General features: G+C 72.2%; 46 protein-coding genes and 1 riboswitch (1 of these 47 running past the window's edge). Of the genes, 26 read left to right on the top strand and 20 right to left on the bottom strand.

What is annotated here, in order from left to right; translation table 11 throughout:
- Both ACH4XV_RS27130 and ACH4XV_RS27125 read left to right on the top strand, forming a co-directional pair.
- Positions 1-705 carry the 3' portion of a sugar isomerase domain-containing protein gene (locus tag ACH4XV_RS27130; protein ID WP_395794132.1) on the top strand. 42 nt of this gene lie to the left of the window's left edge, so 705 of the gene's 747 nt are visible here — the last part of the coding sequence; the start codon falls outside the window, past its left edge; its stop codon occupies positions 703-705.
- An 8-nt stretch (positions 706-713) separates the two neighbouring features.
- Positions 714-1,517 (top strand): hypothetical protein, encoded by an 804-nt coding sequence (locus ACH4XV_RS27125; protein WP_395794130.1) that lies wholly within the window; start codon positions 714-716, stop codon positions 1,515-1,517.
- Positions 1,518-1,973: 456 nt separating this feature from the next.
- Here ACH4XV_RS27125 and pdxH read toward each other — a convergent pair whose 3' ends face one another.
- Positions 1,974-2,612, bottom strand: coding sequence for a pyridoxamine 5'-phosphate oxidase (gene pdxH, locus ACH4XV_RS27120; protein WP_395794456.1), 639 nt, complete (start codon positions 2,610-2,612; stop codon positions 1,974-1,976).
- A gap of 392 nt (positions 2,613-3,004) precedes the next feature.
- Between pdxH and ACH4XV_RS27115 the strand changes: the two genes are divergently transcribed.
- The gene (locus ACH4XV_RS27115) at positions 3,005-4,117 is read left to right on the top strand and encodes a citrate synthase 2 (protein ID WP_078976741.1); all 1,113 of its coding nucleotides are present in this window, start codon (positions 3,005-3,007) and stop codon (positions 4,115-4,117) included.
- A 249-nt stretch (positions 4,118-4,366) separates the two neighbouring features.
- Here the strand turns inward: ACH4XV_RS27115 and ACH4XV_RS27110 are convergent, their stop codons facing one another.
- Both ACH4XV_RS27110 and ACH4XV_RS27105 read right to left on the bottom strand, forming a co-directional pair.
- Positions 4,367-5,209 (bottom strand): (2Fe-2S)-binding protein, encoded by an 843-nt coding sequence (locus tag ACH4XV_RS27110; RefSeq protein WP_395794128.1) that lies wholly within the window; start codon positions 5,207-5,209, stop codon positions 4,367-4,369.
- Between the two features lie 145 nt (positions 5,210-5,354).
- Positions 5,355-6,911, bottom strand: coding sequence for an APC family permease (locus ACH4XV_RS27105; protein ID WP_395794126.1), 1,557 nt, complete (start codon positions 6,909-6,911; stop codon positions 5,355-5,357).
- A gap of 219 nt (positions 6,912-7,130) precedes the next feature.
- Between ACH4XV_RS27105 and ACH4XV_RS27100 the strand changes: the two genes are divergently transcribed.
- Positions 7,131-8,078: a threonine/serine dehydratase gene (locus ACH4XV_RS27100; protein WP_395794124.1), complete on the top strand. Its 948-nt coding sequence runs from the start codon at positions 7,131-7,133 to the stop codon at positions 8,076-8,078.
- Positions 8,079-8,193: 115 nt separating this feature from the next.
- On the opposite strand, the gene ACH4XV_RS27095 is transcribed toward ACH4XV_RS27100, so the two are convergent.
- Together ACH4XV_RS27095 and ACH4XV_RS27090 are read right to left on the bottom strand one after the other, a co-directional pair.
- The gene (locus ACH4XV_RS27095; RefSeq protein ID WP_395794454.1) at positions 8,194-8,637 is read right to left on the bottom strand and encodes an NUDIX hydrolase; all 444 of its coding nucleotides are present in this window, start codon (positions 8,635-8,637) and stop codon (positions 8,194-8,196) included.
- Between the two features lie 255 nt (positions 8,638-8,892).
- Positions 8,893-10,182, bottom strand: a complete 1,290-nt coding sequence (locus tag ACH4XV_RS27090) for a transcriptional regulator (protein WP_395794122.1) — start codon at positions 10,180-10,182, stop codon at positions 8,893-8,895.
- 113 nt (positions 10,183-10,295) lie between these two features.
- On the opposite strand from ACH4XV_RS27090, the gene ACH4XV_RS27085 reads away from it, so the two are divergent.
- Positions 10,296-10,949, top strand: coding sequence for an ATP-binding protein (locus ACH4XV_RS27085; RefSeq protein WP_395794120.1), 654 nt, complete (start codon positions 10,296-10,298; stop codon positions 10,947-10,949).
- Between the two features lie 457 nt (positions 10,950-11,406).
- Here ACH4XV_RS27085 and ACH4XV_RS27080 read toward each other — a convergent pair whose 3' ends face one another.
- Together ACH4XV_RS27080 and ACH4XV_RS27075 are read right to left on the bottom strand one after the other, a co-directional pair.
- Positions 11,407-11,685, bottom strand: a complete 279-nt coding sequence (locus ACH4XV_RS27080; RefSeq protein ID WP_395794118.1) for a hypothetical protein — start codon at positions 11,683-11,685, stop codon at positions 11,407-11,409.
- A gap of 332 nt (positions 11,686-12,017) precedes the next feature.
- A complete protein-coding gene (locus tag ACH4XV_RS27075) occupies positions 12,018-14,864 on the bottom strand; it encodes an FAD-binding and (Fe-S)-binding domain-containing protein (protein WP_395794116.1) in 2,847 nt (948 codons plus the stop codon).
- A 175-nt stretch (positions 14,865-15,039) separates the two neighbouring features.
- Between ACH4XV_RS27075 and serC the strand changes: the two genes are divergently transcribed.
- The gene (serC, locus tag ACH4XV_RS27070; protein WP_395794114.1) at positions 15,040-16,158 is read left to right on the top strand and encodes a phosphoserine transaminase; all 1,119 of its coding nucleotides are present in this window, start codon (positions 15,040-15,042) and stop codon (positions 16,156-16,158) included.
- Positions 16,159-16,295: 137 nt separating this feature from the next.
- On the opposite strand, the gene ACH4XV_RS27065 is transcribed toward serC, so the two are convergent.
- Positions 16,296-17,345 (bottom strand): hypothetical protein, encoded by a 1,050-nt coding sequence (locus ACH4XV_RS27065; RefSeq protein ID WP_395794112.1) that lies wholly within the window; start codon positions 17,343-17,345, stop codon positions 16,296-16,298.
- A 156-nt stretch (positions 17,346-17,501) separates the two neighbouring features.
- Between ACH4XV_RS27065 and ACH4XV_RS27060 the strand changes: the two genes are divergently transcribed.
- Positions 17,502-18,248, top strand: coding sequence for a 3-keto-5-aminohexanoate cleavage protein (locus ACH4XV_RS27060; RefSeq protein ID WP_395794110.1), 747 nt, complete (start codon positions 17,502-17,504; stop codon positions 18,246-18,248).
- Positions 18,249-18,494: 246 nt separating this feature from the next.
- Here ACH4XV_RS27060 and ACH4XV_RS27055 read toward each other — a convergent pair whose 3' ends face one another.
- From ACH4XV_RS27055 to ACH4XV_RS27040, 4 genes are all read right to left on the bottom strand, one after another.
- Positions 18,495-19,268, bottom strand: coding sequence for a maleylpyruvate isomerase family mycothiol-dependent enzyme (locus ACH4XV_RS27055; RefSeq protein WP_395794108.1), 774 nt, complete (start codon positions 19,266-19,268; stop codon positions 18,495-18,497).
- Between the two features lie 108 nt (positions 19,269-19,376).
- On the bottom strand, positions 19,377-20,804 hold the full coding sequence (locus tag ACH4XV_RS27050; RefSeq protein WP_395794106.1) for an MFS transporter: 1,428 nt from the start codon (positions 20,802-20,804) through the stop codon (positions 19,377-19,379).
- A 48-nt stretch (positions 20,805-20,852) separates the two neighbouring features.
- Complete coding sequence (locus ACH4XV_RS27045) at positions 20,853-21,254, bottom strand: MarR family winged helix-turn-helix transcriptional regulator (protein ID WP_235618661.1); 402 nt, start codon at positions 21,252-21,254, stop codon at positions 20,853-20,855.
- 262 nt (positions 21,255-21,516) lie between these two features.
- Positions 21,517-22,971 carry an NCS2 family permease gene (locus ACH4XV_RS27040; RefSeq protein WP_395794103.1) on the bottom strand — a complete coding sequence of 485 codons (1,455 nt, stop codon included), beginning with the start codon at positions 22,969-22,971 and terminating at the stop codon, positions 21,517-21,519.
- A 177-nt stretch (positions 22,972-23,148) separates the two neighbouring features.
- On the opposite strand from ACH4XV_RS27040, the gene ACH4XV_RS27035 reads away from it, so the two are divergent.
- Positions 23,149-23,937 carry a hypothetical protein gene (locus ACH4XV_RS27035; RefSeq protein ID WP_395794101.1) on the top strand — a complete coding sequence of 263 codons (789 nt, stop codon included), beginning with the start codon at positions 23,149-23,151 and terminating at the stop codon, positions 23,935-23,937.
- Positions 23,938-24,068: 131 nt separating this feature from the next.
- Positions 24,069-26,408, top strand: a complete 2,340-nt coding sequence (locus tag ACH4XV_RS27030) for an HAD-IC family P-type ATPase (RefSeq protein ID WP_395794099.1) — start codon at positions 24,069-24,071, stop codon at positions 26,406-26,408.
- A 58-nt stretch (positions 26,409-26,466) separates the two neighbouring features.
- Here ACH4XV_RS27030 and ACH4XV_RS27025 read toward each other — a convergent pair whose 3' ends face one another.
- Positions 26,467-29,613, bottom strand: a complete 3,147-nt coding sequence (locus ACH4XV_RS27025) for a sacsin N-terminal ATP-binding-like domain-containing protein (RefSeq protein WP_395794097.1) — start codon at positions 29,611-29,613, stop codon at positions 26,467-26,469.
- Between the two features lie 247 nt (positions 29,614-29,860).
- On the opposite strand from ACH4XV_RS27025, the gene ACH4XV_RS27020 reads away from it, so the two are divergent.
- Complete coding sequence (locus ACH4XV_RS27020) at positions 29,861-30,118, top strand: hypothetical protein (RefSeq protein WP_395794095.1); 258 nt, start codon at positions 29,861-29,863, stop codon at positions 30,116-30,118.
- Between the two features lie 200 nt (positions 30,119-30,318).
- Here ACH4XV_RS27020 and ACH4XV_RS27015 read toward each other — a convergent pair whose 3' ends face one another.
- Entirely contained in the window at positions 30,319-31,170 is an 852-nt protein-coding gene (locus tag ACH4XV_RS27015) for a DUF3027 domain-containing protein (protein ID WP_395794452.1), read from the bottom strand.
- Positions 31,171-31,304: 134 nt separating this feature from the next.
- On the opposite strand from ACH4XV_RS27015, the gene ACH4XV_RS27010 reads away from it, so the two are divergent.
- Genes ACH4XV_RS27010 through ACH4XV_RS26995 form a run of 4 tightly spaced genes read left to right on the top strand, consistent with a single transcriptional unit; the run spans position 31,305 to position 34,832 of the window.
- The gene (locus tag ACH4XV_RS27010; protein ID WP_395794093.1) at positions 31,305-32,873 is read left to right on the top strand and encodes an MFS transporter; all 1,569 of its coding nucleotides are present in this window, start codon (positions 31,305-31,307) and stop codon (positions 32,871-32,873) included.
- 10 nt (positions 32,874-32,883) lie between these two features.
- Positions 32,884-33,345, top strand: a complete 462-nt coding sequence (locus ACH4XV_RS27005; RefSeq protein ID WP_379999373.1) for a DUF2771 domain-containing protein — start codon at positions 32,884-32,886, stop codon at positions 33,343-33,345.
- Between the two features lie 3 nt (positions 33,346-33,348).
- The gene (locus ACH4XV_RS27000; RefSeq protein WP_395794091.1) at positions 33,349-33,999 is read left to right on the top strand and encodes a futalosine hydrolase; all 651 of its coding nucleotides are present in this window, start codon (positions 33,349-33,351) and stop codon (positions 33,997-33,999) included.
- Complete coding sequence (locus ACH4XV_RS26995) at positions 33,996-34,832, top strand: 1,4-dihydroxy-6-naphthoate synthase (RefSeq protein ID WP_395794089.1); 837 nt, start codon at positions 33,996-33,998, stop codon at positions 34,830-34,832. Before ACH4XV_RS27000 ends, ACH4XV_RS26995 begins: the two co-directional genes overlap by 4 nt.
- Positions 34,833-34,884: 52 nt before the next feature.
- Here the strand turns inward: ACH4XV_RS26995 and ACH4XV_RS26990 are convergent, their stop codons facing one another.
- Positions 34,885-35,268, bottom strand: coding sequence for a cold-shock protein (locus ACH4XV_RS26990; RefSeq protein WP_078976718.1), 384 nt, complete (start codon positions 35,266-35,268; stop codon positions 34,885-34,887).
- A 203-nt stretch (positions 35,269-35,471) separates the two neighbouring features.
- On the opposite strand from ACH4XV_RS26990, the gene ACH4XV_RS26985 reads away from it, so the two are divergent.
- Positions 35,472-35,708 carry a hypothetical protein gene (locus ACH4XV_RS26985; RefSeq protein WP_395794087.1) on the top strand — a complete coding sequence of 79 codons (237 nt, stop codon included), beginning with the start codon at positions 35,472-35,474 and terminating at the stop codon, positions 35,706-35,708.
- A 30-nt stretch (positions 35,709-35,738) separates the two neighbouring features.
- Here ACH4XV_RS26985 and larE read toward each other — a convergent pair whose 3' ends face one another.
- Positions 35,739-37,163, bottom strand: coding sequence for an ATP-dependent sacrificial sulfur transferase LarE (gene larE, locus ACH4XV_RS26980; protein WP_395794450.1), 1,425 nt, complete (start codon positions 37,161-37,163; stop codon positions 35,739-35,741).
- A gap of 190 nt (positions 37,164-37,353) precedes the next feature.
- On the opposite strand from larE, the gene ACH4XV_RS26975 reads away from it, so the two are divergent.
- The gene (locus tag ACH4XV_RS26975) at positions 37,354-37,563 is read left to right on the top strand and encodes a hypothetical protein (protein WP_395794085.1); all 210 of its coding nucleotides are present in this window, start codon (positions 37,354-37,356) and stop codon (positions 37,561-37,563) included.
- Positions 37,564-37,591: 28 nt separating this feature from the next.
- On the opposite strand, the gene ACH4XV_RS26970 is transcribed toward ACH4XV_RS26975, so the two are convergent.
- Positions 37,592-39,238: a DNA repair helicase XPB gene (locus ACH4XV_RS26970; protein WP_395794083.1), complete on the bottom strand. Its 1,647-nt coding sequence runs from the start codon at positions 39,236-39,238 to the stop codon at positions 37,592-37,594.
- A gap of 293 nt (positions 39,239-39,531) precedes the next feature.
- On the opposite strand from ACH4XV_RS26970, the gene ACH4XV_RS26965 reads away from it, so the two are divergent.
- Both ACH4XV_RS26965 and ACH4XV_RS26960 read left to right on the top strand, forming a co-directional pair.
- Complete coding sequence (locus ACH4XV_RS26965) at positions 39,532-40,416, top strand: ABC transporter ATP-binding protein (RefSeq protein ID WP_395794081.1); 885 nt, start codon at positions 39,532-39,534, stop codon at positions 40,414-40,416.
- Positions 40,413-41,258 carry a hypothetical protein gene (locus ACH4XV_RS26960; RefSeq protein WP_395794079.1) on the top strand — a complete coding sequence of 282 codons (846 nt, stop codon included), beginning with the start codon at positions 40,413-40,415 and terminating at the stop codon, positions 41,256-41,258. Before ACH4XV_RS26965 ends, ACH4XV_RS26960 begins: the two co-directional genes overlap by 4 nt.
- A 23-nt stretch (positions 41,259-41,281) precedes the next feature.
- Here ACH4XV_RS26960 and ACH4XV_RS26955 read toward each other — a convergent pair whose 3' ends face one another.
- Positions 41,282-43,699, bottom strand: coding sequence for a helicase-associated domain-containing protein (locus ACH4XV_RS26955; RefSeq protein WP_395794077.1), 2,418 nt, complete (start codon positions 43,697-43,699; stop codon positions 41,282-41,284).
- Between the two features lie 407 nt (positions 43,700-44,106).
- On the opposite strand from ACH4XV_RS26955, the gene ACH4XV_RS26950 reads away from it, so the two are divergent.
- From ACH4XV_RS26950 to ACH4XV_RS26935, 4 genes are all read left to right on the top strand, one after another.
- Entirely contained in the window at positions 44,107-45,168 is a 1,062-nt protein-coding gene (locus tag ACH4XV_RS26950) for a hypothetical protein (protein ID WP_395794075.1), read from the top strand.
- 178 nt (positions 45,169-45,346) lie between these two features.
- Entirely contained in the window at positions 45,347-46,738 is a 1,392-nt protein-coding gene (locus ACH4XV_RS26945) for a hypothetical protein (RefSeq protein WP_395794073.1), read from the top strand.
- Between the two features lie 451 nt (positions 46,739-47,189).
- Positions 47,190-48,173, top strand: coding sequence for a DUF916 domain-containing protein (locus ACH4XV_RS26940; RefSeq protein WP_395794071.1), 984 nt, complete (start codon positions 47,190-47,192; stop codon positions 48,171-48,173).
- 42 nt (positions 48,174-48,215) lie between these two features.
- Positions 48,216-49,379: a hypothetical protein gene (locus ACH4XV_RS26935; RefSeq protein WP_395794069.1), complete on the top strand. Its 1,164-nt coding sequence runs from the start codon at positions 48,216-48,218 to the stop codon at positions 49,377-49,379.
- Between the two features lie 117 nt (positions 49,380-49,496).
- Here ACH4XV_RS26935 and ACH4XV_RS26930 read toward each other — a convergent pair whose 3' ends face one another.
- Both ACH4XV_RS26930 and ACH4XV_RS26925 read right to left on the bottom strand, forming a co-directional pair.
- Complete coding sequence (locus ACH4XV_RS26930; protein ID WP_395794067.1) at positions 49,497-50,978, bottom strand: trehalose-6-phosphate synthase; 1,482 nt, start codon at positions 50,976-50,978, stop codon at positions 49,497-49,499.
- 196 nt (positions 50,979-51,174) lie between these two features.
- Positions 51,175-52,152 (bottom strand): glucosyl-3-phosphoglycerate synthase, encoded by a 978-nt coding sequence (locus tag ACH4XV_RS26925; RefSeq protein ID WP_395794065.1) that lies wholly within the window; start codon positions 52,150-52,152, stop codon positions 51,175-51,177.
- Positions 52,153-52,344: 192 nt separating this feature from the next.
- A riboswitch (SAM riboswitch) is annotated at positions 52,345-52,498 on the top strand.
- A 16-nt stretch (positions 52,499-52,514) separates the two neighbouring features.
- Between ACH4XV_RS26925 and thrC the strand changes: the two genes are divergently transcribed.
- The 4 genes from thrC (at position 52,515) to groL (ending at position 57,468) form a co-directional block, all read left to right on the top strand.
- Entirely contained in the window at positions 52,515-53,789 is a 1,275-nt protein-coding gene (thrC, locus tag ACH4XV_RS26920; protein WP_395794063.1) for a threonine synthase, read from the top strand.
- Complete coding sequence (locus tag ACH4XV_RS26915; protein ID WP_379999337.1) at positions 53,786-54,064, top strand: MoaD/ThiS family protein; 279 nt, start codon at positions 53,786-53,788, stop codon at positions 54,062-54,064. The genes thrC and ACH4XV_RS26915 overlap by 4 nt, the downstream gene beginning before the upstream one ends.
- Positions 54,065-54,485: 421 nt before the next feature.
- The gene (locus ACH4XV_RS26910) at positions 54,486-54,689 is read left to right on the top strand and encodes a cold-shock protein (protein WP_020557826.1); all 204 of its coding nucleotides are present in this window, start codon (positions 54,486-54,488) and stop codon (positions 54,687-54,689) included.
- Between the two features lie 1,150 nt (positions 54,690-55,839).
- Positions 55,840-57,468 (top strand): chaperonin GroEL, encoded by a 1,629-nt coding sequence (gene groL, locus ACH4XV_RS26905; RefSeq protein ID WP_379999334.1) that lies wholly within the window; start codon positions 55,840-55,842, stop codon positions 57,466-57,468.
- Positions 57,469-57,671: the final 203 nt, after the last annotated feature.

The raw sequence follows: 57,671 nt of genomic DNA, 5'->3' as shown, positions 1-57,671 counted from the left end.
CTGCTGGAACGGCTGCGGGACGTCGAACTGCCCACGATCGACCGGGCCGCGGATCGGATCGCCGCAGCCCTGGCGGAGGGCGGCCGGCTGTTCGTGTTCGGCGGCGGGCACTCCGCGCTCGCCGCGCAGGACGTGGTCTACCGCGCGGGCGGCCTGATCCTGGCCAACCCGCTGATCGCCCCCGGCAACGAGCTGACCGTGCGTCCGATCACCGTCAGCAGCGCGGTGGAGAAGCTGGCCGAGCTGGCCGGTCCCGTGCTGGACGGCGCGGGGGTGCGCGAGGGCGACGCGCTCGTGGTGATCTCGCTGTCCGGGCGCAACGGGCTGCCGGTGGAGCTGGCCCGCCGGGCGCGCGAGCGCGGCGCGCTGGTGATCGGCCTGACCTCGGTCGAGGCCAGCGAGGCCGAGCCGGCGCGGCACCCGTCGGGCACCCGGGTCCTGGACAACTGCGACATCGTCCTGGACACCGCGATCGCGGTCGGCGACGCCGCGCTGGAGGTGGAGGGTGTGCCCCAGCGGATCGGCCCGACCTCGGGTGTGGTGTGCTCGGCGGTGATGCAGACACTCATGGTCGGCGTGATCGGCCACCTGGTCTCCCGGGGGATCGAACCCCCGGTGTTCATGTCCGCGAACATCGACGGCGGCAACGCGTGGAACGAGCGGTTGCTGGCCGAACACGCGGACCGGATCTTCTACCTGAGGTGAACCCGGCAGTGCATCGCAACGCACGGTCCCACTCCCCCGAGCAGACCTCGTCCGGCGCGGGCGGCGCGGCCGACCCCCGCTGTGCCCCGCTGGTCGTCCCCGGCCGCTTCAACGGGCCGCCGGGCATGGGCAACGGCGGCTACCTGGCCGGCCTGCTGGCCACGCGCGCGGTCGGCGGGATCGCCTCGGGGGTGGCCGTGACGCTGCGCCGCGCGGTGCCGCTGGACCGTCCGCTGGCCCTCGCGCACGACGCGGCGAGCGGGACGCTGACCCTGGCGGAGGACGCGGGGGCGATCGCGGAGGCCATCCCGGTCGACCCCGCACTGCCGCTGCCCACCCCGATCGACCCGGTCACCCCCGCCGAGGCGGCCGAGGCGAGCCGGTCCTACCCGGGCTTCGCGACGTGGAACCCGTACACCGACTGCTTCGTGTGCGGCCCGGGTCGGGCCGAGGGCGACGGCCTGCGGCTGTTCCCGGGCATGCTGGCCGACCGCCCGGACACCAACGCGTGCGTGTGGACCCCGCACGGCTCGCTGGTCGCGCCGGACACCGGCCAGGTGGCACCGGAGTTCGTCTGGGCCGCGCTGGACTGCCCCGGCGGCTGGACCGGCATCGACCGCGACACCGCGCTCCTGCTCGGCCGGATGACCGCGCACGTGTACGCGCTGCCCTACCCGGACGAGCCGTGCGTGGTACTCGGCCGCCTCCTGGGCCGGGACGGGCGCAAGGTACACACCGCCACCACGCTCTACGACGCCGAGGGCCGCCCGGCCGCACACGCCGAACAGGTGTGGATCGCGCCGCGCACCTGACCCACCACACCGCCCGCCACGGCTTTGTCGGGGGCAGGGGGGCATCCCCACATCCAAGCCAGTGCGCCCTGCATCTATTCCTGGATCCGGTGTGGGATCGGGCACCCCGTAAATCCGTTGCACCCGCCCCGACGCCGATCTAATCTCGCTGGCACACGGGAGAGGAGGTGGTCTGAAGTTGCATAGCATTCGGACGCGTGAGGTGGCTGCCCGCTAGCCGCCACTCCGGTTTACCGGCTCGGCAGGCCCCGTCGTGAGTGCACCGCGACGGACGCAGGCAGGCGGCCGGCAACACCAGGCAGACACCCGACCCGCAGGTCGCCGGGATCGTCCCCCGGCCTTCGTCCCACCTCACCGAGGTGGACGGAGAAGCGACCTGCGGGTCGCTGTCGTTTCCGGCCGCTTTTCAGAACCCACGGCAGGAACCGCCGGCCAGACCCACCGGCAGAACCCGCCTCACGGGCTCAGTCGCTCGATCCGCCACGACGCGTCCCCGCCGCCGTCGCCCTCGCGCAGATAGCGCAGCCGGTCGTGCATCCGGTTCTCCCGCCCCTGCCAGAACTCCACCGTCTCGGGCACCACTCGAAAGCCGCCCCAGAACTGCGGCACCGGGATGTCGTCGATGTCCGCGAACCCCGCCTCGGCCTCCGCGTACCGCTTCTCCAACTGCTCGCGCCCGGCGACCGGCCTCGACTGCTCGCTCGCCCAGGCACCGATCCGCGAACCGCGCGGTCGGGAGCGGAAGTACTCGGTGGTCGCCTCTCGGGACACCCGTTCGGCGGAACCGGTGACGATCACCTGGCGGGCCAGCGCGTGCCACGGGAAGAGCAGGCTCACCGCCGGGTTGGCGCCGAGCTCGACGCCCTTGCGCGAGCCGTAGTTCGTATAGAAGACGAAGCCCCGCTCGTCGAACTCCTTGAGCAGGACCGTGCGGGTGCTCGGCCGCCCGTCCGGCGTCGCGGTCGCGACCACCATCGCGTTCGGCTCGGGCAGCTCGGCCCGGGCCACCTCGGCCAGCCAGGCGGTGAACATCGGGAAAGGGGTCGAGGGCAGGGCGCCGACATCGATGCCCTCGCCTCGGTACTGCCGGCGCATCGCGGCAAGCTCGGTGAACTCCACGGACAACGAGTACCACTCGGAGCCGACCGGCGGCACGACCACCCCCGACCGGGTGACGTCCGGCAATCCCGTCCCGGGTGGGTTTGTGCCCCACCTCACTCGCCCCGGAGTGTTCCGAAGTAGGTCGTCTCGATATCGAGAGATATCCTGAACAACGGACTTCGATCGGCCCATACCTTCAGGCGAGGCACCATCCCGGCCTCGCCCGGACCGACCGGAACACCTCCCCGAAACACCGGTGGATCCCAGGTGCGAAGCCTGATCGGCACCCTGCTCCCCGGCCTCGTTCGGGGGAAGACACGGTGTGGCGGGGCGGGGTATGAAGGACCCGGCCACAAGTCAGTCGAGATCGCATGAGGAGCCGCCTGATGTCCGAGTTCGTACCCGGGCTCGAAGGAGTCATAGCGTTCGAGACGGAGATCGCCGAACCCGACAAGGAGGGTGGCGCGCTCCGGTACCGAGGTGTGGACATCGAGGATCTCGTCGGCCACGTCTCGTTCGGCAATGTGTGGGGCCTGCTGGTGGACGGGGCGTTCAACCCCGGCCTGCCGCCGGCCGAGCCGTTTCCGATTCCCATCCATTCCGGCGATGTCCGCGTGGACGTGCAGAGCGCGCTGGCCATGCTGGCTCCGGTGTGGGGTCTGAAACCGCTGCACGACATCGACGACGCCCAGGCGCGGGACGACCTCGCCCGGGCCGCCGTGATGGCGCTGTCGTACGTCGCCCAGTCGGCCCGCGGCCTGGAGAAGCCGATGGTGCCGCAGAGCGAGATCGACAAGGCGCAGACGATCGTCGAGCGCTTCATGATCCGCTGGCGTGGCGAGCCGGACCCGCAGCACGTCAAGGCGGTCGACGCCTACTGGACGTCGGCGGCCGAGCACGGCATGAACGCGTCGACGTTCACCGCGCGCGTGATCGCGGGCACCGGTGCCGACGTCGCGGCGTGTCTGTCCGGCGCGGTCGGCGCGATGTCCGGCCCGCTGCACGGCGGCGCGCCCTCGCGCGTGCTGCACATGATCGAGGAGATCGAGCGCACCGGCGACGCCACGGCTTACGTCAAGGGTGTTCTGGACCGGGGCGAGCGCCTGATGGGCTTCGGCCACCGGGTGTATCGCGCCGAGGACCCCCGTGCGCGTGTGCTGCGGCGCACGGCCAAGGAGTTGGGGGCACCTCGCTACGAGGTGGCCGCGGCGCTGGAGAAGGCGGCGCTCGAAGAGCTCCAGGCTCGGCGTCCCGACCGGATCCTGGCCACCAACGTGGAGTTCTGGGCCGCGGTGATGCTGGACTTCGCCGAGGTGCCGGCGCACATGTTCACCTCGATGTTCACCTGCGCCCGCACCGCCGGGTGGAGCGCGCACATCCTGGAGCACAAGCGCACCTCGCGCCTGGTCCGCCCGGCCGCCCGCTACATCGGCCCGGGCACCCGCCCGATCACCGAGGTCGCAGGCTACGACGACACGGTCCGCAACCTGAAGCACTGACCGGCGGGCATCGATCACCGAGCACGGATCGCTGCCGCCCGAAACCCCGAACGAAGCCCCGCCCCACCCGAGGGAGCGGGGCTTCGTCACGCCCAAATCCGAAACCGAAACCGGGTCCGGATCCGCACCCGCACCCGCACCCGACCCTCGGCCGCAGGGCCCGATCAGGCCGCCCCACCGCCGTAAATCCGCAGCCTTCGCGGATAACGCAACGGGTGGGCGGGTGGGCACAAACCCCGCGAAGCGGGGTCAGCCACGCCCCTCCAGGATGGCCACCTGCCGCGCATCCGACGCCCGCGGACACGTACTGCACAGCGCGGCCGAATCAAGCGTGTACCAAAGACAGCACACGCTCTGCGTGCGATTGCAGTGGCTACGCCCCTCGGTCCCCGCAAGCACCCGAAAGCCCGCCTCCCGCTTGAAGCGACCGACATCACCCGGAAGCAGTTCCCCCAGTTCGCGCACCGCGCGATCGCCCTCACCCAGCGTGCGCCCCAGATACCAGACGCCGCTCACCACCTCGTCGGCCACCATCGACCACAACACCCGCTCGCCCCGACGCAGATGCGGTCGGAACGCGACCAGCAGCGGCTCGACGTGTTCGGCCACCCGATCACGCAGCAGCGCCCGCAGCGCCGCCTCGTCGGCCACCACCCGCGCGCCGGGCGCGTTCGCGTCGGGGTCGTCGGGCAGGCAGGCGAAGGTGTTCGAGGTGACGGTGAAGGAGCGGCCCACCCGCTCCGGCCCGGGCGCGATCCACACCTCGTCCAGGGCCACCAGCGGGACCCGGCGGCACAGGAACCACGGGCCGGTCAGCATCAGGCAGGCGTACCAGGCGTAGCCGTGCAGCGCCCACATCGCGATCGCGTCGGCGCGCGGCTCGGCCGCCAGGGTCGCGCCGATCCGGGCGCGCTCGGCGGCCAGCATCTCGGCGAGCACGTCGGGGTCCTCGGCCATCCGCGAGGCGTGCAGCATGCCGACGGCGGGACGTCCGGGCTCGACCGTGATCAGTGGACACGCGGCACCGAGCGCACGGAAGGTCTCCGCGAACGCGGGGCACGGCGCGGGCTGACGAAGATCGAGCACGGACATGATCCGAAGGTAAGCCTTGCCTAACCTCGTGTCCACACGCGTCGGCCCGACATTCCCCCCTCGGGGTCGGCTCCACCCTTCCGGGGGAGCCGTTCGCGGGGCGCACGATCCACGCGCGCGCCCCGCGAACGACCCGACGCGCGGGTCAGGAGCGTACCGACACCGGGGCGTCGTCGGGGTGTTCGTCTTCGTCCCGTTCGCCGGCCTCCTCCAGGATGATCCGGCCCATCAGTTCGTAGCGTTCCGGGCTGCGGGCCCGCATGTACAGCGCCAGCGCGATGCCGCCGACGAAGACGCCGCCGACGATGTACGGGGTGAGCGTGAACAGCAGCGAGTCGGAGGCGGCGCCGGCGGCGGTCTCCATGTTCTGCAGGAGCAGCACCACCACCGCGATCATCGCGATGCCGCCGAGCAGCGGGGCCAGGAAGGTGCGGAACCAGTGCGCCGTCTCGGGGTGGTTCCTGCCGACGTGGAAGTAGCCGATCACCGCGAACGAGCACAACGTCTGCACGATCAGGATGGCCATCGTGCCGAGGATCGCGAGCAGTGTGTAGAGGTGTATGTACGGGTCCTGATCGGTGATCAGGAACAGCAGCACGATGCCGGTGGCGATGATGCTCTGCACGAACGAGGCGAAGTACGGCGAGCCGTGCACCGGGTGGGTGTTGCCGAGTTTGCGGGAGATGAAGCCCTCGCGGCCGATCGCGTACAGGTAGCGCGCCGCGCACTGGTGGAAGGCCATGCCGCAGGCGAACGAGCCGGTGATCAGCAGCCACTGGAACCAGTCCACCGCCCAACCGCCGATGAAGTCCCCGGTCGGGCCGAAGAAGACGTCCAGCGGGGCGGATCCGCTCGCGATCTCCTTCGACTTCTCCAGGCCGCTGCCGTCGATCGCCATCCAGGAGACGAACACGTAGAACAGGCCGACGCCGATCACCGAGATCAGCGTGGCGCGCGGGATGACCTTCTTCGGGTTGCGCGACTCCTCGCCGTACATGGCGGTGGATTCGAAGCCGACCCACGACCAGAACGCGAAGAACAGACCGAGCCCCGCCGCGCCCTTGAACGCGTTGGCCGGGTTGATCGGCTCGGCGGACAGCCCGTCGGGCCCGCCGCCCTGGACCAGCACCGCGATCGCCATCGCGGCGAGCACCGCGACCTCGGCGACCAGCAGCACGCCGAGCAGGCGCGAGGTGAGGTGGATGTCGAACCAGGACAACACAGCGGTGACCGCGAGCATGCCCAGGGCGTAGATCGACCAGTTGAGGTCGACGCCGAACTGGGCGTTGACCGTGGTGTCCGCGAAGTAGGCGAAGATCCCGACGATGGAGGCCTCGAAGACCACGTACGCCAGCACCGCGAGCAGTCCGGAGGCCATGCCCACGACCCGGCCCAGGCCGTGTGAGATGTAGCCGTAGAAGGCGCCCGCCGAGGTGATGTGCTTGGCCATCGCGACGTAGCCGATGGAGAACACGCTGAGCACCAGGGTCGCGAACAGGTAGCCCGCGGGGGCGCCGATCCCGTTGCCGAAGCCGACCGCGATCGGCAGGTTTCCGGTCATCGCGGTGATCGGCGCGGCGGTGGCGATCGCCATGAACACGACGCCGACGAGCCCGACCGAATTCGCCTTCAGGCGTTGGACCTGCGGTGCTGCCGGGGATGCGACCTCGGGGGTTTGTCCCGCGTCGAAGTGGCCGGACATCCCACCTCCCTACTGTGCGTGGGGAAAGAACTGATGGCGTGTCAGCTTCGACCCCGGGGCCACACCGTCACAATTGACAGCCTGTCAGGGATCGGACCGATTCGCCCCTTGCGCTGTCGGCGCGGTGACACGCCGTGCGGGAGCCTTCCCGCATTGCCACCGGATCGACCCGCCGGGTGCCGGGACCGGGTGGGCCGGCAAGCCATAGGGTCGGTCGTCATGGATACCGCCACGCCGGAACTGACCTATGGCGACATCAGGAACGCCGCCGAGCGCATCGTGGGGCTGACCCAGCCGGTCACCCTGATGCCCATCCACCCCTCGCCGCACGTGTGGCTGGCGCTGGAGTACATCCAGCACACCGGGTCGTTCAAGGCGCGCGGCGCGGCGAACTTCACCACCGCGCACATCGAGGCGGGCACCATGCCCGAGGCCGGCGTGGTGATCGCCTCCGGCGGCAACGCGGGGCTGGCCTGCGCGTGGGCGGCGCGCAGCGCGGGGGTGCGCGCGACGGTGTTCCTGCCGGAGACGGCGCCGCGGATCAAGGTGGAGCGGCTGCGCTCGTACGGGGCCGACGTGCTGCTCGTGGGCCGGGAGTACGCGGACGCCCTGGAGGCGTCCACGCGGTTCGCCGGGGAGACGGGCGCGCTGTTGTCGCACGCGTACGACAATCCGCTGATCGCGGCGGGCGCCGGCACGCTGGTCCCGGAACTGGTCGCGGGGGTGCCGGGCAAGCTGGACACGGTCATCGTCGCGGTGGGCGGCGGCGGCCTGTTCGCGGGTGTGGCCACCGCCGCCGAGGAACACGGGATCCGCACGGTGGCGGTCGAGCCGGAGAACTGCCGCGCCCTGAACGCGGCCCTGGAGGCTGGCGAGGTGGTCGACGTCCCGGTCGACTCGGTGGCCGCCGACTCCCTGGGCGCCCGCCGCGTCTCCACCACGGCCCTGGCCACCGCCCGCCGCACCGGCGCCTTCTCGGTCCTGGTCTCCGACAAGGCCATCGTCGAATCCCGCCAGGCCCTGTGGGACAACTTCCGCATCGTCGTGGAACACGCCGCCGCCACGGCACTGGCCGCCTTGTCCACAGGCGCGTACACCCCGGCCCAGGGCGAAAAGGTCGCCGTAATACTGTGCGGCGCCAACACCGACCCGGGAGATCTCGTCTAGCCGACACCCCCGAGGTGGCGACCACTCGCGCGGGGTCGGTCGCCACCCTCGACGAGCGAGCCGGCCAGGGGTGCATCGGGTCGTCGCAGCGGTCCGTGCGCGTCCTGACCGCATGTCAGTCCCGCCGGTTGCCTCCGTGCCCCGGCCGGTGGATGCCGAGGTAGTAGGCGATGGCGGTGAGGGACGGCCCGTCCGAGATCTCGCCGGTCGCGGCCAACTCGGCGACCTTCTCGATCGGAAGCCATTCGACCAGGGACGCCTCGCTCGGGTCGGTCGGCGGGCCGATGTAGCGACTGTCCGTGGCGTGGAAACCGGTGAAGCGCATCGTGGAGATGCCCGAGAGCGCGTTGTAGGCGGTCATCCGCTGCACCCGCCCGGGACGCCAACCGGTCTCCTCCTCGATCTCCCGTCGGATGGCCTGCTCGGGATCCTCTCCGGGATCCGACCAGCCGGCCGGCACCTCCCATCCCCAGGCGTCGGGGATGAACCGGTGCCGCCACAACATCAGGATCCGCTCGTCCTCGTCGGTCACCACGGCCGTGTTGGACGCCCGCGGCATCGTCAACACGTGATGATCGACCCTCCCCACCCCGGGGATCTCGACGTCGTCGACCCATACATCGACGTAGTCGCTTCGGTAGACAGGACGACGTCCATGGCTCTTCCAGCGCACGCGGGTGGTCCTCCAATGGTCGGTTGCCGCTTGGGCGCCGCGAACACGCAAGGAAACAAAGGAAACATCAGGATCATCGAAGTCATCGCCCGTGGGACACGGCGACCGGCGGCGAGAATCCTGCGCTCGTTGCCGAACATCTCAAGTGGCCTCGGCACGGGGTCGCTTCAACTCTTCGTATGCGGCTCCGAGTTCGGCTGCTTCCGGGAGGCCTCGGGCTTCGACGGCCTTGACGACTTCGAGGGCTCGCCAGTGGCTGGAGGGGGCGACTCGGCCGGAACGGATCGCGCGGTGGGCGGTGGCGCAGGCTTCGTCGAGGCGTTCGTGGGTGAGCAGGATCAGGGCCAGGTCGAGGTGGGCGACGGCAGCTCGGCGGGTCATTTTGGTGTCCGGGGTCGGGGTGAGTCGGGCGATCACCTCGCGTGCGTAGTCCTCGGCGGCCGGGTCGCCGAGCCAGGAGAGCGTGGTCGCGGTGTAGGACGTCGATTTGTCCGGGTCGTAGTGGTAGTGGTGCTCCGGGCGATCCGTCGGCGGCAGCCGGGACACGAATGCGTGGACTCGCGCTATCGAGGCGTAGGTTTCCCGAGGCAGGCCCAGCCGGGCATGCGCGCGCCCTTCCTGGGCGGTTGCCTGGATGGCCACCGAACTTCCCTTCGGTGCCAGGGCCTTGGCGGCCCGGGAAAGCTCCAGGCAGCGCCGGTGGTCGCCTCGGACGAGCGCCCTCCAGGCGTCTGTTTCATGGCACCACGCTTCGAGTTCGGGCCGGTCGGCCTGCCTGGCCAGGTCCACGGCCGTTCTCAGGCCGGCCGTGGCCGCCTCGTGCCGTCCGAGGTCGATCTGTAGCGTCGCGCCGATGAGGGACAGCCGGCCGGCGACAGTGACCAGACGACGATGCTCGGCCAGTGTCTTGCGGGCGGCGAACAGGTGCGACGCATAGGACAGATACCGGCGTGTTCGCACGAGGAGATCACGCGGGGGCAGCCGCGCATAGTCGACCGCAAGTTCGTCGAAGGCGCTCTCCAGCCGGTTGAGCGTCTCCTCACCCACGTCGCTCGCGGCGGCCCGGCGGCCCAACTCCACCGCGTCGAGTTCGTCATCCGTCACCGAGGTCTCCGGGGCGCCCGCCGCAGACCCGGGGGCCGATTCCCAGTCGCGTGGCGCGATGCCGATCATGGCCCCGGGCACTCGGAGGGCATCGGCGATGCTTCGCATCTTCTCGACGGTGGTGACGCGGCCCTCGCCCCGGGCAAGGGTGCCGACCCTTTCCGCTTTGATGTCGCACGCGTCGGCGATCTTCTGGTAGCTGATGCCGCCGTACTTGCGAGCCAACCGAAAGACCGTGCCGAAGTCGTGATCACGCAGGGCGCGGCGCACATCCTCACGGTCGAGCACGTGACGCGGCAGCGCGGCGGGTGTTACGTCGGTCGTCACGACTCGCAGACCTCCTGGTCGCTGCTTCGTCACACCGTGTGGCGAGTCTACCCACGGGGAGCATCCCCATCGTGGGCTGATCAACGATCCTCCGGGCCGGCCATGCTCGCTCCATGGCCGGAACACAGGCGGGACAGACACGAATTCGACATGTGATCAAGCGGGAGTCGGCTGAGCGGGAAAAGTCGGACAAAGCTCCGGAGCAGGCGTGGTTGGAGGCTGACGGGCTGCTCAGTCCTGGGGAGCGGTGGTTGGGGGCTGTGCTTCGGGGGCCGGGGTGGGTGCCGGTCTGGGTTCGGCAGCGGGCTTGGGAGGCGCATCCGGAGGCGATGCGACAGGTGCGGGCGTTGACGTGGGCGGCTATGGCGGATTGGAATCCGCTGGAGTTGACCGACGATGCGATGTTGTGCGCTTCGGAGTTGGCGACGAATGCGATCGTGCACGCGGGGGTGCCGGATCGGCAGGTGGGGTGGATGCGGCGGTCGTTCACGGTGCGGTTGTCGTTTTGGCCGAAGCGGGCGGTGGCGATCGAGGTTCGGGACGACGATCCTCGGCCGCCGGTGGTGCGACGGCGGTGGGTGATGGAGCCGTCGGCGGCGGCGCCGGAGCGGCTCGGCGGGTCGTTGCGGGGGTTGCGGATGGTGGAGGCGGTCTCGGATCTGGTGTCGTGGGGCCCGGTCGGGACGGGCGGCAAGGCCGTGTGGTGCCGCTTCGACCTCGAACCACGGGGACTGGCACGGCCGTTCACGATGATCGGAAACCGCTGACGGCCACCGGTGCCGTCGGGGAGGGTGATCGGATGGATGACACGACGAACCGCCCGACCGGTGACGCCTCCACGCGATCCGCGCCGGATCGCACCGGCGACGACGTCACACCCGCCGAGCGGCGTGCACGGGCCGTTCGGCGAGCCTGGCATGTGCGAGCCGCGCGGGAGTGGGATCACGAGGAGTGGTGGCGGCTTCGTCAGGCGGAGAAGCGCGGTGACGCGTGATCTTGTCCCGTCTCCGACCGCTCGGGATCGGTACTCGTCGGGTGCGCGCCTTGGCCGGCTCTCACGCATTGGTTCGCCTGCCAATGCGCCCACAGCCACCTCGGCCCACGGCAGCCCGGCCACCGGTCACCGGTCACGGCGCGCGTCGGCTCCCGGAGCCCGGCGTGGCACAGACCCGTCCCGCCGCTCATCCGGCGGAATCCGAGCGACGTGTGTGCCGAGCGTCAGGGTCAGGCGGCTGTGGGAGGCAGGGCGGTGGCGTCGATGCCCGATGCTCGGAGTCGGCGGGCCAGGTGCTCGACCTCGGGGAGGGTGCCCGAGTGGGTGCCGGTCAGTACCCGGTCCAGGGCGGCTCGGACGTCCGTGAGGTCGAGGTTCAGTTCGGCGCGCAGCACCTGCATGAGCTTGGCCCTCCGCGCGCTCGGGATCACCCGCAACGTTGCCTTTCCGTGCTCGGAGAGCAGCCGATTCCGCAGGTGGGCGGGCAGATCGCCATCGCATGTCGCCACCGCGAATCCGCACGTCGTGCACCGGCATTCGACATCCCAGCGGAGCGAATCGTCCACCAATGCCTGGACGCCCCACCACTCCGCTTGCGCCGCGCAGTCCTGACACACGACGAAATACCTGATCGACGCCGAGACCACCTGTTGCAAGACCCCACCCCAACCCTTCGACACGGACGAGGCCGAACGGCGCACCCGGCCGCCGCCCCGCCGTAACACCCCATCACGCCTGGGTCTCTCGCGCCCCGCCGCTCGACCGCGCCCTGCCGCCCAACCGCATGGCCTCACCCCCCGGCCCCGTGTGCCCCGCCGCCCGGGCCGTTCGCGGCGCCGCGTCAGGCCCCGCGCGCCCCTGCGCCCGGGCGCAGGGCCTCGGCCAAGACCTCCGCCAAGTGTTGCGGTCGGCGGTTGCTTACGTGGGTGATCTGGGTGTGGCAGCTGAAGCCGTCGGCCAGTGTGAGGGCTTCCGGGGTGGCCGCCGACAGCGCCGGCACCAGGCGGTCGGCTGCCACCGCTCTCGACAGGTCGCCGTGGGCCGCCTCGTAGCCGAAGTTGCCGGCCAGGCCGCAGCAGCCGCCCGCCAGGTCGCCGGTCAGGCCGGCTCGGGTGCGGAGGCGGCGGTCGGCGGCGTCGCCCAATACCGCGTGCTGGTGGCAGTGGAGTTGGCCCGTCACCTCGCGGTTCACCGCCGGCGGCGACCAGTTCGGGGCGTACTCCTCCAGCGCCTGGGCGAAGGTCCGCACCGACTCGGCCAACCCCGCGGCGGCCTCCGCGCCGAGCAGTTCCGGGACATCCGTCCGCAACGCCGCCGCGCAGGACGGTTCCAGGCCGACGATCGGCAGGCCGGCGTCCAGAGCCGGCCGCAGCGTGCGCATCGTGCGGGCCATCACCCGTCTCGCCACGCCCAGTTGCCCGGTCGACACCCACGTCAGCCCGCAGCACACCGACCCCGGCGGCACCACCACCTCCAGCCCGGCCGCCTCCAGCACCTCGACCGCCGCGCGCCCCACGGAAGGCCTGAAGCGATTGGTGAACGTGTCCGGCCACAACACCACCCGAGGCCGCGAACTCCCCACCACCCGAGGCCGATCGCGCCACCACCGGGTGAACGGCACGGCGGCGAACGGCGGAATCTCCCGACTCCGGTCCAGCCCGGCCGCCCCCAACGCCACCCGCCGCACCGCCGGCACCCCCGTCACCGCGTTCACCGCGCCCGCGAGCCCCGGCACCGCCCCCACCGCCCGCGCCCACAGCGGCAGGTTGCCCAGCGCGTAGTGTGCCGCCGGCCGCACCCGGCCCCGGTAGTGGTGGTGCAGGAACTCGGCCTTGTACGTGGCCATGTCCACATCCACCGGACAGTCGCTGCGGCAGCCCTTACAGGACAGGCACAGGTCGAGCGCGTCGCGCACCTCGGTGGACCGCCAGCCGTCGGTGATCACCTCGCCGATCAACATCTCGTGCAACAACCGGGCCCGGCCGCGCGTCGAATGCGCCTCCTCGCCGGTAACCCGGAACGACGGACACATCACCCCGCCCGACGCGTTCTCCGCCGACTCGCGGCACTTGCCCACGCCCACACAGCGCCGCACCGCCGCCGCGAAGTCGCCGCCGTCGGCCGGATAGCCGAACTCCACCGACACCGCAGTACGCATCCCGGTGAACCGCAGATCGCCGTCCACAGGGTGTGGACGAACCAGGACGCCCGGATTCAACAGCCCCGCCGGATCCCAGATCGCCTTGAACCGGCCGAACAGTTCGACGATCTCCGGCCCGTACATCCGGGGCAGGAACTCCGCCCGGGCCTGCCCGTCCCCGTGCTCCCCGGACAACGAACCCCCGTGCGCGACCACCAGATCGGCCAGGTCGCCGGCGAAGGCCCGATACGCGGCGACCCCGCGCGTGGTGAGCAGGTCGAAGTCGATCCGGATGTGTACACAGCCCTCGCCGAAGTGCCCATACGGCAATCCGCGCAGCCCGTGCCGCCGCATCAGCTCGGCCAACTCCCGCAGATACGCGCCCAGTCGCTCCGGCGGCACCGCCGTGTCCTCCCATCCCGGCCACGCCTCGGAGCCGTCCGCCATCCGCGTCGCGGTGCCCGACGCCTCCTCTCGGATCCGCCACAGTGCCCGCTGCCCGGCCGGATCGGTGACCACGAGCGACGGCCCGCCGCCGGCCAACTCGCGCGCCTTCCCGGCCGCCTCGGCGACCGTGTCCCCGCCCACCTCGACGAACAACCAGGCCGCGCCCGGCGGCAGCGCCACCCCCCGCGCGGAGGACGCGAGCGCGACCAGACCCGCGCTCAGGCTCTCCACCGTCAGCGGCCCGTACCGCAACAGCATCGGCGCCGCGTCGGCCGCCGCGAAGTCGTCGGCATACCCGAGCACGGCCAACACACGCGCCTTCGGCGCCTCGACCAGGCGCACGCCCGCCCCGAGCACGACCGCGCAGGTCCCCTCTGTACCGACCAGCGCCCGGGCCAGGTCGCGCCCGTGCTCCGGCAGCAGCCGATCCAGCGGGTAGCCGGAGACCCGGCGCGGCAGCGCCGAGAAGCCCCGCCGGATCAGCGCCAGGTTGGCGTCGGCCAGCGCGATCGCAGCCGCGTGGATCTCCGCCGCCCGCCCCGTGGTCGGCACCGGCTCGCCCCGCCCAACCCGCATCCGGGTGCCGTCCACCGTCGCGATGTCCAGCCATTCGACGTTGGCGCTCGTCCGGCCCCACGCGACCGAGTGCGACCCGCACGCGTCGTTGCCGATCATGCCGCCGAGGGTGCAGCGGCTGTGCGTGGAGGGGTCCGGGCCGAAGGTCAGCCCGTGTCGGCCCGCCGCCCGGCGCAGGTCGTCCAGCACCACGCCGGGCTCGACGTGCGCGATCCGCGTCGTCGGGTCGACCGCGTGGATCCGGTTCAGGTGCCGCGCGAGGTCGAGCACCACGCCATTGCCCGTGGCCTGCCCGGCGATGCTGGTGCCGCCGCCGCGTACCGTCACCGGCGCCCCGAGTTCGTGGCACACCGCCAGCGCGGCGACCACGTCGTCCGCGTCCAGCGGGGCGACCACGCCCGGCGGCACGTGGCGGTGGTTGGAGGCGTCCATCGAGTACAGCGCCCGGGCCTGCGGATCGAACCGCACCTCCCCGCGCACCCGCGCCCGCAACGCCTCTTCGAGATCCCCGAGCTGTGTCGTCACCCCGCCATCCTCACCCGAACCGGCCCCGGCCAGGGCGCGCGACCCCCGCCGAAACGGCGCGCCACACCCCGCGCCGTCCACCCGTCGAGACCGCCGCCGGCCGAATGTCGGCCACATTCGTCTCATTGTGCGGAATACAGATCACTCACGAAACGGACACGACTACGCTCTTGGCGTGGCCGAGATCCAGATTCCCGCAGCGCTCATGCCCGCCGACGGCCGGTTCGGTTCGGGCCCGTCCAAGGTACGTCCGGAGGCGCTCGCCGCCCTCGCGGCGACCGGTACCTCCCTCCTGGGCACCTCCCACCGGCAGGCGCCGGTGAAGAACCTGGTCCGCCGGGTCCGCGAAGGTGTCGGCAGCCTGTTCTCCCTCCCCGAGGGCTACGAGGTGATCCTGGGCAACGGCGGTGCCACCGCCTTCTGGGACATCGCCGCGTTCGGCCTCGTCGACCGCAAGTCGCAGCACCTGTCGTTCGGCGAGTTCTCCTCGAAGTTCGCCGGGTCGGTCAAGGCCGCGCCGTGGCTGGACGAGCCCACCGTGATCAAGTCCGAGCCGGGCACCCACCCGCTGCCGCGGGCCGAGGCGGGCGTCGACGTGTACGCCCTGACCCACAACGAGACCTCGACCGGTGTCGCCATGCCGATCGCCCGGCCGGCGGGCGCCGACGCGGGTTCGCTGGTTCTGGTCGACGCGACCTCGGCCGCGGGCGGGCTGCCGGTGGACGCGGCCGAGACCGACGTGTACTACTTCGCGCCGCAGAAGAACTTCGCCGCCGACGGCGGTCTGTGGCTGGCCGCGTTCTCGCCGGCCGCGCTGGAGCGGGCCGGTCGGATCGCCGGCTCCGACCGCTATATCCCGCCGTTCTTCGACCTGGCCACCGCGATCGACAACTCGGTCAAGGACCAGACCTACAACACGCCGGCGCTGAGCACCCTGTTCCTGCTCGCCGACCAGCTCGACTGGATCAACGGGCAGGGCGGCCTGGACTGGGCCGTCGCACGCACCGCCGACTCGTCGGGCCGGCTGTACGCGTGGGCCGAGAAGTCCGCGTACGCGAGCCCGTTCGTGGCCGACCCCGCGGCCCGCTCGCAGGTCGTCGGCACGATCGACTTCGCCGACTCGGTCGACGCCGCCGCGGTGGCCAAGGTGCTGCGCGCCAACGGCATCGTGGACACCGAGCCCTACCGCAAGCTGGGCCGCAACCAGCTGCGCGTGGCGATGTTCCCGGCGGTCGAGCCGGCCGACGTCGAGGCGCTGACCGCGTGCATCGACTTCGTGATCGAACAGCTCTGACCCGGATCGGCAGCTCTGACTCGGACCGGGCAACTCTGACCGGGACCGAACGGCTCTGATCCACGCCGACAACGCGTGAACGGACGGCCGCCGCCTCGGACCCTCATCGGGGGTCCGAGGCGGCGGCCGTCCGGCGCTCAGTCCCGGTTCCGCCGCCCACCGAGTCGGCGATACGCGAAGAACAGCAACACCAGACCCGCCACCGCCAGAAGCCCCGGCCCATACGCCTTGGTCTTGTCGGCGGCGGAATCGCCGTCGCTCTTGTCACTGCCGGCCGCGCTGCCCGCCGAGTCCGACTTCGCGTCCGACTTCGCCCCGCCGCCCGGCGCGTTGCGTACCGAGTCCGGCCGGTTGTCGCCCTTGAGCTCGACCCGGCGCACCTGGCTGCCCTTGCCCTCGCTGCCGAACAGCAGGGTTCGGCCGTCCGGGCTCCACGCCACCGACTCGCCCTGGCGCTGGAGCGGCACGCTGACCGGGCCCACCTGCTTGCCCGGCGCGGAGAACACGGTGGCGGAGAAGTAGCCGCGCAGCACGAACCGCGACCCGTCGGGCGCGAACGCGCCGTCGGTCACCGTCGAGTCGCCGGCGGCTATTCGCCGGAACGTGTTGATCCCGGTGGTGGACAACTGCTCCGGCTGCTCGTAGAGCCCACCGTCGGACTCCTTGCTCGCGATGTAGAGCTTGTTCGTCCTCGGATCGATCAGCATCGCCTCGGCGTCGCGCGGCCCGTTGTCGTACTTCACCCGGAACTTGGTCGGTTTGACCGTCGCGTCGGCCAGCGTCGCGGGTTCGGCGAAGCGGTAGATCCACACCTCGGGCCATTTGCCGTGGAAGTTGTCGCCGATGTCGCCGACGAACAGGGCCGGATTGCCCGCGTCGTCCTTGCCGATCGTGATCGCTTCCCAGTCCCGCGCGTCCACGCCCGACAGCGTGATGGTGGCCTTGGTGGCACCGTCCTTGCCGATCGCGTAGATCCTGGGCGAGTCCCCGCTGTCGTTGTGCGTCCAATAGACGTCGGGATGTTGCGCGCTCGCCACCAGGCCGCTGGATTCGCCGATGCGCTCGTCCTTGATCGTGAACGCCACGTCGGAATCGGCCGTCGCCGCCGCGGGCAGCGCCACCACCAGGGCCAGGGCCGCCGGTAGCGCGCCCAGGACGCGCAACCGGCCTCGTTTCACGCGTTTCACGCGTACCGCCGTGTCATGGGTCCAGCCTGCCGGCCCGGTCCGGGCTCCCGTTCGACTCCTCCGGTCATTTTGCGACAGGTCGGCCGAATCCATTGCGGTTTGCCGTGGATCGGGGATGGGATGGGAGCTCGTGGGCGTCGGCATCGGGAGTCTTCCATGACACTGATCAAGGCCTGTCTGAACGGAACGCGGCGCCCCGAGGAGCACCCGGCGCTACCGCTGACCCCGGCACAGATCGCCGCGGACAGTCGAGCCGCGGTGGCCGCGGGGGCATCCATCGTGCATGTGCATCCACGTGATCGCCGGGGTCGCGAGAGTCTGGCGCCGGACGTGCTGGCCTCGGTGGTCCGGGCGATCCGAGGCGCGGCGCCCGGTGTGCCGATCGGGGTGAGCACCGGTGCGTGGATCGAGGCGGACGCGGCCTCCCGGCTGGCGTCGGTGCGCTCCTGGACCGTGCTGCCCGACCTGGCCTCGGTCAATCTCTCCGAGGAGGGCTCGGTCGAACTCGCGTACACGCTGGCGCACCTGGGGGTCGGGGTCGAGGCGGGGGTGTGGACCGAGGCCGACGCGGAGTTGCTGGTCGAGCGGGAGTTGGCCGCGGTGTGCACGCGGATCCTGGTCGAGGTCGAGGGCGGCGAACCGGGGGACGCGGCGGCCGAGGCCGGTCGGATTCTGGCGGTCCTGGATCGGTACGAGGTCGCGGTGCCGCGTCTGCTGCACGGCGCCGACGCGTCCGCGTGGCCGGCCCTGGACGCGGCGATCGCGGCCGGCCTGGACACCCGGATCGGGCTGGAGGACACCCTGCTCGACCCGGACGGCCGCCGGGTCCCGGGCAACGCGGCGCTGGTCCGGATCGCCGCCGACCGGGTACACGCGGCTCGCGCGGCCGGGAACCCGCACTGACGGCAGGTCTCGCCGCCGAGCCGGACCGGCGTCGCCGTGTCGCGGCACGCGAGCCCTCGACGCACCGCCCTACCGCATCAACGCGCCGATGATCACGGCGATGAGCAGGAGGGCCAGGGTGGCCGTGACGACGCGGGTTCGGGTGCGGGGATTCACGCATCAGAGCCTACGCGGCGCGAACGCCCGGCCGAATTCCGGTCGGGCGCTCGCGCGGGCGGGTCCGCGGGCCGGCCCCGAGTCGTCGGGTCAGACCATGGAGGCGGCCAGGCGGCGGCGGAAGGCCGCGAGCACGGTGCGGTCGCCGGTCCGCGAGACGACCGTGCCGGGCCGCCGGCCCCACAGGTAGAGCAGCAGTTCGGCGGGCTCGCCCGTCACCGCGGCGTCGGAGAAGCCCGGCTCGCGGGAGATCGTGAGGCCGCCGCGCTGCATGGTCAGCCGCCAGTGGTGCCGGTTGCTGTGTACGCCGATGGTGCGCCCGCTCGCGCCGTCGCGCGCGCCCCCGTCGTAGTGCGCCGGGAGCAGTACGCCCAGCACCTCGTCGATGCCGTCCAGTGCCTGCTGGGCGTCCAGCGGTCCCGGGGTGCCGACCGCCATCTCGATGTCGGCCCGGTGTACCGCCGCCTCGCGCGCCATCCGGCGGGCCAGGAAGCCGACCGTGCCCGGATCGGGCCCGTCGCGCTCCAAGACCTCCGGGACGGCGGCCTCGGGCAGGTCCGCCTCGACCGGGTCGAGCGGGTCCCGCCTGGCCATTTCCGCCACGAGCGCGGCGTGCGCCCGGGTGTAGGTGTCGAGCAGATCCCCCTTGTCGCTCGGGCCGCCCGGCTGCGGGCGGCCCTCCGGACGGCCGTCCGAGCGCAGTTGCCCGGTGGCGTCGGTGTACATGAGCACGGAATGTCGTACGACGTCGGCGACCGTCCAACCGGGACAGGACGGTACCGGCGCGTCCATGTCCGTGACGGCCGCCTGGCCCAGGCGGAGGCCCTCCGCCTGGAACAGGTGCTGGAACCGCACGTAGTCCATTCGTCAAGGATTCCAGCGGTTCGGGTGACGTGTCGATGGCCTGCGTCACCCCAGAGCGTGAATCCCACGTCAAGAAAAGGTGTGTCGCACAGATGTGCTGACGCTGTGTCAGATCTTGACCGCAGGATTACCGAACCCCGACCGTGTCGCCGTGACGCCGGCGCCGGCGGGAGTCGCGGAAACGGCTGGAGAGGCGGTGGGCGCAGCGCTCTCCGCAGCGATGGCCGGCGTGGTCGCGGCGGCGGCCGGGCGCATCGCGCGCACCATCGCACGCGGGCGCAGCCGGATCCCACTGTGCCGGGCCAGCAGCACACCGACCGTGAGCGCCGCGATCAGCGAGATCAGCCCGCCCACGAACAACCCGACGCGCGGACCGAAGCTCTCCGCGAGCCAGCCGATCAGCGGGCCGCCCAGGGGGGTACCGCCCATGAAGACGAGCATGTAGATGCCCATCACCCGACCACGCATCGCCGGATCACTGCCCAACTGCACGGTCGAGTTCGCCGCCGTGTTGAACGTCAGACCGGCGATCCCGATCGGCACGAGCAGCAGCGCGAAGCTCCAGTAGCCCGGCATGAACGCGGCGACCGACTCCAGCAGGCCGAACACGACGGCCGCGGCGACCAGTACCCGCAACCGGGTGTGCCCGCGCTTGGCCGCGAGCAGCGCACCCGCCAGCGAGCCGACCGCGAACACCGTGTTGAGCAGCCCGAACGAACCGGGCCCGGCGTGGAAGACGTTGTTGGAGAACCCCGCCAGGGTGACCGCGAAGTTGTAGCCGAAGGTGCCGATGAACCCGACCAGCGCGATCGCCACCAGCAGATCGGGCCGACCGCGCACATAGCGCAGCCCCTCCCGCAGCTGGCCCTTCTCGCGCGCCACCACGGGCATCGTGCGCAGCTCCGCCTCGCGCATGGCCACCAGGCCGAGCAGGACCGCGATGTAGGACACCGCGTTGAGCGCGAAGACCCAGCCGGTGCCGATCGCGGTGATCAGCAGACCGCCGACGGCGGGGCCGACGATGCGGGCGAGCTGGAAGTTGGCCGAGTTCAGACTGACCGCGTTGGCCAGGTCCTTGCGCCCGACCATCTCGATCACGAAGGACTGCCGGGCCGGGTTGTCCACGGCGGTGGCCAGGCCCAGGCCGAAGGCCAGCAGCCATACGTGCCAGACCTCGACCGCGCCGCTGAGCACCAGGACGGCCATCACGGCGGCGAGCAGGCCCATCACGGTCTGCGTACCGATCAGCAACACACGCTTGCGGTAGCGGTCGGCGATCACCCCGCCCCACAGGCCGAACAGCAGCATGGGCAGGAATTGCAGGCCCGTGGTCACGCCCAGCGCGGTGGTACTGCCGGTGAGCTGCAACACCAGCCAGTCCTGCGCGATGCGCTGCATCCACGTGCCGGTGTTCGACACGGTCTGGCCAGCGGCGAACAGTCTGAAGTTGCGGTTTCGTAGTGATTGAAAAGTGCCGGCTGTCGCCGCCACGGGCTCCCCCTTCGTCGTACGGATCGGCCGAGGCCGGATGTGCATCCGTCCCTGAACCGAACCGACCGCGACGCGGGGCGCGCCGAGCCTCGCTTACGCCTGCGCCAGCTTCTCCAGCACCGGCAGGGCCGCGCGCAACGCCTCGTTCTCCTCCGGCGTGAGCCGCGCCAGGTGTTCCGCCAGCCAGGCGTTGCCCAGTCGACGGTTCTCCTCCACCACGGCGGCGGCGGGCTCGGTCGCGGAGACCACGACCTGCCTGCGGTCGTCGGGGTGCGGCTCGCGCCGAACCAGGCCACGCTCCTCCAGGCCGGCGATCACCCGGGTCATCGACGGCGGCTGCACCTTCTCCTGCCGGGCGAGTTCGCCCGGAGTCATGGCGCCGCGCACGACGAGCACGGTCAACACCGAGAGCTGTGTGGGGCTCAGCGTCTCGTCGGCCCGCTGGTTGCGCAGGCGACGAGAGAGTTTCAGCACCGAGGCACGGAGGGCTGCCACCGTGGCACGGTCGGGTTCGGACGGGGACACGTTTTTTAGCTTAACTCTTTACTCTCGCTAACTTCCAATGCGTTCCCCGTCCGGGATATTCCGCCGGTACACGACGGCTGCCCCAGGGAGGGGGCGAACCCACCCGGAGAGGACAAACCCGAGACGGGCAGGGCGGGTGTCGGGCGGCGCTGCGGGCGGGGCACGGGTGTCCGGGGCCATCCGCGCCATGCGGGTGGCCGGGCGGGGGTGGGGTGGCCGCCCGGCCATCCGGTTACTTGACGCCGAGGGCCTGTTCGATCGGGTCGATGGCGAAGTGGATCACGAACAGGGCGGAGACGATCCACAGGAGCAGCGGGATCTCCCGGGCCTTGCCGACCGCCGTGCGCAGCACCACGTACAGGATGAAGCCGGCACCGATCCCGGTGGTGATGCTGTACGTGAACGGCATCAGCGCGATCGTCACGAACGCCGGGGCGGCGACCGTCGGGTCGTCCCACTCGATGTGCTTGATCTGGGTCATCATCAGCGCGCCGACCACCACGAGCGCCGGTGTCGCGGCCTGCGCGGGCACCAACTTGGCCAGCGGGGTGAACAGCAGCGCGAGCGCGAACAGGCCGCCGGTGACCAGGTTGGCGAGTCCGGTCCGGGCGCCCTCGCCGACCCCGGCGGTGGATTCCACGAAGACCGTGTTGGACGACGCGGAGGCACCGCCGCCCGCGATCGCGCCGACCGACTCGACGGTCAGGATCCGGCCCAGGCCCGGCACCTTGCCCTGCTCGTCGAGCAGCCCGGCCTCGCGGCTGACCCCGATGATCGTGCCCATGCCGTCGAAGAAGTTGGACAGCAGCAGGGTGAAGATCAGCAACGACGCGGTGATGAAGCCGACCCGGCCGAAGGCGCCGAACAGGTCGACGTCGCCGATCAGCCCGAAGTCCGGCGTGTCCACCACACCGTTCGCCTCGGGCGCGGTCAGCCCCCACGCCGCCTTGTCCAGGCCGGCGGCGTTGTGCACGATCACCGCGAGCACCGTCGAGGCGACCATCCCGATCAGGATCGCGCCCGGCACCTTCCGTACCACCAGCACGAACGTGAGCAGCAGCCCGAAGCAGAAGATCACCGCCGGCCAGCCCTTGAGCGTGCCGCCCGCACCGAGCGCGACCGGGACGGTGGAGTTCACCTTGTCCGGCACACGCGTCACGATGCCCGCGCTGACCAGGCCGACCAGGGTGACGAACAGGCCGATGCCGACCCCGATCGCCTGCTTGAGCACCAGCGGGATGGCGTTCATGATCGCCTCGCGCAACCCGGTGGCGGCCAGGATCAGCAGGCCGACGCCCTCCAGTACGACCAGGCCCATCGCCTCGTCCCAGGTCGTCTGCGGCGCGATCTGGAACGCGACCATCGCGTTGATCCCGAGCCCGGCGGCCAGCGCGAGCGGCATATTGCCGATCAGGCCCATCAGGATGGTCATCACGGCGGCGACCAGCACGGTCGCGGTGACCAGCTGCGGCTGGGACAGGTGGTTGCCGAACTTGTCGGTCGCACTGCCGAGGACGATCGGGTTCAGCACGATGATGTAGGCCATCGCGAAGAACGTGGCGAGCCCGCCGCGTATCTCGCGCAGCGGCGACGAGCCGCGCTCGGAGATCTTGAAGAAGCGGTCGAGGCCGCTCCTCCGCGTGGCGGGGACCTCGGGGACGGTCACGGCGGGGGCCTGGCGGGGCATGCGAATCCTCGGAGCGTGGGAACGGGTAGTCAAGACACGCACACGGCACGAGGGGGACGCGTGCCGGGAGACCCCAAAAGGGTGCCAGAGACCACAGCCGAAACGGGAACCGGTCTCTCCGGTTGTGCGTCGGGGCACGCGCGGGCCCCGTGCGGGCCGCCAAGTAGCCTTGTTTTCGTGAGCAGGCACGGGAGCGGGAAACGACGGCGCACCTCGCCGGATCCGGACGACACGGGCGTGGCGCGGACGGATTCGGCCGCGACGCCGGATCCGGTCGACGACACGTTCGACGCGGGCGCCTCCGGCAGCGGCGAATACGCGGCACACGGGAACGAGCCCTACCCGGCGACGGATCACGGCACCGCGGACTATGGCTCTGGGGACTTTGGCTCTGCGGATTACGGCTCTGCGGACTACGGCTCCGGGGAGTACGCGGCGACCTCGGGCGAGTACGGCGCGACCTCCGGCGAGTACGCCGCCGCGAACTACGCCGACTACCCGCAGACCGACTACACGGCCCCCGAGGCGGCCTACGGCTCCGGCGGCCACCAGGCCGCCGTACCGGCCTTCGAGCCCGACGCGTACGACTCCGGGAGCCACGCCACGCCCGAGTACGGCGCGAGCGCCTACGACCCGGCGACCGACCCGGCCCTGGGCGGGGGAACCGCCGAGTTCGCCGCCGTCACCCATGCCGCCGACGAGCCCGCGCCGCCCGCCGACCGGGAGCCGCCCACCGCGGACACCGGCATGCGGCCTGCCCCGCCCCCGCTCGAAGGCGACATCATCAAGCTCGTCGCCGTCGGCAGCGTGATCTGGTTCGCGCTGTTCGTGGTCGCCTGGTTCATGCGCGACTCGCTCACCGACGACGGCCGCGACTGGTGGCCGTGGTGCGCGCTGGCCGGCTCGGGCCTGGGCCTGTTCGGCCTCTGGTACTGCCGCCGCCTGCAGAGCGCGCGCGACGACTAGGCCCTGTCCGGCGGATCTTGGCGGGGCTGCGTCGGCCGGCGTCCGCCCCGCTCCGGGCGTGCGGTGAATGTACTCGGCGACCCGTTCCGAATAACCACAAAATCTGACATTCACTGACGTAACTTCAGGGCATGATCGATGCCCCCGTCACCATCACCGGGCTGACCGACGCCGAGGTCGCCGAACGTGTCGCGGCCGGCCGGGTCAACGACGTGCCGGGCCGTTCGAGCCGCAGCGCCTCGGCGATCGTCCGGGGCAACGTCTTCACCCGGTTCAACGCCATCATCGGCACCCTGTTCGTGGTGATCCTGATCGTCGGCCCGATCCAGGACGGCCTGTTCGGCCTGGTCATCGTCGCCAACACGGCGATCGGCATCATCCAGGAACTGCGCGCCAAGCGCACCCTGGACACCCTGGCGGTGATCGGCGAGGCCAAACCCCGGGTGCGCCGCGGCGGGCACACGGTCGAGGTGTCCGCGCGCGAACTGGTCCTGGACGACGTCTGCGCGCTCGGCGCGGGCGAACAGGTCATGGTGGACGGCGTCGTGGTCGAGGCCGACGCGCTCGAACTGGACGAGTCGCTGCTGACCGGCGAGACCGATCCGGTCCACAAGAGGATCGGCGACCCGGTGATGTCCGGCAGCTTCGTGGCCGCCGGCAACGGCGCGTACCGGGCGACCAAGGTCGGCGCCGACGCGTACGCCGCACGACTCGCCGAGGAGGCGGGCCGGTTCACCCTGGTCGACTCGGAACTGCGTCAGGGGCTGAACCGGATCCTCACCTACGTCACCTGGCTGATGATCCCGGTCGGAATCCTGCTGATCATCAGCCAACTGCGCACCGACGACGGCCTGCCCAACGCGCTGCGCGGCATGGTGGCCGGGCTGGTCACCATGGTCCCCGAGGGGCTGATGCTGCTCACCTCGGTCGCGTTCGCGGTCGGCGTGGTGCGGCTGGGCCGGAAGCAGTGCCTGGTCCAGGAGTTGCCCGCGATCGAGGGGCTGGCCCGGGTGGACGTGGTGTGCCTGGACAAGACCGGCACGCTCACCGAGGGCGGCATGGACGTGGCCGAGGTCCGTACGCTCGACGACACCCTGCCGATCGGCCAGGCGCTCGGCGCCCTCGGCACCTCCGACCCGCGCCCGAACGCGAGCCTCCAGGCGATCGTGGACGCCTACCCGGCGCCGCGCGGGTGGTCGATCACCGACGTCGCCGCGTTCTCCTCGGCCCGCAAGTGGAGCGGGGCGAGCTTCGCCGAGCGCGGCACCTGGGTGCTGGGCGCGCCCGACGTACTGCTGCCCGAGGGGCACCCGGTGCTGGCCGAGGTGGACGAACTGGGCGCGAAGGGGCTGCGGGTACTGCTGCTCGCGACCGCCGACGGGCTGACCGACGAGGCCGGCGCGCGGGCCCACCCGGCCGCGCTCGTGGTGCTCCAGCAGCGGCTGCGCCCGGACGCCGCCGAGACGCTGCGCTACTTCGCGGGCCAGGGCGTGGCGACCAAGGTGATCTCCGGGGACAACGCGCTCGCGGTCGGCGCGGTGGCCGCCAAACTCGACCTGGCGGGCGCGAACCACGCCGTGGACGCCCGCCGACTGCCCGAGGACCGCACCGAACTCGGGCAGGCGCTGGAGGAGAACACCGTCTTCGGCCGGGTCACCCCACAGCAGAAGCGGGCCATGGTCGCCGCCCTCCAAGCCCGCGAGCACACGGTGGCGATGACCGGCGACGGCGTGAACGACGTCCTCGCGCTCAAGGACGCCGACATCGGGGTGGCGATGGGCTCGGGCAGCGGGGCGAGCCGCGCGGTCGCCCAGATCGTGCTCCTGGACAACCGCTTCGCCACGCTGCCCTCGGTGGTGGCCGAAGGGCGACGGGTGATCGGCAACATCGAGCGGGTCGCGAACCTGTTCCTGGTCAAGACCGTGTACGCGCTGCTCCTGTCGCTGCTGACCGGCGTCGCGGGCGTGGTCTTCCCGTTCCTGCCCCGCCACCTCACCCTGATCGGCTCGCTCACGATCGGCGTACCGGCCTTCTTCCTGGCCCTGGCCCCCAACGCCGAACGCGCCCGCCGGGGCTTCGTCCCGCGCGTCCTGCGCTTCGCGATCCCGGGCGGTGTGGTGGCCGCGGGGGCGACGTTCCTGTCCTACTGGCTGGCCCACCTGAACAGCGGCACCGACCTGAAGGAGGACCGCACCACCGCGGTGATCACCCTGTTCCTGGTCGCGATGTGGATCCTGGCCATCGTCGCCCGCCCCTACGCGTGGTGGAAGATCGCCCTGATCGCGGCGATGGCGGCGGCCTTCCTGTTCACCCTCTACGTCCCCTTCGCCGCCGACTTCTTCGCCCTCTACCCCCAGGACCAGGGCAACAACGGCACCGCGATCGGCATCGCCATCGTCGCCGCTGCCCTCCTGGAGGCGGGCCGGCACGTCTCCGGTTGGCTCAGCCGCCGCACGGGCGGCGACGGGTAGGTCCCGGGCGCTCGCCCCGGGCGGGGCGGCTCGTGTCGGAGCCGCCCCTCCCCCGGGGTCACACGCCGTCGAAGTCGCGTTCCGTGGCGAAGTGGGCGGCGTTTTCCGGGTGGGTGAGGAGTTGTTCGACCTCGAAGCGGCGGTGCCATTCGCCGGCGGCCCAGGCCAGGCCGCGGGCGACGCCCTCGAAGGTGGTGGCGTGCACCTTGCCGTCGATGTAGCGCCAGTCCGCCTCCAGTTCGGTGCCGTCCGGGCCGGAGACGATCAGCTCCTCGTGTTCGACGTACTCCTTCGGCGCGTCGGGCATCGCCGCCAGCACGTCGTCCGGGACCTCGTGCACGGTGCCCTCGGAGAGCACCTTGCCGGGGATGGTCTCGGACAGCAGCGGTACGTCCAGCAGGTCGGCCAGCGCCTCCGCCCGGTCCGGGCGCACCGGCAGCACCACGTGCGTCGCGTCGTCCGCGACCAGCGCCGCCAGGTCCGGCGCGTCGCCCACCAGCGCGTCCGCGACGTCGGCCACGGTCATCCGGCCGCCCGAGACCCCGCGCAGCTCGCTCGGCGCGGACAGCCGCTCCGGGGCCACCTCGGCCAACGCGGTGTACAGCGCGCGCAACTGGTCCCGGGTCACCGCCCGGTCCGGGTCCGCCAGGCGCTCGAGCAGCTCGTCCGGGCCGTCCGGGTCGGCCAGCAGCGCCGGAAGCGTCGTACGCACGCCCAGGGCGGTCAGGAACACCGGATCCAGGCTCGCCCGGACCCGGTCGTAGAGGCCGTGCAGCAGCCGGTCCCCGTCCAGCGCGAGCAGCCCCGCCGGACGCCGCCCGTCCAGCACCGGGTGCCCGCGCAGCCACCACGAGGTGTACGACGGCACCCGGGCCCGGCCGCCGTCGGGCAGCAGCACGTGGGCCGGCTCGGTCACCGCGTTCCGCAGCGGCGGCGTGGCCAGCACCTCCAGGGCCTCGTCCCACGCGTCGTCCGCGACCAGGTCCAGATCGCGCACCGCGGCGAACCCGGCCAGCACCGGCGGCACGCCCTGGTCGGGCAGGTGGTCGAGCACGTCGTCGAGCCAGTCGTCCTCGGCGTCCAGGTCGTGATCGCAGCCGTCGTGGTCGAGGACCACGTCCTCCTCCCGGACCAGGCCGAACGTGCCGAGCACGCCGACCGCCTCCAGCACGTCCTCGCCCCAGCGCTCGACCAGGTCCGGGTGCGCGACGCCGAGCGCGTCCGGCTCGACCACCGCGGCGATCCGGCTGCCCGGCAGCATCAGCTCGCCCGCCGGCACCGCGTCGCCGTCCACGTCCGGCAGCAGCAGCGCGGCCAGCCACGGTTCGTCGCCGGCGGTGATCCGGGCGGCCCGGACCAGCTCCAGGACCGCGTCGGCGATGTCGTCGCCCTCCTCGCCCTCGGTGACCGCGGCCCGCACCGCCGGATCGGCCAGCACCGCCCGCGGCGTGGCCCGGACCGCGCCGAGCCGCTCCAAGAGCGGATGCGTCGCGTCGGGGTGGGCCACCCGCAGCCGAAGCACGTCCAGCACCGCCGGGTCCGGACTCTCCGGGCAGGGCAGCAGCACCCCCCTCGGCCCGCGCACGATCCGGCCGTCGGCCAGCGGCACCGGCAACGCCCCGAGCGCGTCCCGGGCCGCGGGGTCGAAGGCGTCGTACAGATCCCGCCACCAGCTCGGCTCCCGCTCCATCCCCGCGAGTTGGTCGACCACCTCGGCCAGCGGCAACCGGCGCACCCCCAGCACCCGCAACGCGGCGCTGCGATCCAGACCGGCCGGCAGCAGCCCGGCCACCACCGGTGCCAGCGCCTCGACCAGTCGCGGGCCCGCCGTCTCGATCAGCACCGCGTCGCGCGGGCGCAGCAGATCGCGGTCGCGCGCCGCGGTGCCCCGGTCGAGCAACAGCGCGTCGCGATCGTCGGGTTCCGCCTCCACGACGGACGCGGCGGCAAAGGCGTCGGAGGCGTCGGAGGCGTCGGAGGCGTCGGAGGCGCCCGAGGACCCGGCACCCGGCGCCGCGGCCGGCAGGAACGCGGTCTCCGCGAGCCGATCGAGCACCGCCCGGCGCAGCAGCCCGTCCAACTCCCCCTCGCCGGTCGGCCCCGGCACCAGGTTCAGCACGGCGGTGGTGGTCACCGGCCAGGTGCCGAGCAGCCCGGCGTAGGTCTCGGCGGCCCGCTCGATCAGGAAGTCGCGCAGCGGGCCGGGCGCGGTGTGCCGGCGGGTCGGGTCCAGCGGGAAGGACGCGACGAGCAGGGCGGGCAGCCCCAGCGGCTCGTCGGTGGGCGTGGGCGCGTGCACGACGGGCCGTACGCTCGGCCGGCGCGGATGGTCGGCGGCGTCCAGCGGCACCGCCCACAACACCGACCAGGCGGCCCGCCGGCGCTCCTCGGTGGGCCGGTCGGCGAGCAGCGCGGGCGCCAGCGCGCCGCCGTCCTCGGCAACCCGCCAGCGGGTCTGCACGCCGTTGTCGGTCACCACCAGGGCGCCGCCGTCGGCCCGGCAGGTCAGCGTCCGCACACCGTCCGGCGTCTCGATCACGATCTCGCCGAGCCGGCGCAGGGTGAGCAGCAGCGCGTCGTCGACCTCGGCGAGCAGCCGGGCGGCCAGGTCCACCGCGGCGCCGTCGCGCAGCGGCAGCACCACGCACGTGTCGTAGTCCTCGGGCGGGGTGCCCTCGGCCGGCATCGGCAGCCGCAGCACCGGCACGGCTCCGTCGCGCCGGGCCAGTTCGTCGGTGAGTCCGGCGTTGTCCCGGGCCTGTTCCGCGACCAGGTCGCGGGCCTCGTGCAGGGACCAGCGCACCCCGCCGGTCCGGGAGAGCACGCACGGCTCGTCGGTGACCGCGAGCACCGCGGCGAAGCCGACCCCGAACCGGCCGACCGCCTCCGGCCCGTCGTCGCGCTTGGCCGAGGCGCGCAGCGTGGACAGCGCCTCGACGCCCGGCGCGTGCAGCGGGTCGCCGGTGTTGGCCGCGACCAGGACCCCGTCGCGCAGGATCAGCCGGAGCCGGCCCACCACGCCGGCCCGGGCGGCGGCGTCGGCGGCGTTCTGCGCGAGTTCGACCACCAGTCGATCGCGATAGCCGCCGAGGGCGAGTTCCTCCTCGGCGTTCGCGTCCTCCCGAAAACGTGCGGGCGACGCGCCCCACGCGTCCAGTACGGCTCGCCGAAGCGAAGCGGTGCCAAAGCGGTCGTCGATGCCCATGCCGTGCGCCGTCCCTCGATCGCGGATGTGGCCGGAACCCTATTGCGTTTCCGGCGCCGCGGCCGCTCGGCGATCCCGGTCCGGGGAAAGCCGCGCGAAACGGCGTGGGGACGATGCGGACAGGCAATGGATCAAGTCACACAAAATCCACACAAACGACAAACAGCACTCCTCTGGTCGACCCGGCCGCAACGGGAGTAGACACATCCCGTGGGGGCAACCCCGGTCGGCTACGGAAGGGGACAACGTGGCTATCTACCGCACGCAGATCCAGTACGGGGCGCCCAACGCGCCCTGGCACGACGACGCGGACCTCGCGATCGTCATCCAGACGCGCAACGCGGTCGTGCCGGACAAGGCACGCCCGGCGACCGGCACCCAGGTCACCTGGTCCGGCCCGCAGGGCAACGGATCGATCACGTTCTTCGACGACGGCGCGAGCTTCCAGGGCGCCGCGCAGTTCCCGGGCGAGGGCCCGGTCGCCTACCGGGGCACGGCCCGCTGAGTCGACCTCGGGAACCGAGTCGGCCGCGCGAGCCGAGTCGATCTCGCGAACGCATCGAAGCCGCCACCGAATCGGTGGCGGCTTCGTCGTGCGCTCGACCGGACCGGGCCGTGTCCGCCGGACAGGACCCGGACCCGATCGCACGCTGCGGAGACTTCGGATATTCAGCGTAATTCGGATTAATTGCATCTCGCGGTCGATCAGGAGTGGCCCAACTGGTCCTCTCCGGGCTCCATGCCGTCCTCGTCCTCCGCGCTCTCGACCGGGCGGATCCGCACGGTCTCGATGCGGTACTCGTCCAGGGACAGCTCGGCCGCCGGCGTCGCGGCGGGCATCACCGCGGCCTCCGAGTGGCCACCGCAGCCGTAGGCCAGCGAGACCATCCGGCCGTCGGCGGGCGAATACTCGTTGGCGCACACGCCGAACGCCTGCCCGAGCGGCCCGCCGACCTTGACCAGGAAGCCGCAGCTCGTGCAATGCGCGGGCGCGGCCTGGGCCATCGGCGTGGCTCGGCCGAAATGCTCGTCCCAGCGGTCGGCGGCCAGATCGCGCCCGACCGGGGACAGTACGCGTGCGCGCCCCTGCCCCAGCTCGTACGCGACCGCCTTGGGGCCGAGCCCGATCGGCTCGGTCGATTCCTCCTCTGTCTCGTCCGCTCCGGTGTAACCGAATTCGAGACGGGGGTCGTCGGCGTCGGTGGGCAACAGGTCGCCCACGCCGAGGTCGCCGGGACGAAGGCGCTCGTTCCACGGCACCCACGCGGGCGCGAGCAGCGCCTCGGGGCCGGGTACGAGGACCGTTTCGTCCACGGTCACCAGCTTGGCGCGGGGCGCCCGGGTAACGGTCACCGCCCAGCGCCAGCCGTGATAAGCGGACTCGCGGCACGCGAACAGGTGGGTGACCAGGCGATCACCATCCACCTGTACACCCAGATGCTCGCCGACGGAGTCCTGACCTGCGGCTTCCTCGGCGGCGGCGAAGGCAAGATCAACCGCCTCTGCGCAGAGGCGGTCCGGGGTTCGACTACGGGTCGCGGCACTCACGAGAGTGATTCTCTCTCACGCGTCGAAGGTCTCCACCGCCGATACCCTCAAAACACGTCCGATTCCCGAACGGGCGCGCGGAGCGAGCCCTTCCTGGCGTGTCGCGACCGCATCATCCGAGGGAGCAAGGGCAGGATCCCGGCGTGGCAGCCTCCAAGACCAGTACCGCATCACGGCGCACCATTCGCGCGCCCGGCTCCACCCGCGGGTCGTCCGGCAGGAACCGAGGTCCGGGGCGTCGTGCGCTCGGGCGGTTCGGTGGCCTGTTCACCGGCGGCTTCGGCAAACTCCGCGGCGCGGCCCGGGCCAAGGGCGCCGGCGAGAGCGGCCTCGCGAAGCTGATCGAGTTGCACCTGATCAACAACGCCGGCGACGCGCTGGTGACCATGGCCCTGGCCACCACGATGTTCTTCTCGGTGCCCACCGGCGAGGCGCGCGACCGGGTCGCGATGTACCTGCTGATCACCCTCGCGCCGTTTGCGCTGCTCGCGCCGGTGCTCGGGCCGATCCTGGACCGGATGCGCCGAGGTCGCCGCTTCGCGATGGCGCTGGCGATGCTGGTCCGGGTGGGATTGTGCTGGTTGATGGCCGGCTCGGTCAACGACGGCGGCCTGGAGTTGTACCCGGCGGCGTTCGGCGTGCTGGTGTCCTCGAAGGTGTACGGGGTCAGCCGCAGCGCGGTGGTGCCCCGGCTCCAGCCGCGCTCGGTCTCGCTGGTCAAGGCGAACTCGCGGATCACCATGTTCGGCCTGATCGGCACGATGGGCGCGGCGCCGGTGGCGGGCGGCCTGAAATACGCGTTCGGCACGCCCGGGATCCTGTACGGCGCCTGCGTGGTGTTCACCTTCGGCGCGATCCTGTCCTTCACGCTGCCGTCGAAGGTCGACTCGGCCGAGGGCGAGGACCGGGCGTCGTTCACCGCCGAGGCCCCCGGCGTCGAACACGAGCGCAAGGTGTCGCTGGCCAAATTGCGCGGCGGCAAGGGCGGTACGAGCACCGAGACGGTGCCCGAGCCCCGGGCCGAGGAGTCGGGCGAGGGCCCGGCCGCGGCGGGCGGCGAGCGCGAATCCGGGCGCAAGCCGATCCGGGTCAAGACCTCGCGGCGGTTGCGCAGCGTAGGCCCGTCGGTGGTCCAGGCGTTGTGGGCGAACGCGGCGCTGCGCGGCTTCTCCGGGTTCCTGATCATGTTCCTGGGCTTCTTGATGCGCAAGCACCCGGTCGCCGACCTGTCCGCCACCCAGGCCACCATCGCGGTGGTGATCGCCGCCGCGGTCGGCAACGCGATCGGCACCGCGCTCGGCGCGTGGCTCAAGTCCCGCGCGCCGGAGGTGATCATCACCGCCGTGTTGCTCGCGTCCGCGTCCTGCGCGGCGTGGGCGGCGGTGATGTACAGCCTGGTCACGGTGCTCGCGGTGGCGGCGGTGGCCGGTCTTGCCCAGGCGCTGGGCAAGTTGTCGCTGGACGCGATGATCCAGCGCGACATCCCTGAGGCGGTGCGCACCTCCGCGTTCGCCCGGACCGAGACCGCGCTCCAGGTGGCGTGGGTGGTCGGCGGCGGCGTGGGCATCGCGTTGCCGCTGAACGGCACGCTCGGGATGAGCGTGGCGGCCGGCGTGCTGACCCTGGCGCTGGTGATCGTGGGCCGCAAACTGACGACGCGCCGGGCGCGCCGCAAGCGGTCCCCCGGCATGCGGCTGCGAACCGCCCGGTAATCTTCGGATCATGAAGACTCGCCGCCCTGCCGCCCTCGCCGGCGCCGCCGTCCTGGGCGCGCTCGCCCTGACGGGTTGCAACCTCGACAAGCCCACGCCGATCGTGACCATGGTCAGCGGGACGACGTCGGTCCACTCCGAGGCCGAGTGCTACAAGGACGACGGCTCGATCGACGAGAAGAAGGTCGACGGCTGCCTGAACAAGACCGACGGCCTCACCAAGCTCTCGGTCTCCGAGGGTGGCGGCTTCTCGATCGGCGTGGACAAGGAACTCGCCGACGACGGCTGGGTGCTCCTGGTCGACGGCAAGCCGCAGACCCAGTCGCCGATCAAGACCACGTACTACTCGGGCCTTCGGCTGAGCTACGGCACGCCGGAGAAGGAGAGCGAGCCGCTGCTGGTGCAGGTCGTGCAGCCGGACGGCAAGCAGGGCTACCGGGGCATCTGGTCGTTCAAGGTCGCGAAGAAGTAACCCTTGCCCATCCTGGTGATCACCGCCGTGGCCGCCGAGCGCGACGCCGTGCTCGGCGGTTCGCGTTCGTGGCGCATACCCGGCCCCGACGTGCTCGCGGTCGGCGCGGGCCCGGCGGCGGCGGCCGCGGGCACCGCCACGGCGCTCGCGCGGGGCTCCTACGACCTGGTGGTCAACGCCGGTATCGGGGGCGGCTTCCCGGGGGTGGCGCCGGTCGGCTCGACCGTGCTCGCCACCCGGGTGGTGGCGGCCGACCTGGGGGCGCAGACCGCCGACGGGTTCGTGCCGATCGAGGAACTGGGCTTCGGGACGAGCGGGTTCGAGGCGGACCCGCGACTGGTCACCCACGTGGGTGACATGTTGCGCGCCGCCGGCGTCTCGCTCGCCACCGGCCCCGCGCTCACCGTCTCCACGGTGACCGGAACCGCCGAGCGCGCCGCCGAGTTGGCCGCCCGCCACGCGGGCGCCGCGGTCGAGGGCATGGAGGGCTTCGGCGTGGCCACCGCCGCCGCGGCCCACGCGGTGCCGATGCTCGAACTGCGCACCGTCTCCAACGCCGTGGGCCCGCGCGATCGGGCGGCCTGGCGCATCCCGGACGCGCTGCGCGCACTCACCGCGGCCTTCGCCGCGCTCGAAGGGAGCCTGACGCCGTGACCCTGTCGCTGGCCTATTCGCCGTGCCCGAACGACACGTTCGTCTTCCACGCCTGGACGCACGGCCTGCTCCCGGACGCGCCGCCCGTCGAGGTGCGCTACGCCGACATCGACATCACCAACGGCCTGGCCGAGCGCGGCGAGCTGGACCTGCTGAAGGTGTCCTACGCGGCGCTGCCGTGGGTGCTGGACGAGTACGCGCTGCTGCCCTGCGGCGGGGCGCTGGGGCGTGGTTGCGGCCCGCTCGTGCTGAGCCTGGGCGCGAGCACCCCCGAGGCGCTGGCGGGCAAGGTGGTCGCGGTGCCGAGCGAACGCTCCACCGCGTACCTGCTGTTCCGGCTCTGGGCGGCGCGGCACGTGCCCGGCGGGGTCGGCGAGATCCGGGTGTTGCCGTTCCACGAGATCATGCCCGCGGTGCGCGACGGCGTGGTGGACGCGGGGCTTGTCATCCACGAGGCGCGCTTCACCTACACGCGGTACGGCCTGACCTGCCTCGCCGACATGGGCGACTGGTGGGAGTCGGACACCGGCCTGCCGATCCCGCTCGGCGCGATCATCGCCAAGCGCTCGCTGGACCTTTCCGCCCTGGCCGCCGCCGCGCGCGCCTCGGTCGAGCACGCCTGGGCCGACCCCGCCGCGTCGCGCGCCTATGTCCTGGAACACGCCCAGGAGATGGATCCGACGGTCGCCGATCGGCACATCGGCCTGTACGTCAACGAGTTCACCCGCGACCTGGGCGCCGAAGGGCACGCGGCGGTGTCCGCGCTGCTCGACCGCGCAGCCGCCGAGGGCCTGGTCCCGCCAGTCCCGACCGGCGCCCTCGAACTCCCCTAGGCCGTACGGGGGATCGCCGGGCGGGCCGCGTGGGCCCACCCGGCGCCCTTACTCACGTGTCGAGTTCGTCGGCGACGGCGCGCAGCAGTTCGGCGACCTTCGCGGTGGCCCGCTTGTCGGGGTAACGGCCGCGCTCCAGCGTCTTGTCGACCCCCTCCAGGACCTTGAGCAGGTCCTGGATGATCGAACTCATCTCGTCGGGCTTCTTGCGGCTCGCGGCGACGACGGAGGGGCGCGGGTCCAGGACACGGAGCGAGAGGGCCTGTTCGCCGCGGCGCCCCTCGACGATCCCGAACTCGACCCGGGTGCCGGGCTTGAGCGTGTCCAGGCCCTGCGGCAGTGCCGACGCGTGCACGAACACGTCGCCTCCGTCGTCCCGGGACAAAAACCCGAAGCCCTTGTCGGTGTCGAACCACTTGACCTTGCCGGTGGGCACGGGAGACCTCGATCGTGTCGGGACGGCTTCGTCGGGACTTTTACGAGCATTTACCAGGCTGGCTGGGGCGCACACATCGAATCCGAGCAGGAACGCGTAGTGACCCCGTTCACTCGTCCAGGCTAATGGTCGCCTTCTCGGCCGGACATCGGGATACCGCCCCGCGCGCGAGCGGGGCGGATCGGGGCATCTACCCTGGGTCGGTGTCCAACGCATCCGCAGGCCCCGGCGACCGGCTCGTCCGCGTCGGCGCGCTGCTCTTCGCCCTCGGTACGGTCGCCACGCTCGCCACCGTCACCCCCATGCTGATCGGCGCGCACGCGCTGCCGACCGCGGTGTATCTGCTCAGCGCGCTGATGCCGGTCGGCTTCGCGATCGCCGCCGCGGGCCTGGTCAGGTCGATCCGCAGCCGCCGCCGTCCGGTGCCGAAGCTGCTCTGACCCGCGCCGAGCAGCCTCGGCGGCGTCGGCTCAGCGGTACGGCTCCGGGTCGGGCAGCAGTTCGTTCATCGCGCCCTCGCGGTAGCCGAGCGGGTCCACCTCGACCCGGGCGAAGCCCGCGTCGCGGACCGCGGCCAGGGCCGGTTCGTGGCCGGCCACGGCGGTGCTCAGCGCGGCGTCCACCTCGATCCGCGCGAACTGCCCCAGATCGCGCACGCGCAGGTTGCGCACCGCGATGCCGTCCCGGGCCAGCACCACCCGCAACGCGGTCTCCGCGCGTTCCACCCGGGCCAGCCGGGCCGGGGTGATCGCCACCCCGTAGGCGACCCGGCTGGACAGGCAGGCCGCGGCCGGCTTGTTCCAGGTGGGCAGCCCCCAGGTTCGACTGATCGCCCGGATCTGGGCCTTGGTCAATCCGGCGTCGAGCAGCGGGGTGACCGCGCCGGCCTCGGCCGCCGCGGCGATCCCGGGCCGAAAACCCGCGCGCGCGTCGTCCGCGTTGGTACCCGTGGCCAGATGCGCCATCCCCGCCGCGCGGGCCACGGGGGCGAGCACCGCCATCAGCTCCGTCTTGCAGAACCGGCACCGGTCGCCGTTGTTGTCGCGGTAGCCCGCCCGGGACATCTCGTCGCTGGGCACCAGCTCGTGCCGCACCCCCAGCTCGGCGGCGAAGGCCCGCGCGGCGTCGCGTTCGGCGGCCGGCAGGCTGGCCGAGTCGGTGGTCAGCGCGAGCACCTCGGCCGCCCCCAGGGTGCGTACCGCCGCCGCGAGCAGGAACGCCGAGTCGGCGCCGCCGGAGAACGCCACCGCGACGCTCCCGAGCGAGGCCAACCGCTCGCGCAGCGCGCCAAGACGCAGGTCGGCCACGTGCGCGTCCAGCCACGCGGGAAAGCCGGTCAGGTCCGGAAGCACCACGTCGGCCCCGGCCGCCCGCAGGTCCTCGGCGGAGATCGGCCCGGTGGCCACCCCGACCGCGATCGCGCCGGCCGCCCGGGCACCGATCAGGTCGCCGAGGTGGTCGCCGACGTACACCCCCGCCCCCGACGCGCGCAGCGCCACGCCCTTCTGCTCGCCCCACAGATCGCCGACCAGGTGGTCCACGGCCAGGTCCAGATGATCCAGGTGCAGCCGGGCATTGGGCTCGTGCTTGCCGGTGACCACCATGGTGCGACCGCCGTGGCGGTGCACCGCGGCCAGCGCCTCGCGCGCACCGGGCAGCACGTCGGTGCCGTGCACGGCGTGGTGCGGATAGATCTCGCGATAGCGCGCGGCGACGGCGCTCACCTCGTCCGCCGGGAACCAGTTCGCCACCTCGACCTCCAGCGGCGGCCCGAGCCGAGAGACGATCAGCGGGATGTCGATCGCCGCACCGGTCTCCGCGGCGAGCACGGACCATGCCGCCCCGATGCCGGGGCGCGAATCGACGAGCGTCATGTCCAGGTCGAAGCCAACGATGAGGGCATTCACCCGTTCAGCCTACGACGCGCCACGATGCATGCCGATGACCCATTTCCGGCCCCCGCCCCCGATCCGAGCGGGTCCGCCGGACGGGCCACCCTTAGGAGATGGTCACCCACAAGGGGTAGCGCGGCGGGCGCCCTGATGCTGACGCGTCCGTTATGTCGGCCGTCGTAGCGTCGAGGACATGATCACGATGACGCGTCTCCCCGCCCACGGTTCCCTGCACATTCCCGCGCTGCGCGGCTCGGCCCCCGCCGCGATCCCGTTCACCGACCTGGTCCGCGCCCGGCTGCGCGGGCCCGCGCACACGAGCGCGCGGATCGCGCGCGGCACGTGGATCTTCACGAGCACCGCGGTACGGGTCACCCTGCTCGGCCGGCACGCGGTGCCGTGACCGCGCGCCCGACCGCCGCCGCCGTCCGCTACATCTGGGTGTCCACGTCGTCGGAGTCGACGATCCGGTACGCGTAGCCCTGTTCGGCGAGGAACCGTTGCCGGTGCGCCGCGAAGTCCTGGTCGATGGTGTCCCGGGCGACCACCGAGTAGAACCGCGCCCCGCGGCCGTCGGCCTTGGGCCGCAACACCCGACCGAGCCGCTGCGCCTCCTCCTGCCGCGAGCCGAACGACCCGGACACCTGGATCGCCACCGTGGCGTCGGGCAGGTCGATCGAGAAGTTCGCCACCTTGCTGACCACGAGCGCCTGCACGGCGCCGGTGCGAAACGCGTCGAACAACCGCTCGCGTTCCTTGTTGGTGGTCTCGCCCTTGATCACCGGCGCGTCCAACACCTCGCCCAGCTCGTCGAGTTGATCGATGTACTGGCCGATCACCAGGGTCTGCTCGCCGCGGTGCCGCTCGACCAGGTCCTTGACCACGCGGGTCTTGCTCGCGGTGGTCGCACAGAACCGGTAGCGCTCCTCGGGCTCGGCGGTCGCGTACGCCAGGCGTTCCGTCTCGGTCAGGGTCACCCGGACCTCGACGCAGTCGGCCGGCGCGATGTATCCCTGGTTCTCGATCTCCTTCCACGGCGCGTCGTAGCGCTTGGGACCGATCAGCGAGAACACGTCGCCCTCGCGGCCGTCCTCGCGCACCAGCGTCGCGGTCAGACCGAGCCGGCGCCGGGCCTGCAGGTCGGCAGTGAACCGGAAGATGGGGGCGGGCAGCAGGTGGACCTCGTCGTAGACGATCAGACCCCAGTCCCTGGAGTCGAACAGCTCCAGGTGCGGATACACGCCCTTTCGCCGCGTGGTCACCACCTGGTAGGTGGCGATGGTCACCGGCCGGATCTCCTTGCGGGTACCGCTGTACTCGCCGATCTCGTCCTCGGTCAGCGAGGTGCGCTTGACCAGCTCGGACTTCCACTGGCGGGCCGAGACCGTGTTGGTCACCAGGATCAGCGTGGTCGCCTTCGCGGTCGCCATCGCCGCCGCGCCGACCAGCGTCTTGCCCGCGCCGCACGGCAGCACCACCACGCCCGAGCCGCCGTGCCAAAAGCCCTCGACCGCCTCCTGCTGGTAGGCGCGCAGGCTCCAGCCGTTCTCGGCCAGCTCGATCGGGTGCGCCTCGCCGTCCACGTAGCCCGCGAAGTCCTCGGCGGGCCAGCCGAGCTTGAGCAGCACCTGCTTGATCTGGCCGCGCTCGGAGGGGTGCACGATCACGGTGTCCGGGTCGACCCGGACCCCGACCAGCGGCGCCATCTTCTTGCTGCGCAGCACCTCCTCCAACACCGCCCGGTCGGTGGTGGTCAGCACCAGGCCGTGCGTGGGGTGCCTGGACAGCTGCAGGCGCCCATAGCGGCCCATCGTCTCGGCGACGTCCACCAGGAGCGCGTTGGGCACGGGGTAGCGCGAGTGTCGCAGCAGCACGTCCACGACCTGCTCGGCGTCGTGGCCCGCGGCGCGCGCGTTCCACAGGCCCAGCGGGGTCAGTCGGTAGGTGTGCACGTGCTCGGGGGCGCGCTCCAACTCGGCGAACGGCGCGATGGCCCGGCGGCACTCGGCGGCGGCCTCGTGCCCGACTTCGAGAAGCAGGGTTTTGTCGGACTGGACGATCAGGGGGCCGTCGGGCACGGGCCAACCTTTCCGCGGGTGGAGGGGACGGGACCAACAAGTGTCAACCATTCGCGGTGTGCGCGTGTTCCGAACGGCGCTCGTCCACATCGGGAGCAGGGTTCGGGGCCCGTACTGCCCAGGGAGGAGCGCGAGACCCATCCTTACGGAGGAACACACAAACCGGCCGGCCTACCTACCCTGGATACTTGATGGCGCAACCAATGTCGTCGGCCTCCGACGATCGGGCTCCCCGTCCCGGTCGCACCGCCGTCGAGACCCCCGAGCACGCCGGCGAACCGACTGGTCCCGCCGTGCTCACACGCGCCCTGACCAGGGATTACGGCGGTGGCACCGGGATCTTCGGGATCGATCTGATGGTGCCGCGCGGCTGCGTGTACGGCCTGGTGGGACCCAACGGCGCGGGCAAGACCACGCTGTTGTCGATCATGGGCGGCACCCGGCGGGCCGACTCGGGCGAGGTGGTGTTCGGTGTCGATCGGCGCCGGGTCGCGGTGTCGACGGATGTGCCCGAGTTCGAACCGTGGTTGACCGCGTCCGAGGTGGTCGAGTTGGCCGGAAACCTCGTCGATCGACGGTTGCCCCGGGAGAAGGTGAAGGTCGCGCTGCACCGCACCGGCCTGTCCGGCTGCGGCGATCGTAAGGCCGGCTCGCTCTCGCGCGGCATGACGCTGCGCCTGGGACTGGCCGCGGCCCTGGTCGCGGACCCCGAACTGCTGATCCTGGACGAGCCCACCTCGGCCCTGGACCCGCGGGGGCGGGCCGATGTGCTGGACCTGGTGGCGAGCCTGCGCGAGCACACCACGGTGGTCTTCTCCAGTCACATCCTGGCCGATGTGCAGCGGGTGTGCGATCACGTCGGCGTGGTACGCGCGGGTCGGCTGTTGTATCAGGGCTCGACCGCCGAACTCGTGGACACGCACATGCGACCGAGTTGGCTGGTGCGGGTGCGCGGCGGGGGAACCGACCTGCTGCGCGCGTTCGCGGCGGAGAACTGGGTGGCGCGCGTATCGTCGATGCGACCGGGGCTGTTCCGGGTGGAGGCGCGTTCGCTGGAGGCGGGCGAGCGGCATCTGGCCGAGGTGCTCAGCCGCTGCTCGGCGCGGGTGGTGTCGGTCGCGCCCGAGGAGTCGGACCTGGAGGCGGCATTCCTGTCCATCACCGGAGGTCCGCGATGACGCGCTCGGGGGCCGTCCAGGCGCCCGCGTCGTCGGCGCCGACGGTGCCGACGGTGGTGGCCGCGCCCAACCGGGTCCCGCGCGGGCCGCGCCGGTTGGGGTTGTGGCGGCTGGAGTGGTTGCGGCTGACCCGTACCCGGCGGTGGTTGCTGCTCCTGGTGGCCTATCCGGGCGTGGGGCTGGTCGGCCCGGTGTTCGCCCGGCACCGCGACCAGATCCTGGAGGCGCTGCGGATCGAGGGGGTGCCGCCGGCGACCGGGATGCGGGCCGACAGCGGGATGGCGGTGTACGTGTACGGCACCGCCCAGGTCGGGCTCCTGGTCGGTCTGGCGCTGATGGCCAGCGCGCTCGCGGTGGACCATCGGGCGGGCCTGGCCGCGTTCCATCGCACTCGCATGCACCACACGCGCGACCTGGTGCTGCCCCGCTACACGGTGACCCTGACGGCGGTGGCGATCGCCTATGTGCTGGGCATGTTGATCGCATGGGCCCAGGTGCACTGGATGTTCGGTTCGTTGTCCGCGCGTTCCGTGCTCTACGGGGCGTTCTACGGGCTGATGGGCACGGTCGTACAGGTCAGCGTGGTCGCCGGGATGGCCGCGCTGCTGCGCCGGCCGGTGGCGATCTTCGGCGCGGGGCTGGTCGTCGTCATCCTGATGCCGCTCGCGTCGCTGTGGCGACCGCTGCGGTCCTGGCAGCCCACCGAGTTGAGCACCGCCCCGATCGAACTGCTGCGCGGACACTCCGCCGGCGAGTACACGGACAACCTCGTGATGGCGCTGCTGATCTCCGGGCTGTGCGTGTGGCTCGCGGTGTGGCGCATCGGACGTCGGGAGATGTGAGGGCCGGCCCGGGGCCGTTCGGCTCAGGCCACCTCGGCGACGCCGGTGATGCGGTGCAGGGGGTAGGTGTGGATTTCGCCGGTGGCCTGTTCGTGGGCGGTGACGTAGCCGCCCTCCAGGCGTAGCGGGATCACGATGTGCTGGGTGGCCCGGCCCTCGCGGGTGACGTGGCCGATCCACACCGCGCGGCGGTCGGCGTGCGCGGCCTGGAGCGCCAGGAGGGTTTCGGCGGCGGAGGTGCGCGGGAGTTCGACCGGTTCGCCGTCGCGTTCGGGGGCGGTGTCGGCGCGGCTGGTGGCGGCGGAGTCGCCCGCGCGGATCGCGGTCACCGCCGCGACCAGCAGGGCTTCCGTCGGGGTCGGCGGTTCGCCCGCGACGCGGGGCGGGGCCGAGCGGGGTGGGGTGCGTCTGGTGTCCGGGCGGGTCAGTACCAGGTCGCCGGTGGCCGATTCGGCGACCGGGGCCAGGCCCATCGCGCGCAACTTCTCCAGGACCGTGTCGGGCGCGGACTCGGCCGCGAGCACCGTGGGGGCCAGGCGGCGCAGCCGCAGCCCGGCGGCGCGGCGATCGGCGAGCAGTTCGCCGAGCAGCGCGTCGTCGTCGCAGCGCAGGAAGGCCGCGGCGGTGCCGACCCGGATCCGGCCGTGCCGGCGGGCGACGTCGTCCACGAGGTAGCTCAGCGGTTGCGGCACGGGGGTGCGCGAGTGGGTGGCGAGCAGGTGGTGCAGGTCGGTCGCGGTGCGGCCGGCGTCGAGCGCGCGGCGCACCGACTCCTCGGTGAAGCGGTACACGGTCGCCCCGCCGGTGGACTCCACGTCGGCGGCCAGGTGCAACTCGTGCGCGAGGTCCATCACCAGCGGGCCGGGGGCCACGGCGGTGAGGTCGGCCTGGAGCAGGACGTGGTCCAGCGGTTCCGGGAGCCGCGGGGTCAGCGCGTCGCCGGCCTCGTAGACCCGGCCCTCGACGAGCGGGCGGGCGTAGTCGGCGAACGCGCCGCGGCCGGTGATCCCGAGCAGTTCGGCCTCCACGAGCATGGCCCGGAACAGCGCCTCGGGCAGGCGCGCGGCCCGGATCGGCTGGTGCCAGGTCAGGTGCGCGAGCAGCGAGTCGGCGTCGGTGGCCGAGCCCGGGGGCAGGGCGGCGAGCGTGGCCAGGATCCGGCGGCGCACCTCGGGCGCGGCGGTCCGGTCGACCTGGGTGCCCAGCGCGCCGACCGGGCGGTCCTTGTCGTCGCGTGTGCCGACCAGGGCGGGCACCCGGGTGGTCTCCAGCCAGGTACCGGCCAGCGCGGCCCACCGGGTGCCCACCGGGGTGCGCCGCCAGGTGTCGTAGGCGGGGGTGGGCAGCCACTGCTCGTCCGGTTCGCCGTCGCCCGCGACCAGGCCCATCGCGTAGGCCACCTCCAGCCACAGCGCGACCTCGGCCTCGGGCACGTCCAGCTGTACCGCCGCGCGCTTGAAGTCGCGCATGCCCAGGCCGCCGGCGCGCAGCACGGGCGGGCCGCCGGCGCTCCATGCCTCGAGCAGGTCCTCGACCCGGCGCACCGCGGTGAACGCGGAGCCGGCCGCCAGGTCGTCCACAGCCTGTGGATCGTAGGCGCGCACCGGCAGCTCGGGGGGTGTGGGCAGCGGCGTCCGGTGCACCCGGCCGCCGCGCAGGTGCAGCGCGACCTCGCGGGGCAGCACCACCGCGTCCGGCCCGGCGGGCACGAGCAGGGCCCGGGCGAGCAGCCACTCCACGGGGGTGCGGGCCGCGTCGGCGCGCACCGGCCGGTCGGCGCCGCGCACACTGCCCGTGGGCGGCCCCCAGACCAGCTTGTCCAACACCTCGCGGGCGGCTTCCGGGGCCTGGCCGAGCAGCGCGTCGAGGCGCGCCCGGTCGGTGCACAGGTCGGTGATCGCGGCGATCGCGGAGACCGCGTCGTGGGTGGAGCCCAGACCGAGGTCGGCGAGCACGTCCTGGAGCCGGGACGGCGCGGTCGCGGCGAGCGCGCCTGCCAGCGTCGGGCCAAGCCCCGCCGGACTCGCGCCGACCAGGTCGCGCACCGTACGCACCACCCGCAGCGCGTCGTCGGGCCCCCACAGCAGCGCCTGCTCGCGCAGCGCGGCCACGGCCCGCCCGACCTCGTCCGGGGCGGTGCCGATCAGCGTGTGCAGCCGGGACACGGCGAAGCCGTCGGGCAGCACCACCGCGGCGTCGACGACCTGGAGGGTGAACCGGTCCAGGCGCTCCAGGGCGCGCGCGATCGAGGCCCGGGTGGTGGCCCGGGTGGCGAGCTGGGTCAGGTCCACCGGGACCGGGGTGGTCAGGTCCGGCCGGGCGCGCAACAACGCGCCGAGGTCGGCGTCGGTGCGTCCGCGCAGATCCTCGGCGAGCGTCCGGGGGCCGGACTCGGCGGCCCGATCCGCCTCGGCACGGGTGGGCGACGCAGCTGTGGTCATCCCATCAACGTTAGACGGTCCGCCCGCCGGCGATCACCGCTCCCGGAATCCCAATGCCCGGTCGCCGCGCGCGACCGCCCCGGATCGGGCCGCCGGAGGCGGTCGCGGGCGCCTGCGCGGCCCCGCTCGCGCGGCCCGCACGGCCGGCCGACGGCCGGTCCGGCACGACCGCGGACCATGGGTGGTGCGGGTGCCGGGACCCGGGGCGCGGACACCGACCGCGACCCCGATCACGGGCCCGGATCGAGCCGCGAAAGCCGCGGCGCGCACCCTTACGATCACCATTTCCGCCAACCTCTCGCTCCGCTACGCCCGCACCCCTACGCTGAGTTGTCGCTTTACCGACGCATGACGCGGCGGGCGCGGCACCGACGCAGACGAACCTTCGGCGGGGGTGAGGTGGGGGCGTGAACTTCGAGAGCGATCATCTGGTTCTGCAATACCTGGGCGAGGTCGGTGACGCGGCCCAGCGCAAACTTCGCCCCGCCGACCGGGCCCGGCTCGTGGAGCGGCTGCGCAGCCAGATCAACAGCGAGCGCGAGCGGCTGAACGCGCACAACCCCGGCGCGGTACAGGTCATCCTCGATCGGCTCGGCACGCCGGAGGCGGTGGTCGGCCAGGAGTTGTACCGGCTCGGCGACCTGCGCGACAGCGGCGCCGACGACGGGGTCGGCGCGATGTCGATGCGGGGGTCGCGGCATGCGACGGTGGCCCGCCAGATGGGGTTTCGCGCCGACGCCACGCCGATTCCGGCCATACGGGATCCGTCTCGGCCGCCGCCGGCCGCGCCCGCGCCCGCACCTCCCCCGCCCACGCCGCCCGCGCCCCGGGTCTCGCCCGAGGGAGGTCCACCCACACTCGCCGAGACCGCGGCCGGCGGCGGTGGCGGCGGCACGGCGACCAAGCCCGCCGCGCCCGCGGATCCGGAGGAGGAGCCGCTGTGGTGGCGCTCGCCCCCGGAGGGCGACATGCCGGAGCGGCCGACCCCCGACATGTACGGCGACGGCTCGCTGCACGCGCCGGCGTATCCGATCGGCGTGGCCTCGGACCCCTCGGCCGGCTGGGACGACACCTCGCTGACCGAACCCACCCCGGTCATGGGCGTGTTCGGCGGTCCGGGCGCGCTGCGCACCCAGCTGCGCGAGGTGTTCGCGATCGCGCTGATGACGGTCGGGGCGATCGTCGCCTCGACCGTGGTGGTGGTGCTCGGCCTGCTCGTGGTCTTCACCGCGGCCGCGTGGTCGCTCAAGGAACGGCGGTTCGCCGCGTTCTACATCCCCGGCACGACGGCGCTCGCCTTCGCCATCGGGATGTGGCTGCGGGCCACCGGGCACCTGGGCACCGATCTGACCCGGGACGAGGCCTGGGACCGGTTCGGCGAGTTGTTGCCGGCGATGGTCCGGGTCGCCGCGATCGCCGCGTCGCTGTATCTGCTGTGGCGGCTGAACCGGCGCCGACTCACCGCGTAGACGCGGGGACACGACCCGCCCCGGTGTGACGTACTCCGCCGCCGGGAGCGGGATTTCCGCTCTTTACGATTCCATTAATTAGGTTAGCCTTACCTCATCTGCTCGGGACGGCGCCCGGACCTACCGCTAATAGGTCCGGGCGCCGCCCTGTGCACACTGCCAGATGGAGGAGCCAAGGATGACCAACGGAACGCGGCACAGGCCCGCGAGCCGCCTGACCCGCTGGGGAGCGATCGGCGCGACCGGCGCGCTGGCCGTGGCCGGCGTGAGCCTCGCCTCGCCCGCGCGGGCCGCCGCCACCCCGGCGGTGAGCGTGTCGCCCGGCGTCGATATCGATCCCGACGGCGCCACGATCACCGTGACCGGCACCGGTTTCGACAAGACCCGCAACTCCGGCAACGGGGTCTACGTCCTGTTCGGCCCGAAGATCGACGACTACTACACCAACGCGGGCGCCTACAGCGCCCAGGCGTGGGTCGCCGGCAGCAGGATGAGCGCCGAGGGCGCCTTCACCACCACGCTCGACGTCAAGGCGAAGTACACCGACGGCAACGGCAAGGAGGTGGACTGCCTCAAGCAGGAGTGTCGCGTCGTCACCTTCGCCGCACACGGCGCGAGCACGACCGACCGCAGCCAGGACACCTTCACGCCGGTCGCGTTCAAGAACACCACCCCGCCGCCGGCGCCCAGGCTCACGGTGAGCCCGGCCGCGGGCGCGAACCCCGACGGCCAGAACTTCACCGTCACCGGCACCGGTTTCGACCCGGTCCGCGACGGCGGCAACGGCGTCTACGTCGCGTTCGGCCCGAAGGGCACCGACTGGAACACCAACCCCGCGCCATACCAGGCGACCAAGTGGGTGCGCACCACCCCGGGCACCTCGCCGGGCCAGGCCAGGCTGAACGCCGACGGCAGCTTCTCGCTGACGCTCGACGGCATGAAGGCCAAGTACAAAAACAAGGACGGCGTCGAGTACGACTGCGCCGTCACCACCTGCCACGTCGTCGCCTTCGCCGCACACGGCTCGCCGGACCGCAGCCAGGACACCTTCGTCCCGGTCGCGTTCAAGGCCCCGACCAACCCGGGCCCCGGCACCGGCTACCAGGTGATCACCACCGACGTGCGGGGCGGCCCGCTGACCCTGGGCGTCGGCGGCACCGATGTCGCGCTCCCGGGCGTCACCCTCAACGGCAAGGACGTCTTCACCGGCGGCGCGCTCAACCCGCTCACCGTCTCCGACGCGCGCGGTACCAACGCCGGATGGACGCTGACCGGCCAGGCCAGTGACCTGACCTCGGCCGGCGGCCGGATCGTCGGCGACAACCTCGGCTGGACCCCCACCGCCAAGTCGGTCACCGGCACGCTCCCCACCGGCGGCACCACCGCCTCGGTGACCCCGGGCGCCCAGGCCGACCCGGGCACGGGTCTCGGCCGAGCACACACGCTGTGCGCGTCGGCAAGCGGCGCCGGCGCCGGCTCCTTCGAATGCGGCGCCACCCTCAAACTCGGCGTCCCCGGCACCACGGTCCCCGGCACGTACACGGGCACACTCACGCTGACGCTCATCTGACCACCCCGAGACGGGCGGGCGCGCCGGACGCGTTGGCCCGCCCGTCCCGGGCCGGTTTACCCTCCCGCTCCCCCGTTGCGTTCGGCCCGAAAGCTGCGGTTTTACAGGCCACGTCCCCACCCCGACCGGGCCCCGCGGCCCATCGCGGCAAGGGACGTGCAGACCCCGTGGCGCGTCAGCGCCCACGACCCGGGCCGGCCCCGGGATCGACGCGCGCAGCGCGGAGAGCGGCGGAGCCGCAGAACTTGGGCTGGGTGACCCGGAGCGAAGCGGAGGGGCACACAGCCCCGAGCGAGGGGCCGCTTTTTTCTCGGAGGAGCGAAGCGGGGGAGAGAAAAAAGCGGCCCCTCGCGAGCCGGCGCGAAGCGCCCAAAAAGAAGCAACGCCGCCGCCACGACTCCCCCTCCCCACCCCGCTCACCCCGCGCCCCAGGCCCCCTTGGAGCCCCCCAATGCCCGCCCCCCTCACCCGCCTCCTCCGCATACTCTTCACCGCCCTACTCCCCCTGGCCGCCCTCGCCACCCCCGCCGGGGCCGCCGACGAGTTCACCTGGGGCGTGCAACCGGCAGGCAGCCGCGACCACTTCGTGCTCACCGCCGCCCCGGGCCAGACCCTGGTCGACGTCGTCGGCGTGTCCAACTTCGGCGCCGAGCCGCTGACCCTGCGGGTCTACGCCACCGACGCGGTGCTCGCCGTGGACGGCGGGATGACCCTGCTGACCGGTGCCGAGCAGCCACGCGACGTCGGCTCGTGGATCGGTTTCGACGCCGAGTCGTACACGATCGCGCCGGGCAAGCGCGCGGACATCCCGTTCCGGCTGACCGTCCCGGCCGGCGCCACGCCCGGCGACCACACCGGCGCCATCGTCGCCTCGATCAAGGCCGCCGCGACCGGGCCCGGCGAGCAGCGGTTCGACGTGGACCGGCGGGTCGGCGCGCGGGTGTACCTGCGGGTGGCCGGTCCCGCGCTGCCGGGGCTGGCGATCGAGGACCTGCGGGTGTCCTACGACAACCCGCTCGCGATGTTCGGCGGCGCCGAGGCGGTGGTGCGCTACCGGGTCCGCAACACCGGCAACGTACGGACCACCGCCCGGGCGCAGACCACGATCTCCGGCCTCGGCGACTGGCGACTCGGCGGCCCGAAGCACACCACGCTGCCCGAGTTGTTGCCGGGGGCCACGCACGAGGTGGTCCAGCGCTTCGCCGGCGTCGTCCCGGCCGGGCGCCTCACCGCCGACGTGAAGGTGACGGGTGAACCGGCGACCGTGGCCGCCGGGTCGACCGCCGTATGGGCGCCGCCGTGGTTGCTCCTCGGCGCGATCGTGCTGCTGCTCGGCGCGCTGATCGGCCAGGTCGTCCGGCGCTGCAGACGCGCCGCCGAGGGCGCGGCGACCACCGACACCCACACCGAAGCCACCGCCGACCCGACCGGCTGACGACCCGCCGTCGCGTCGCCCCAAACTCCTTCAGGAGCCGCCATGTTCACCCCGCACACTCCCCCCGCCCGGCGCATGGCCATCGTGGCCGCCGCCGGCCTGACCGCCGCCGGCATCCTGGCCGCACCGGCCGTCGGCGCCGCCCCGTCGACCTCGGCGCCTTCGACGACCACCCCGTCGGCCGTCCCCACCGCGACCGTCTCGCGCGGCGCCGAACTGGCCCCGGGCGGCGACGAGATCACCGTGACCGCTCGCGGCTTCGCTCCCGGCGCGAAGGTCACCGTCGCGCTGTACGGCGGCGACACCGCCGACTCCAAGGGCAGCCGCGTACTCACCGCCGACGGCAACGGCTTCGTCGCGACCCCGCTCGTGGTCGGCACCGGATTCGCCCCGGACGCCCCGGCGTTCGAGGTCCGGGTCGGGGCCGAGGGTGGGCCCACCGCGAAGGTCGGGCTGACCTTCGCCGCGCCCGCGCCGACCGCCGCGGCACCCCGATCGTTGCGCGCGGCCACGGCGGCACAGGCCGCACCGGCCGCGGCCCCTCGGGCGGCCGGTGGGGCGAAGCTGACCGTGACCCCGAGCACCGGCCTGGACCCGGCGGGCGCCTCGGTCACCGTCAAGGGCTCCGGCTACGCGGCCGGCAGCGGCAACGGGATCTACGTGGTGTTCGGCCCGAAGGAGGCCGACTGGACCACCAACGCGGGCAACTACGGCGCCTCGAAGTGGATCAAGGCGTACGGCGCGGACGGGATCGACCCGGACGGCACGTTCTCGGTCACGCTCACCGACGTCAAGGCCGCGTACAAGAACGGCGCGGGCAGGGACGTCGACTGCCTCAAGACCGAGTGCTACGTGCTGACCATGGCCGCGCACGGCTCCCCCGACCGCAGCCAGGACGCCTTCGTGAAGGTCGCCTTCAAGGCCGGCTCGACCACGACCGCCGGGACGAGCGCGGGCACCACCGGCGGCACCACCGGTTCGGCGAGCACGGGCGGCACCTCGGGCGGCACGTCCGCCGGCACCTCGGGCGGATCCGGCGGGCCCGCGGGATCCACCGGCGGCACGTCCGGCGGCGGCAACCTGGCGCTCACCGGCCCGGCCGGCCTCGCCGCCGCGGGCACCGTCGGCGCGGCCCTGGTCGCCGCCGGCACGGTCGCGGTGGTCACCACCCGCCGACGCCGCGCCGCCGGACCGACCGCGCCCTGAGCACCGAACCCCGAGACCGAGCACCAAGCACCAAGCACCAAGCACCCCAGCCCACCGCCCTACGCCGGCCGAACCGCGCGGTTCGGCCGGCGTAGGGCGGCCCGGTCACCCGCCCGCTCAGACGTCCAACGCGTCCAGTTGCTCCAGGAACCACTGCTGCGGGTTGAGCGCCACCGCCGCCGCGGCCAGCCGCTTGGTGCGCTGGAGCCGGTCGGTGGTGTCCATCGTCAGCGCCTCGTGCAGCGCCTCGGTGGTCTGCGAGACGTCGAACGGGTTGACCACGATCGCGTCCTCGCCCAACTCCTCGCACGCACCCGCCTCGCGCGAGAGCACCAGCGCGCAGCCCCCGTGGCCCTCGTCCAGGAGGGAGACCACCGGCACCTCCTTGGCGACCAGGTTCATCCCGTCCCGGATCGGGTTCACCAGCGCGACGTCGGCCAGCCGGTACGCCGCGAGCGAGCGCGGGAAGTCGTCGTTGACGTGCAGGATCAGCGGCTGCCAGTCGCCGGTGCCGAACTCGTCGTCGATCTCCTTGGCCACCCGCTGCACCGCGGCGGTGTACTCGCGATACTCCGGCAGGTCGTGCCGCGACGGGTAGGCGAACGCCACGTGCACCACCCGGCCGAGCCATTCCGGTCGGGTGCGCAGCAGTTCGCGGTAGGCCAACAGGCCCCGGACGATGTTCTTGGACAACTCCGTACGGTCCACCCGGACGATCACCCGACGGTCGCCGACCGCCTCGCGCAGCCCCGCGAGGCGGGTGTCCACGTCGGCCCGGGACGCGCGCTCGCGCAGGAACTCGGCGTCGGCGCCCAGCGCGTGTACGCCGATCCGGGTCACGTGGCCCGCGTGCGTGACGGTCATCGCGTCCCGGTCCACCTCGGCGCCCAGCACGTCGGCGCAGCAGTCCAGGAACGCGAGCGCCCAGCGCCGGGAATGGAATCCGGCGTGGTCCGCGCCGAGCACCCCTTCGAGCACGTAGCGGGCGATGTCGTCGGGCAGCAGCCGGAAGTAGTCCGGCGGCGCCCAGGGGGTGTGCGCGAAGTGGCCGATCCGCAGGTCGGGACGCAGTCTGCGGAGCAGCACCGGCACCAGGGTCAGGTGATAGTCCTGTACGACCACCTTCGCGCCCTCGGCCGCCTCCTCCGCCAGGGCCTCGGCGAACGCCTGGTTGTACGCCTCGTAGGAGGTCCACTCCTTGCGGAAGCGCGCGTCGAAGACCGGCTTGGAGGGGGTGTCGTAGAGCAGGTGGTGGACGAACCACAGGGTCGAGTTCGCTATGGCGTTGTACGCCCGCGCGAACGTGCCGGGGTCGATGTCGAGCATCCGCACGGCCAGCCCGCCGGTGTCGTGACCGGCGAGATCCAGCCGGCCCGAGGGCGCGGCACGGGTCGCGGTGCGGTCGGGCTCGCCGAGCGCGGAGCAGACCCACACGGCGCCGGTGCCCTGCCCGGCGGTGGACAGGCCGGACACCAGTCCGCCGCCGCCGCGCCGCACCGTGAGCGTGCCGTCGTCCTCCAGGGAGAAGGACACGGGACCGCGGTTGGAGGCGACCAGCACCCCGGCGGGAGAGGGGGTGGCGGGAGGAGGAGCACTCATGCCCCGACCCTAGCCACGCATCCCGGTGCGCAAACCCGGGCCGGCCGTGCCCTCGGTTCGAACGGTGTGGCGAGTATCACGCCCACCGGTCACTACCACACGTAGTCGGACTGTGCCTCTCGGGTATCGGTGAGTCTTCGGCCGCCGCGGCGCAAACCCGGGCCGAACGCCGGACAAACACCCCCGGACCAGGGGGTCAGCGCCCGACCAGGCGGGTTCGTGTCCGGTACTCGGACACCGTGGCCATCGGCGGTCGCTCCCGGGCGGCGATGTCGTGGGTGCGCACACGAAAGCCCGCCTCGTCCCGTTCGAACTGGGTCAGCACGGTGTTCGGCTCGGCCGGGTGCGCGCCGGCGGGGCCGCGGCGCAGTCGGCGCTCGACGGCCTGGAGTATCTCCGCCGCCATCCGCCCCAGGCCCGCCTCGTCCTGGTGGTTGTGCCGCCGCACACCGACGTCCACCTGGGCCATCGCGTCCAGGCCGACCAGGCGCAGGGTGTCCACGAGCATCGCGGTCTCGACGCCGTAGCCGCACGGGAAGGGCAGTTGTTCGAGCAGCGTGCGGCGGGCCGCGTATTCGCCGCCGAGCGGCTGCACGAAGCCGGCCAGTTCGGGCCAGTGCAGGTTGAGCAGGGGGCGGGCGACCAGTTCGGTCACCCGGCCGCCGCCGGCGGGCACGATCGTGTCGCCGATCTCCAGCGGCCGGTCGTACATGGCCTTGACCAGCTGGACCGAGGGGTCGGTGAGCAGCGGGCCGAGGATCCCGGTGACGAAGTCCGCCGAGAAGTCCTTCAGGTCGGCGTCCACGAACGCCACGATGTCGCCGTCGGTGACCAGGAGCGAGCGCCACAACACCTCGCCCTTGCCGCGCACGGCCGGGAGCGCGGGCAGGATGTCGTCGCGGCGCACCACCCGCGCGCCCGCGTCGGCGGCCACCCGCGCGGTGTCGTCGGTGGAGCCGGAGTCGACCACCACCAGCTCGTCCACCAGCGGTACCCGCTCGACCAGCTCGGTCCGGATCACCTTGACGATGTCGCCGACGGTCGCCGCCTCGTTCAACGCGGGCAGGACGACGCTGACCCGGGTGTCGCGTTTGGCGTCGAGAAGCCTGTCGACGGGCCAGTCGGCGGCGGCGGAGGACCGCCGTCGGAGCCAGTCGCCCACCTCGTGCGTCACGTTCGAAGATCCCCTGTCGTCGCCGGTGTTCCGGCCTCGGTCGTTCCACCCTTTATCGTCTCGCGAGGTGGACCGGATGATCGACGCGGCACCGGTTCGGTTACAGTCGTCGTCACCGGTTACGACGATCGCACGTCGGACCGGACAAACGCGGACCGGCCACCCGGCGAAGGGTGTGTCCACCGCCATAGCAGCTCATCCAGAGGGGCAGAGGGAACGGCCCGTTGAAGCCCCGGCAACCATCCGATCGTCATTCCTCGTGACGCGCTTTCGGCGCGAGCGAGCGGCCGACGAGCCGGACAGGTGCCAAGTCCGGCCCGTGGGACCCCACGGGTAAAGATGAGGACAGAAAGGCCCTCGCCATGGCGACACCCACCGCCACCCGCACCACCAGCGCCACCCCCACCTCCTTCGGTCCGGCCGTCGCGCTGTCGTGTCGCGAGTGCGGGGAGCGCACGGAGCTCGGCCCGAAGTACGCCTGCGAGTCCTGTTTCGGCCCCCTCGAGGTCGCCTACGAGTTCGGCACCGTGACGCGGGAGCGGATCGAGGCCGGGCCGCACAACATCTGGCGCTACGCGCCGCTGCTGCCGGTGTCCGCGGACGTCGCGTCCCGGCCCAGCCTGAACCCCGGCTTCACCAAGCTCGTCCGGGCCGAGAACCTGGGCCGCGAGCTGGGCGTGCGCAACCTGCACGTCAAGGACGACTCCGGGAACCCGACGCACTCCTTCAAGGACCGCGTGGTGGCGATCGCGGTCGAGGCCGCGCGGACCTTCGGCTTCACCACGCTGTCCTGCTCGTCCACCGGCAACCTGGCCGGCGCGGTGGGTGCCGCCGCCGCCCGGGTGGGCCTGCGCAGCTGTGTGTTCATCCCGTCCGACCTGGAGGCCGGCAAAGTTGTCACGGCCGCGGTCTACGGCGGCGAGCTGGTCGCCATCGAGGGGACCTACGACGAGGTCAACCGATTCTGTTCGGAGCTGATCGGCGACCCGGCCGGCGAGAGCTGGGGCTTCGTCAACGTCAACCTGCGGCCCTACTACGGCGAGGGTTCCAAGACGCTCGCCTACGAGATCGCGGAACAACTCGGCTGGAAACTGCCGGAGCAGATCGTCATCCCCATCGCGTCGGGGTCGCAGCTGACCAAGATCGACAAGGGTTTCCGCGAGTTGATCGCGCTGGGTCTGGTAGAGGACGCGCCGTACCGGATCTTCGGCGCCCAGGCGACGGGGTGCTCGCCGGTGGCCGCCGCGTGGAAGGCCGGGCACGACGTGATCCGCCCGGTGCGGCCGGACACGATCGCCAAGTCGCTCGCGATCGGCAACCCCGCCGACGGCCCCTACGTGCTCGACGTGTGCAAGCGCACGGGCGGCGCGGTGGAGGACGTGAACGACGTCGAGGTCGTCGAGGCGATGAAGCTGCTCGCGCGTACCGAGGGCATCTTCGGCGAGACCGCGGGCGGGGTCACCGTGGGCTGCCTGCGCAAGCTGCTCGAGTCCGGCGCGCTGGACCCGGACGCCGAGACGGTCGTGCTCAACACGGGCGACGGCCTCAAGACGTTGGACGCGGTCACGCCGACGACCGGACCCACCGCGACCATTCGACCCACCCTGGACTCCTTCCGAAAGGCCGGCCTCGCATGAGCGTCTCCGTTCGCATCCCGACCATCCTGCGCACCTACACGGGTGGGGCGGCGGAGGTGTCCGCCGAGGGCACCACGCTCGCCGAGGTCCTGGACTCCCTGGAAAAGGCCCACACCGGAATTCGTGCGCGCATCCTCGACGACGAGGGCAAGCTGCGTCGCTTTGTGAATCTGTACGTGGAGGACGAGGACGTGCGCTTCGCCGACGGGCTCGCCACGGCGATCCCCGACAAGGGCACCGTTTCGATCATCCCGGCGGTCGCCGGGGGTTGCTGACGCGATAGGCCGAGCGTCCCGATCTTCCTCGATCGGGCACGAAACGGAACCGGGAAATCCGCCGCGCGAGCACCGCGCGGCGGATTTCTTCGTTCCTGCCGAAGGTTGTGCGTAACCCGGGTTTAACCGGCTCCATTTCCCGTCTTTGGCGGCGGCGCGTCGGTAAACTCGTGGTCGGGATCACATCCGATATGTGTGGAAAGTCGTTTTCCTGGCGAATTGAAATACGGCTTTTTTGGAGACTCGCGAGGAATGCGAGTTTTATTCGCTCGGGAATTCTCGTCCGATTGACCTGTTGCTCCGGGCATCCGTCCGGATACATTCAGCCGCGGTCGTAGCAGAGGGCCGGGTCCTTCTGGATACGAACCCGGAGCTGCGGCGTGCAGTATCCGTGAAAGGGCCAGTAACAGGGGAGTTAGGAATGGCTCAGGGCGCCGTCAAGTGGTTCAACGCGGAGAAGGGGTACGGCTTCATCGCGGTCGACGGTGGGGCGGACGTTTTCGTCCACTACAGCGCGATCCAGATGGACGGGTACCGGACGCTCGAGGAGGGGCAGCGAGTCGAGTTCGAGATCTCGCAGGGGCAGAAGGGGCCGCAGGCCGACATGGTCCGCGTCACCGCCTGAACCGGGAGCCATGCGCTCCTCTGCTTGAAACGGTCCACACACGGACTGCACGACACATCGCGGCACACAACACGCCCGATCCTGTCGGATCAATGACCGGGGCCCGGCCTTCCCGCCAAGCGGGGGCCGGGCCCCGGTCGTTGCACGAGCGGCGGCGGAGCGCACGGGTGCGGCGGAACGCGGGCCGGGGCCGGGGCCGGACGAGCGGCACGGCGCGGCGCGGCGCGGGCGGGTGGTGCGCCGGGTCGGGACAGCGCGACGCGGGCACAGCGGGTGCGGGTTCGGCGGGCGGCGGCATGCGGGAGCGCCGACCGGGGCCGGACGGGCGGCGCGAGGCGGAGCGGCCCCGGGGTATCGCCGGCGCCGGTACGGCGGTACACGCAACCAACGCAGCCGAGCCCGCCACGCAACCCCGCGCAACCACAGGCACCCCGACCGGACCCGACGCAGGCGCAGCCGCGGGCAGACCGGCGCGCAGAAGGCACCACACCCGAACCCGACGTGAGCCCAGGGGCGGCACATCCGAACCCGCCCGGGTGCGGGCAATACCCAGGGTTCGGGCCACCCAACCGCCACGGTCGCGCACGCACCGGCGGACGTGGTGCGGGCGCGGTGCGCACCCGGTGGGCGCACGGGCGGCACACCCGGCCCCGGCGGGCGCGGGCAAAACCGTGCCGTGCGGGCGCCCGGGCGTCGGCGGGCGCGGCGCCTACAACGCGGGGGCACACGCGGCGCAGCCCGTCCCGTGCGGGCATGGGTGGCGCGGTGGTAGGGAATCCCCGATCGCGGCCGGCCCGTGTGACCCGCGCCCGGGTGTGCGCGGGTCGCGCGAATCCGTGTCGGGGTGGCCGAGGTCGGGGTGGGTGGCATGTGGATGGGCTGCGACGCGGGGTCGGGTGGGCGTGGGGGTGGGGTGTGTGACACGCGCGGGTGTGGAGCGGGGGGCCTTGGACTCGCCCGTTGCGCTTGCACTCGGCATGGTCGAGTGCTAATCATTGGCGTTAGCACTCTGGATGTGAGAGTGACAGAAACGGACCGGGCCGGTGAGGCTCGGCACCCGTGAGGGAGGGATCCTCGCGGTGGTCGGGTCGTCCGTCGCGGGCGCCTGTACGGTCCGGCACTCACCCCCGTTCTGGGAGGACTTCACCACATGGCCAAGATCATCGCGTTCAACGAGGAAGCGCGCCGCGGCCTCGAGCGCGGGATGAACCAGCTCGCCGACGCCGTCAAGGTCACGCTGGGCCCCAAGGGCCGCAACGTCGTGCTCGAGAAGAAGTGGGGTGCGCCCACCATCACCAACGATGGTGTGAGCATCGCCAAGGAGATCGAGCTCGAGGACCCGTACGAGAAGATCGGCGCCGAGCTGGTCAAGGAGGTCGCCAAGAAGACGGACGACGTCGCCGGTGACGGTACGACGACCGCGACCGTCCTCGCCCAGGCGCTCGTCCGCGAGGGCCTGCGCAACGTGGCCGCCGGCGCGAACCCGATGGCCCTCAAGCGTGGCATCGAGAAGGCCGTCGAGGCCGTCTCCGAGCAGCTGCTCGCGCTCGCGAAGGACGTCGAGACGAAGGAGCAGATCGCCTCCACCGCCTCGATCTCCGCCGCTGACCCCCTGATCGGCGAGATGATCGCCGAGGCCATGGACAAGGTCGGCAAGGAAGGCGTCATCACCGTCGAGGAGAGCAACACCTTCGGTCTCGAGCTGGAGCTCACCGAGGGCATGCGCTTCGACAAGGGCTACATCTCGCCCTACTTCGCGACCGACATGGAGCGCATGGAGGCCGTCCTCGAGGACGCCTACGTGCTCATCGTCAACTCGAAGATCACCTCGGTGAAGGACCTCCTCCCGCTCCTCGAGAAGGTCATGCAGTCGGGCAAGCCGCTCATGATCATCTCCGAGGACGTCGAGGGCGAGGCCCTGGCCACGCTCGTCGTGAACAAGATCCGCGGCACCTTCAAGTCCGTCGCCGTCAAGGCTCCGGGCTTCGGCGACCGTCGCAAGGCCATGCTCGGCGACATCGCCATCCTCACCGGTGGCCAGGTCATCTCCGAGGAGGTCGGCCTCAAGCTCGACACCGCCGGTCTCGAACTCCTCGGCCGCGCCCGCAAGGTCGTCGTCACCAAGGACGAGACCACCATCGTCGACGGCGCCGGTGACTCGGACCAGGTCGCGGGTCGGGTCAACCAGATCCGCGCCGAGATCGAGAACTCCGACTCGGACTACGACCGCGAGAAGCTCCAGGAGCGCCTGGCGAAGCTCGCGGGCGGCGTGGCGGTCATCAAGGCCGGTGCCGCGACCGAGGTCGAGCTCAAGGAGCGCAAGCACCGCATCGAGGACGCGGTGCGCAACGCGAAGGCCGCCGTCGAGGAGGGCATCGTCGCCGGTGGTGGCGTGGCCCTGCTCCAGGCGTCCACCATCGCGTTCGACAAGCTCGACCTGGACGGCGACGAGGCCACCGGCGCGAACATCGTGCGCCTGGCCGTCGAGGCCCCGCTCAAGCAGATCGCGGTCAACGCCGGCCTCGAGGGCGGCGTGGTTGTGGAGAAGGTGCGCAACCTGACCCCGGGTCACGGCCTCAACGCCGCGACCGGCGACTACGTGGACCTCATCGCCGAGGGCATCATCGACCCGGCGAAGGTCACCCGTTCCGCGCTGCAGAACGCCGCGTCGATCGCCGCGCTGTTCCTGACCACCGAGGCCGTCATCGCCGACAAGCCGGAGAAGAACGCCGCTCCGGCCGGCGGCGGCGCCCCGGACATGGGCGGCATGGACTTCTGATCGACTGAGGATCGGCAGTCCCGGCCCACCCGGTCGGTAGCTCCACGCGAGAGGCGGTCCCCTTCGGGGGGCCGCCTCTTTCGCGTGCCGGCGGGCCCTTCCACCACTGTTCGAAGCGTGTTCGCTCGTTCGAGTGGCACAGGCGACTTACCCTGAAATGCTCTCCGGGCGACCGTAGCGTCGTTCTTGTACGGCATGGATCG

The sequence above is a fragment of the Embleya sp. NPDC020630 genome, assembly GCF_044334985.1.
In the GTDB taxonomy this organism is placed as follows: Bacteria; Actinomycetota; Actinomycetes; order Streptomycetales; family Streptomycetaceae; genus Embleya.
This window is presented reverse-complemented; position numbering and strand designations above follow the sequence as displayed.

Bases quoted from the DNA above. Each gene is read 5' to 3' on its own strand.
- ACH4XV_RS27105 (WP_395794126.1), bottom strand. From the start codon at position 6,911: ATGTCCGGCCACTTCGACGCGGGACAAACCCCCGAGGTCGCATCCCCG.
- ACH4XV_RS27050 (WP_395794106.1), bottom strand. From the start codon at position 20,804: ATGCACATCCGGCCTCGGCCGATCCGTACGACGAAGGGGGAGCCCGTG.
- ACH4XV_RS26975 (WP_395794085.1), top strand. From the start codon at position 37,354: ATGATCACGATGACGCGTCTCCCCGCCCACGGTTCCCTGCACATTCCC.
- pdxH (WP_395794456.1), bottom strand. From the start codon at position 2,612: ATGCGCCGGCAGTACCGAGGCGAGGGCATCGATGTCGGCGCCCTGCCC.
- ACH4XV_RS26930 (WP_395794067.1), bottom strand. From the start codon at position 50,978: ATGAGTGCTCCTCCTCCCGCCACCCCCTCTCCCGCCGGGGTGCTGGTC.
- groL (WP_379999334.1), top strand. From the start codon at position 55,840: ATGGCCAAGATCATCGCGTTCAACGAGGAAGCGCGCCGCGGCCTCGAG.
- ACH4XV_RS27100 (WP_395794124.1), top strand. From the start codon at position 7,131: ATGGATACCGCCACGCCGGAACTGACCTATGGCGACATCAGGAACGCC.
- ACH4XV_RS26915 (WP_379999337.1), top strand. From the start codon at position 53,786: ATGAGCGTCTCCGTTCGCATCCCGACCATCCTGCGCACCTACACGGGT.
- ACH4XV_RS26945 (WP_395794073.1), top strand. From the start codon at position 45,347: ATGACCAACGGAACGCGGCACAGGCCCGCGAGCCGCCTGACCCGCTGG.
- ACH4XV_RS27030 (WP_395794099.1), top strand. From the start codon at position 24,069: ATGATCGATGCCCCCGTCACCATCACCGGGCTGACCGACGCCGAGGTC.
- ACH4XV_RS27095 (WP_395794454.1), bottom strand. From the start codon at position 8,637: ATGCCGCGGGCGTCCAACACGGCCGTGGTGACCGACGAGGACGAGCGG.
- thrC (WP_395794063.1), top strand. From the start codon at position 52,515: ATGGCGACACCCACCGCCACCCGCACCACCAGCGCCACCCCCACCTCC.
- ACH4XV_RS27115 (WP_078976741.1), top strand. From the start codon at position 3,005: ATGTCCGAGTTCGTACCCGGGCTCGAAGGAGTCATAGCGTTCGAGACG.
- ACH4XV_RS26960 (WP_395794079.1), top strand. From the start codon at position 40,413: ATGACGCGCTCGGGGGCCGTCCAGGCGCCCGCGTCGTCGGCGCCGACG.
- ACH4XV_RS26940 (WP_395794071.1), top strand. From the start codon at position 47,190: ATGCCCGCCCCCCTCACCCGCCTCCTCCGCATACTCTTCACCGCCCTA.
- ACH4XV_RS27110 (WP_395794128.1), bottom strand. From the start codon at position 5,209: ATGTCCGTGCTCGATCTTCGTCAGCCCGCGCCGTGCCCCGCGTTCGCG.
- ACH4XV_RS27040 (WP_395794103.1), bottom strand. From the start codon at position 22,971: ATGCCCCGCCAGGCCCCCGCCGTGACCGTCCCCGAGGTCCCCGCCACG.
- ACH4XV_RS26935 (WP_395794069.1), top strand. From the start codon at position 48,216: ATGTTCACCCCGCACACTCCCCCCGCCCGGCGCATGGCCATCGTGGCC.
- ACH4XV_RS27025 (WP_395794097.1), bottom strand. From the start codon at position 29,613: ATGGGCATCGACGACCGCTTTGGCACCGCTTCGCTTCGGCGAGCCGTA.
- ACH4XV_RS26955 (WP_395794077.1), bottom strand. From the start codon at position 43,699: ATGACCACAGCTGCGTCGCCCACCCGTGCCGAGGCGGATCGGGCCGCC.
- ACH4XV_RS26910 (WP_020557826.1), top strand. From the start codon at position 54,486: ATGGCTCAGGGCGCCGTCAAGTGGTTCAACGCGGAGAAGGGGTACGGC.
- ACH4XV_RS27055 (WP_395794108.1), bottom strand. From the start codon at position 19,268: ATGGACTACGTGCGGTTCCAGCACCTGTTCCAGGCGGAGGGCCTCCGC.
- ACH4XV_RS27085 (WP_395794120.1), top strand. From the start codon at position 10,296: ATGGCCGGAACACAGGCGGGACAGACACGAATTCGACATGTGATCAAG.
- ACH4XV_RS27060 (WP_395794110.1), top strand. From the start codon at position 17,502: ATGACACTGATCAAGGCCTGTCTGAACGGAACGCGGCGCCCCGAGGAG.
- ACH4XV_RS27005 (WP_379999373.1), top strand. From the start codon at position 32,884: ATGAAGACTCGCCGCCCTGCCGCCCTCGCCGGCGCCGCCGTCCTGGGC.